Annotated in this window: 38 protein-coding genes (1 of these 38 running past the window's edge); 10 read left to right on the top strand and 28 right to left on the bottom strand. The window is 46.8% G+C overall.

Annotated elements, in window-relative coordinates; translation table 11 throughout:
• A protein-coding gene (locus Q1V85_RS03620; protein ID WP_300597533.1) for a SusC/RagA family TonB-linked outer membrane protein crosses the window boundary here: on the bottom strand, positions 1 to 2772 show its 5' portion. Its footprint begins 378 nt before the window's first position; 2772 of the gene's 3150 nt are visible here — the first part of the coding sequence; it begins with the start codon at positions 2770 to 2772; its stop codon lies off the left edge, out of view.
• A gap of 365 nt (positions 2773 to 3137) precedes the next feature.
• Here Q1V85_RS03620 and folD point away from each other — a divergent pair, with 365 nt between their 5' ends.
• The 3 genes from folD (at position 3138) to Q1V85_RS03605 (ending at position 6146) form a co-directional block, all read left to right on the top strand.
• Positions 3138 to 4016: a bifunctional methylenetetrahydrofolate dehydrogenase/methenyltetrahydrofolate cyclohydrolase FolD gene (gene folD, locus Q1V85_RS03615; RefSeq protein WP_300597531.1), complete on the top strand. Its 879-nt coding sequence runs from the start codon at positions 3138 to 3140 to the stop codon at positions 4014 to 4016.
• A 96-nt stretch (positions 4017 to 4112) separates the two neighbouring features.
• Positions 4113 to 4694, top strand: a complete 582-nt coding sequence (locus tag Q1V85_RS03610) for a 7-carboxy-7-deazaguanine synthase QueE (protein ID WP_300597529.1) — start codon at positions 4113 to 4115, stop codon at positions 4692 to 4694.
• 324 nt (positions 4695 to 5018) lie between these two features.
• Positions 5019 to 6146: a M42 family metallopeptidase gene (locus tag Q1V85_RS03605; protein WP_300597527.1), complete on the top strand. Its 1128-nt coding sequence runs from the start codon at positions 5019 to 5021 to the stop codon at positions 6144 to 6146.
• An 83-nt stretch (positions 6147 to 6229) separates the two neighbouring features.
• On the opposite strand, the gene Q1V85_RS03600 is transcribed toward Q1V85_RS03605, so the two are convergent.
• The 5 genes from Q1V85_RS03600 to nth all read right to left on the bottom strand — a co-directional run bounded on the left by Q1V85_RS03600 (position 6230) and on the right by nth (position 17157).
• Positions 6230 to 7777, bottom strand: a complete 1548-nt coding sequence (locus tag Q1V85_RS03600) for a RagB/SusD family nutrient uptake outer membrane protein (RefSeq protein WP_300597525.1) — start codon at positions 7775 to 7777, stop codon at positions 6230 to 6232.
• A 20-nt stretch (positions 7778 to 7797) separates the two neighbouring features.
• Positions 7798 to 11016 carry a TonB-dependent receptor gene (locus tag Q1V85_RS03595; RefSeq protein WP_300597523.1) on the bottom strand — a complete coding sequence of 1073 codons (3219 nt, stop codon included), beginning with the start codon at positions 11014 to 11016 and terminating at the stop codon, positions 7798 to 7800.
• A gap of 220 nt (positions 11017 to 11236) precedes the next feature.
• A complete protein-coding gene (locus Q1V85_RS03590; protein ID WP_300597521.1) occupies positions 11237 to 12928 on the bottom strand; it encodes a RagB/SusD family nutrient uptake outer membrane protein in 1692 nt (563 codons plus the stop codon).
• An 18-nt stretch (positions 12929 to 12946) separates the two neighbouring features.
• A complete protein-coding gene (locus Q1V85_RS03585) occupies positions 12947 to 15973 on the bottom strand; it encodes a SusC/RagA family TonB-linked outer membrane protein (RefSeq protein ID WP_300597519.1) in 3027 nt (1008 codons plus the stop codon).
• Positions 15974 to 16503: 530 nt separating this feature from the next.
• A complete protein-coding gene (gene nth, locus Q1V85_RS03580) occupies positions 16504 to 17157 on the bottom strand; it encodes an endonuclease III (RefSeq protein ID WP_300597517.1) in 654 nt (217 codons plus the stop codon).
• A gap of 177 nt (positions 17158 to 17334) precedes the next feature.
• On the opposite strand from nth, the gene Q1V85_RS03575 reads away from it, so the two are divergent.
• On the top strand, positions 17335 to 17985 hold the full coding sequence (locus Q1V85_RS03575; protein ID WP_300597515.1) for a peptidase M10: 651 nt from the start codon (positions 17335 to 17337) through the stop codon (positions 17983 to 17985).
• Here Q1V85_RS03575 and Q1V85_RS03570 read toward each other — a convergent pair.
• Positions 17982 to 18440 carry a copper resistance protein NlpE gene (locus tag Q1V85_RS03570; protein ID WP_300597513.1) on the bottom strand — a complete coding sequence of 153 codons (459 nt, stop codon included), beginning with the start codon at positions 18438 to 18440 and terminating at the stop codon, positions 17982 to 17984. The two genes, Q1V85_RS03575 and Q1V85_RS03570, sit on opposite strands and share 4 nt — an antisense overlap.
• A gap of 77 nt (positions 18441 to 18517) precedes the next feature.
• The gene (locus Q1V85_RS03565) at positions 18518 to 19858 is read right to left on the bottom strand and encodes a HAMP domain-containing sensor histidine kinase (RefSeq protein ID WP_300597511.1); all 1341 of its coding nucleotides are present in this window, start codon (positions 19856 to 19858) and stop codon (positions 18518 to 18520) included.
• Between the two features lie 134 nt (positions 19859 to 19992).
• On the opposite strand from Q1V85_RS03565, the gene Q1V85_RS03560 reads away from it, so the two are divergent.
• Together Q1V85_RS03560 and Q1V85_RS03555 are read left to right on the top strand one after the other, a co-directional pair.
• Entirely contained in the window at positions 19993 to 20541 is a 549-nt protein-coding gene (locus Q1V85_RS03560) for a YqgE/AlgH family protein (protein ID WP_300597509.1), read from the top strand.
• Between the two features lie 180 nt (positions 20542 to 20721).
• Entirely contained in the window at positions 20722 to 21441 is a 720-nt protein-coding gene (locus Q1V85_RS03555) for a DUF4197 domain-containing protein (protein WP_300597507.1), read from the top strand.
• 55 nt (positions 21442 to 21496) lie between these two features.
• Here Q1V85_RS03555 and Q1V85_RS03550 read toward each other — a convergent pair whose 3' ends face one another.
• The 9 genes from Q1V85_RS03550 to atpD form a co-directional block, all read right to left on the bottom strand.
• Complete coding sequence (locus Q1V85_RS03550; RefSeq protein WP_300597505.1) at positions 21497 to 21706, bottom strand: hypothetical protein; 210 nt, start codon at positions 21704 to 21706, stop codon at positions 21497 to 21499.
• Between the two features lie 85 nt (positions 21707 to 21791).
• Entirely contained in the window at positions 21792 to 23240 is a 1449-nt protein-coding gene (locus Q1V85_RS03545; RefSeq protein ID WP_300597503.1) for a TlpA disulfide reductase family protein, read from the bottom strand.
• A gap of 75 nt (positions 23241 to 23315) precedes the next feature.
• Positions 23316 to 23984 carry an outer membrane beta-barrel protein gene (locus Q1V85_RS03540; RefSeq protein WP_300597501.1) on the bottom strand — a complete coding sequence of 223 codons (669 nt, stop codon included), beginning with the start codon at positions 23982 to 23984 and terminating at the stop codon, positions 23316 to 23318.
• Positions 23985 to 23993: 9 nt separating this feature from the next.
• Positions 23994 to 25037, bottom strand: coding sequence for a gliding motility protein GldN (gene gldN, locus Q1V85_RS03535; RefSeq protein WP_300597499.1), 1044 nt, complete (start codon positions 25035 to 25037; stop codon positions 23994 to 23996).
• A 45-nt stretch (positions 25038 to 25082) separates the two neighbouring features.
• The gene (gene gldM, locus Q1V85_RS03530; RefSeq protein WP_300597497.1) at positions 25083 to 26597 is read right to left on the bottom strand and encodes a gliding motility protein GldM; all 1515 of its coding nucleotides are present in this window, start codon (positions 26595 to 26597) and stop codon (positions 25083 to 25085) included.
• A gap of 46 nt (positions 26598 to 26643) precedes the next feature.
• Positions 26644 to 27279 carry a hypothetical protein gene (locus Q1V85_RS03525; RefSeq protein WP_300597495.1) on the bottom strand — a complete coding sequence of 212 codons (636 nt, stop codon included), beginning with the start codon at positions 27277 to 27279 and terminating at the stop codon, positions 26644 to 26646.
• Positions 27280 to 27325: 46 nt separating this feature from the next.
• Positions 27326 to 28561, bottom strand: coding sequence for an SUMF1/EgtB/PvdO family nonheme iron enzyme (locus Q1V85_RS03520; RefSeq protein WP_300597493.1), 1236 nt, complete (start codon positions 28559 to 28561; stop codon positions 27326 to 27328).
• Between the two features lie 354 nt (positions 28562 to 28915).
• On the bottom strand, positions 28916 to 29170 hold the full coding sequence (atpC, locus tag Q1V85_RS03515; RefSeq protein WP_300597491.1) for an ATP synthase F1 subunit epsilon: 255 nt from the start codon (positions 29168 to 29170) through the stop codon (positions 28916 to 28918).
• Positions 29171 to 29271: 101 nt separating this feature from the next.
• Positions 29272 to 30765, bottom strand: coding sequence for a F0F1 ATP synthase subunit beta (atpD, locus tag Q1V85_RS03510; protein ID WP_300597489.1), 1494 nt, complete (start codon positions 30763 to 30765; stop codon positions 29272 to 29274).
• Positions 30766 to 31071: 306 nt separating this feature from the next.
• Here atpD and Q1V85_RS03505 point away from each other — a divergent pair, with 306 nt between their 5' ends.
• The gene (locus Q1V85_RS03505) at positions 31072 to 32838 is read left to right on the top strand and encodes a L,D-transpeptidase family protein (protein ID WP_300597487.1); all 1767 of its coding nucleotides are present in this window, start codon (positions 31072 to 31074) and stop codon (positions 32836 to 32838) included.
• A 435-nt stretch (positions 32839 to 33273) separates the two neighbouring features.
• Positions 33274 to 34470, top strand: coding sequence for a hypothetical protein (locus tag Q1V85_RS03500; RefSeq protein ID WP_300597485.1), 1197 nt, complete (start codon positions 33274 to 33276; stop codon positions 34468 to 34470).
• A gap of 305 nt (positions 34471 to 34775) precedes the next feature.
• On the opposite strand, the gene Q1V85_RS03495 is transcribed toward Q1V85_RS03500, so the two are convergent.
• Positions 34776 to 35150, bottom strand: a complete 375-nt coding sequence (locus tag Q1V85_RS03495; RefSeq protein WP_300597483.1) for a hypothetical protein — start codon at positions 35148 to 35150, stop codon at positions 34776 to 34778.
• A 215-nt stretch (positions 35151 to 35365) separates the two neighbouring features.
• Here Q1V85_RS03495 and Q1V85_RS03490 point away from each other — a divergent pair, with 215 nt between their 5' ends.
• On the top strand, positions 35366 to 36043 hold the full coding sequence (locus Q1V85_RS03490; protein ID WP_300597481.1) for a metal-dependent hydrolase: 678 nt from the start codon (positions 35366 to 35368) through the stop codon (positions 36041 to 36043).
• A 643-nt stretch (positions 36044 to 36686) separates the two neighbouring features.
• Entirely contained in the window at positions 36687 to 38195 is a 1509-nt protein-coding gene (locus Q1V85_RS03485; RefSeq protein WP_300597479.1) for a hypothetical protein, read from the top strand.
• A gap of 506 nt (positions 38196 to 38701) precedes the next feature.
• Here Q1V85_RS03485 and Q1V85_RS03480 read toward each other — a convergent pair.
• The 10 genes from Q1V85_RS03480 to Q1V85_RS03435 form a co-directional block, all read right to left on the bottom strand.
• On the bottom strand, positions 38702 to 39841 hold the full coding sequence (locus Q1V85_RS03480) for a glycoside hydrolase family 88 protein (RefSeq protein ID WP_300597477.1): 1140 nt from the start codon (positions 39839 to 39841) through the stop codon (positions 38702 to 38704).
• A gap of 18 nt (positions 39842 to 39859) precedes the next feature.
• Positions 39860 to 41392, bottom strand: a complete 1533-nt coding sequence (locus tag Q1V85_RS03475; RefSeq protein ID WP_300597475.1) for a sialate O-acetylesterase — start codon at positions 41390 to 41392, stop codon at positions 39860 to 39862.
• A 179-nt stretch (positions 41393 to 41571) separates the two neighbouring features.
• Positions 41572 to 43356 carry an alpha-L-fucosidase gene (locus Q1V85_RS03470; RefSeq protein ID WP_300597473.1) on the bottom strand — a complete coding sequence of 595 codons (1785 nt, stop codon included), beginning with the start codon at positions 43354 to 43356 and terminating at the stop codon, positions 41572 to 41574.
• 323 nt (positions 43357 to 43679) lie between these two features.
• Positions 43680 to 45638 carry an SGNH/GDSL hydrolase family protein gene (locus Q1V85_RS03465; RefSeq protein WP_300597471.1) on the bottom strand — a complete coding sequence of 653 codons (1959 nt, stop codon included), beginning with the start codon at positions 45636 to 45638 and terminating at the stop codon, positions 43680 to 43682.
• A 148-nt stretch (positions 45639 to 45786) separates the two neighbouring features.
• Positions 45787 to 48327, bottom strand: coding sequence for a glycoside hydrolase (locus tag Q1V85_RS03460; protein ID WP_300597469.1), 2541 nt, complete (start codon positions 48325 to 48327; stop codon positions 45787 to 45789).
• The gene (locus Q1V85_RS03455) at positions 48324 to 50396 is read right to left on the bottom strand and encodes a DUF5696 domain-containing protein (protein WP_300597467.1); all 2073 of its coding nucleotides are present in this window, start codon (positions 50394 to 50396) and stop codon (positions 48324 to 48326) included. Before Q1V85_RS03455 ends, Q1V85_RS03460 begins: the two co-directional genes overlap by 4 nt.
• Before the next feature lie 300 nt (positions 50397 to 50696).
• Positions 50697 to 52265 (bottom strand): RagB/SusD family nutrient uptake outer membrane protein, encoded by a 1569-nt coding sequence (locus Q1V85_RS03450; RefSeq protein WP_300597466.1) that lies wholly within the window; start codon positions 52263 to 52265, stop codon positions 50697 to 50699.
• 10 nt (positions 52266 to 52275) lie between these two features.
• A complete protein-coding gene (locus tag Q1V85_RS03445; RefSeq protein WP_300597464.1) occupies positions 52276 to 55578 on the bottom strand; it encodes a SusC/RagA family TonB-linked outer membrane protein in 3303 nt (1100 codons plus the stop codon).
• 205 nt (positions 55579 to 55783) lie between these two features.
• Positions 55784 to 56824 (bottom strand): FecR domain-containing protein, encoded by a 1041-nt coding sequence (locus Q1V85_RS03440; protein WP_300597462.1) that lies wholly within the window; start codon positions 56822 to 56824, stop codon positions 55784 to 55786.
• 151 nt (positions 56825 to 56975) lie between these two features.
• Positions 56976 to 57566: an RNA polymerase sigma factor gene (locus Q1V85_RS03435; protein ID WP_300597461.1), complete on the bottom strand. Its 591-nt coding sequence runs from the start codon at positions 57564 to 57566 to the stop codon at positions 56976 to 56978.
• Between the last annotated feature and the right edge of the window lie 105 nt (positions 57567 to 57671).

The following is a 57671-nucleotide window of genomic DNA, read 5'->3' as shown; positions in this document are numbered from 1 at the left end:
ATCTCTGTCAATCCCGGTTTCATACAACGATCCATTAGAGCGTAAGGTTGCTACGGTCCAGGACATAATGTCGCCTCCATATTTTAAATCAACAGTAGTTGAAAGTGTAAATCCTTTATAGCTCACCGTATTTACCCATCCGCCAATCCACTTCCGATTGGGGTCTGCAACCACCTGGTCCGTAAGGGCCACTGCAAAGTTACCGGTGGTTGAATCGATCAGGAACTGACCATCAGGACTTCTTGGAATCTTACTTCCAACAATCACACCATAGGGATATCCGATTCTTGCCGACGGGATAACGCCTCCGAATACGGATCCGGAGACTCTTGCAGTTTTGATATCACCAAATAACTCCTTAACCATATTCTTGTTCTTGGAGAATGTGAAATTCATACTCCACACCACATTACTATTTTTCACCGGAGTAATGCCAAGCGAAATTTCTGTGCCTGCATTGGTTATTTTACCAGCGTTTAAATACCGAGATGTATAACCGCTGGCAGAAGGTATGGAAATACTCATGATCTGGTTGATACTGCTGGACCAGTAAGCTGTAAAGTCTAATGTAACACGATCCTTCAGTAATCCCAGGTTGGCCCCTAACTCAAACGATTTTGTAATTTCAGGCTTTAAATCTGCATTGGGCAATGTGCCGGAAGCTCCAAAACCGGTAAGCGAACCAAACGGAAAGGAGAATGATCCGGTATTATTACCAAATGACTGAGACGAGAAGCTATTCGTCAAACTATATACAGGCGCATCATTACCTACCTGGGCGTAGTTTAAACGCAGCTTGGCAAAATTCAAAATGTCTGATTTCAGCTCTCTGAATGCCTCGGTTGCAACAAAACTTCCACCAGCCGAATAATAAATATAGGTATTATTGGCTTTAGGTAATGTGGAGGATTGATCTGCTCTCAAGGTAAATTCAGTATTCAAATATCCTTTGTATCCAAGGCTTAACTGACCAAAATGCCCCACCAGTCTTCTTTTTGACGAATATTCTCCGGTGCCGTTAAAGTTAGATCCGTTGCTTACATTATAGAAACCCGGAATCGCCAGGCTCGCTGATGATATGTATGGATTCTGATAAACACGTTGATTTATATTCTGCCCCAATAAGAAATTGGCATTGATTCCGGTTCCCCAAAGATCGTTTTTCTTTAAGTTAACCAAAAGATCTCCGTTCAGTTCAGATCTCCAGAATACATCTTCCAGTACCTGACCCAATCCAGAACCGGCGGTAGATCCTATCGCAGATACCTTTTTCCGGCGGTCTGTATAATAATCCGCACCTACTCGGTAGGCAACATTTAACCAAGGGAATACATCATAGGCTACTTTCACATTTCCTATAAAACGCATCAGGTTACTTCTCAGCGGATTATTGTATGCAGCCCAATAAGGGTTATCATTACCGGCAATAAACCAGTTATTACTTCCATCGGGATTCTGATAATTTTGTTTATAGTAATCCAGGTTGGTGCTTCTTGTTACCGAAAACAGCCGAAACATCGCACTATTGCCTCCGTTCCCCTGGGTAGTTCCCTCCTGTAAAGTATTCATCACTTTTGCACTTCCAGAAACATTGAGCTTGGTTGTCAGCTGGGACCCTGCATTGAATTCGATACTGTTTCTCTTGAAACTGGTACCGGGTAAAATCCCGTTGGTTGTACTGTTATTAAGAGCAATGCCAAAATAACTTTTGTCATCACCACCGTTAATGGAGAGGTTGTTTTCCAAAACATTCCCAGTCTCAAAAAAACCAATCAGGTTATCCGGATAAGGATTATACGGAATCACATCCCCTGCCTTATAAGCAACCCCGTTTACAACCTGATCTACCGATGCGATAAGCCCGTTGGTCAGTGTAGGTGTTGATCCAAACTTTGGTCCCCAGGAGTTTGTTGACGTACCGCTGAATATACCAGAAGCTCCCTGCCCGTACTCGTTCTGCAGCTTGGGAAATCCATATACTTTTTGTTGAGAGTAGGAAGTCGATGCAGTCACATTCACTTTATTCTTGATGCCAGAGCCTTTTTTTGTGGTAATGATTACTGCCCCGCTGGCGGCCCGTGAACCATACAGGACTGCGGCAGCAGGTCCTGCAAGAATGGAAACGGATTCTATATTATTAGGATTTAAATCATAGGCTCTGTTGGAGGGCTGAATTCCATACAGCGTACTACCTGTTTGGTCTACATCATTGCTGATCGGGACCCCGTCTACAACAAAGAGTGCTTGGTTATTATTAGAAATAGATGTCATACCTCTTAAAATAATATTTACAGAGGCCCCTGCTGCGCCGCTTGAACCGGCAATATCAGCGCCGGCAACCTTTCCCTGAAGTAAGGAAAGCAGATTTGTCCCTCCCCGGTCTTCCAGTTGGTCGGATTTAATCACCTGTGGGTTATAGGAAAGTGTTTTTCGCTCTCTCGAAATTCCAAGAGCGGTAACCACCACACTTTCCTGCATTCCTTCCAACAACTTTAAAGTAATGGTAAGCGGATTACCTCCCATTGCGGTCACTTCCTGCTTGTCGAAACCGTTAGCTGTGATTTCCAGTTTGCTGCCGTTTTTCAAACTGATCCTGAAATTGCCATTCTCATCAGCAGAGACTCCATTAGAAGTGCCCTTCTCTAAAACGGTCGCAAAGGGTACACCCTTTCCCGCTTCATCAATAACTCGCCCGGTAATTGTTTTTGTTTGAGCCGATGCTGTACAAAGCAACCCTGCCAGTACGGCAAACAGCAATACAATTTTTCTCATGTAATTTTTTTTGTTAAGTATGATATATTCCAAGCCAGATAGTATTGATCAATCAGTCAGGTACTGTGATTGTCAAATATTTCTCGCCATGAAAATACAGGTTTTTTAACATTAATTTTATCATTTTTTAACTTTTAATTACATGAATATTATGTAAAGAACCAACCGTTAGTTGCTTAAACAACCTTAAAAATTGATTCTCATCAACTTACATAAAACAGTTTTTTTTAGATAGTTTTTAACAAATTGATTTAAATCAACCCGTTTTTTAGAAAAAAACTAAGCTCAAATAAGATTTTCAGGCTTTTGCAGTTCTATCCAAAATTTTTCGCACCCCTCCTAAACTTTCAGTAGGTTTGCAGCCTATGCAACTACTGAACGGAAAAGAAACAGCAAAAGTGATCCTGGACTCCCTCGAGATCGATGTAGCGCAGCGCGCAGCCACCGGCAAAAAAGTGCCACACCTGGCGGCGATCCTGGTGGGAAACAACGGGGCCAGCGAAACCTATGTAGCTTCTAAAGTAAAGGCCTGCAATGAGATCGGCTTTGTATCCACCCTTATTCATTATGAGGAAGATGTAACGGAGCTGAAACTCCTGGAAAAAATTGAGGAACTAAATGAAGATATGGATGTGGATGGCATCCTGGTACAGCTGCCGCTTCCGGCGCATATTTCTGAAAAAAAGGTGATTGAAACCATCGATCCGGCCAAAGATGTAGATGGATTTCATCCTGTGAACATTGGCAAAATGACCCTGGGAGAAAAAGATGCCTTTATCTCTGCTACACCTTATGGTATTATGCTGCTTCTGGAGCACCATAAGATCGAGACCAAAGGGAAACATGCAGTAGTGATCGGCCGGAGCCATATTGTAGGCCGCCCAATGAGCATTTTGCTGAGCAATAATGCCAATCCCGGAAACTGCACGGTAACACTTTGTCATTCGAAGACCACCAACCTGAAGGAGATCTGTCTGCAGGCGGATATTATTGTGGCGGCCATCGGCATCCCCGAATTTGTAACCGCCGACATGGTAAAGGAAGGTGCCGTAGTGATTGATGTAGGCATTACCCGGATCAAAGATGCCACTAAGAAATCGGGGCACCGTTTGGTAGGTGACGTAGCATTTGCAGACGTAGCACCCAAAACAAGCTTTATCACCCCGGTTCCCGGAGGCGTAGGCCCCATGACCATTGCCGCATTGATGAAGAATACATTTAAGGCCTGCGACAACCGGAACTAAGGTGGGTAAATCCTAAATATCAAATTCTAAATTCCAAATATCAAATCCCAGCTATCAAATATCGCTCCGGTCACATTTAACGGCAGTTACCCCGTTATGGAGCATTTTTATACCATCCAGGGTGAAGGATATCACCAGGGAAAAGCGGCTTATTTTGTCCGCCTTGGGGGATGTGATGTGGGTTGCACCTGGTGTGATGTAAAGGAAAGCTGGCCTTTTGACACACATCCTCACTGGACGGTAGATGCCATTGTAGAAGCTGTAAAAAAAACGCCTGCGCCCATTGCAGTCATCACCGGGGGCGAACCACTGCTGCACCCGCTGAGCGCACTTACAACTGCACTCCGGGAAAACGGTATCGCTACCAATATTGAAACATCCGGCTCTGCACCCCTGTCCGGCAGCTGGGACTGGATCTGCCTCTCGCCCAAAAAATTCAAACAGCCGTTGCCGGAGATCCTGCCACTGGCAAACGAACTGAAGATCATTGTTTATAATAAAAGCGATTTTGCCTGGGGCGAACAATTTGCCGCGCAGGTTGCGCCACACTGCAAGCTATACCTGCAGCCGGAGTGGAGTAAGGCCGCCGCTATGACCCCACTTATTGTAGACTACATCAAACAGCATCCCAAATGGGAACTGAGTCTGCAGATCCATAAGTATATTCATGTACCGTAACTTTTTTTTAAAAAGTTTAAAGATTGCCGTTATAGCCCGTTTGATACTTGCTGAGCTATCGGCTATTCATTATTGCTCTTGCTTTTGAGGGGATATGTAGACTGGGTGGACTATGGAATTACTTCAGGTTTAACGTTAGATCCGCTTCTTGCTTGGTGTAGGTGTATAGGTGTCAGCTCCCTGATCCCTTACGTAAACAACTGAAAACTGATGGCTGACCACTAATAACTAAATGCTGAACGCATGTTCCTAAAAACGGCTAACGCCCCCCCTTGCTGTTTCTTAATAAAATTTATGTACGTTTGATGATCTTAAATGATCACTATGGCAAAATCAACTACAAAGGAAAAAGGGAAAAAGGGTAAAGCACCCAAATCGATATTAACAGACAATGCACTGCAATTCTTAAAGGGCTATATTAACAACGCTTCCCCCGTTGGCTTTGAATCCTGGGGGCAGAAATTATGGCTCGATTATCTGAAGCCGTATATTGATACGCATTTTGTAGATCCCTATGGAACGGCGGTTGGGATCATTAACCCGGATCAGCCTTTTAAAGTGGTGATTGAGGCGCACGCCGATGAGATCGGCTGGTTTGTAAACTATATTACAGATAAAGGCCTGATCTATGTAAAACGGAACGGTGGCGCCGACCATCAGATCGCACCGGCTCAGCGGGTATTTATCCATGGAAAAAAAGGACCGGTTAAAGCCGTGTTTGGGTGGCCGGCCATTCATACCCGTATCGGCAAGGAAAGTGAAACACAACCCAAAACGGAAAACATCTGGCTGGATTGTGGTGCCCGCAGTAAGAAGGAAATTGAAGCCCTGGGTATCCATGTAGGTGCCGTGATCACCTACCAGGATGGATTTGATGAACTGGCAGGGGATCATTTTGTGGGACGTGCTTTTGATAACCGCATCGGCGGTTTTATGATTGCAGAAGTGGCCCGCCTGCTCAAAGAAAATAAAAAAACATTGCCGTATAGTTTATATGTGGTGAATGCCGTACAGGAAGAAATCGGGCTGCGGGGGGCAGAAATGATCGCACGCCGGATTAAGCCCGATGTTGCGATTGTAACCGATGTTACACATGACACCAATACCCCGATGATCAATAAAAATATTGAAGGCGATGTATTGTGTGGAAATGGTCCGTCACTGGCTTATGCGCCGGCCGTACATAACAAACTGCTGGGCTTTGTTGAAAATGTTGCTGAAGAAAACAACATACCGGTACAATGGCGGGCATTGAGCCGCAGCACCGGCACCGATACGGATTCTTTTGCCTATGCCAATGACGGCTGCCCTTCCGTGCTGATCTCTATGCCCCTGCGATACATGCATACTACCGTAGAGATGATTCACAAAAAGGATATCGAAAATACGATCCGGTTGATGTATGAAACCTTGCTGGCATTAACGCCCAAGACCAACCTGCGTTATTTGTAATTTTATATTCGCCAATAAAAAAGGGACATTTGCCCGATTAGGCAAATGTCCCTTTTTATTAACTGTTTTTTTATCAATCTTCGTTAATACCCCGGATTGTTAGGTTTTAAATTAGGATTGTTCTGCATTTCGGAGGTCGGCAACGGGAACAACAGATTTTTCTCTGCCAGTACGGCGCCGCCTTCGGTAAGTTTATGTCCAACAAAATTATCAAAGCTATTGGTTGCTTCTACATACACTTTACGCCGGCGGATCATATCAAACCAGCTTACGCCCTCATAACACAATTCATGCCAGCGCTCTCTTAATATTGCATCATCAAAAGACTGCTTAGTAAATGTTAGCAGAGCCGGAGTGGTTAATTGCGCCCTTACGCGAATTTTATTCAGTCCGTCCCAGGCCTGCTGATTCGGTACACCATCCGCCAAGTTCTGTGCTTCGGCATACGTTAATAGTACTTGCGCATACCGGATATTCGGCCAGTTTAACCCGCTGGATGCAGTTCCCTGAACGCCACTGGTACCATTGGCGATTATATCAAAAAATTTATAGATATACGGGGCTCCCAGGTCTTTTAAATCTTTATACCCCTGATCGTAATAGGACGTATAAAAGAATCCCTGCCGGTCAACCTTACGAAGATCGCCTGATTCAAAAGAGTTATAAAAGGCTTGTGTGGGAACGGTAGAACCGATCTGTGTACCATAGGCGGAAATGCCCTTAAAATTAGGCAACAAAATTCCCTGGTTCGGATTATTGACCACACCTGCCAGGTACTGAATTTCGAAAATATGCTCTCCCTTGTTGTTGGAGGCGGTGCTATGTAAATCGGAGTAATTGGTAAACAGATCAAACTTTTTGCTATCGATTACTTCCTTGGCTTTTGCTGCGGCTTTTTGATAGTATTCTGTTCCTTTATTTAAAGGAGTTCCGGCCATCGTAATATAAACCTCGGCCAGCAATGCTTTAACGGCACCCAGCGATACCCTGCCTGCCTGATCCGTCCAATCCAAACCGGCGGCTTCTGCAGTGGTAAGATCGTTTATTATTGCGTCATATACGGCCGTAGCTGCGGTACGGGCCGCATAAAGATTCGGTGAGGTACCATCTACAGGCTCCAGAATCAACGGTACATCTCCATATAACCGAACCAGGTAAAAATATGCCCAGGCCCGCAGGAAAGCCGCTTCTCCTATATACTTCTTTTTTGTTGCATCGTCCATTCCCGGCACGCCCGGAACTTTAGTAATCACCAGGTTGGCCTGCGCAATGAGGCTATAAGGCCCGTTCCACCAGTTGTTTACAAAGACATTATCGCCGTTATAAGAAAGGCCGAGAATATTGTTAAGATCTGCATTCTGTCCTGTTTCGGTCCGCGCCGTACCGGTTACCATTTCCAGCATGGAAAAATTATTGGCAAATATACCTGCACCACCGTTAATGAACCTTGTTTGCGCATATACGGCAGCAAGTGCCGACAGGGCCTGATCTGCGGACTGATAAAACGTATCCGGTGAAAAATTGGAGGGATCCTTATCCTTATCTATAAGCCATTTTGTGCAGCCCGTTCCTCCCAAAAGCGTCAAAAACGCCAATACGCAAAATGTAGTATTTTTTATATTAAGTCTCATTGTGTAATTTTTAGAGGTCATTAAAAGCTTGCATTCAAACCAATCGTATAGGTCGTTGGTTTGGGGTAATCAAAAAATGTTTGCCCCTGGGCGAAAGCATTACCGTAGGTGGATACTTCAGGATCATTACCAGTATACTTTGTCCGTAAAAAGAAGTTCTGAGCGGAAAAGTAAACCCTTAATCTTGAAAGCCACAGCTTTTCAATAGCGGCCGGTTTAAAATTATAACTTAACAAAAGATTCCGTCCTCTTATGAAAGAACCATCTTCTACCCAACGGCTATCTACATTGGTTACATATCCTGCGCGCGTATCTCTTATAGCTGCGATCATGGTATTGTCATTGCCTTTATCCGGTGCCCAGGCATCGAGCACACTGGCAAAACTATTAGCGATACCTACCCTGTCCTCCCCGGAGTGATGGGTTTGATTTAACACATCATTACCATACATGAATGCGATATCAAGGGTTAATCCAAATTGTTTGTAACGAAACTCGTTGATGAAACTACCCCAACCTTTTGGACTACCATGCCCGATAATCATACGATCGGCATCATTAATGGCGTAGTCCCCGTTAAGATCCTGGTATTTTAAATCGCCAGGCAAAATGGGTTTACCACCACGGTAACTTGTGTACTTCGCAGCTTCGGCCCTTTCTGCTTCGGTCCAAACGCCCAGCCTTTTCAATCCCCAGAAGGAGCCAACCGGATCACCTACTCTTATGATACCGGTATTGTTTACGAAATTAGGATTCCCGGAAAAAATCGGGGCGGGTGTGGCCAACGACAACACCTTATTCCTGTTAAACGAAATGTTGAACCTGGTGTTCCAGGAAAAGTGCTCTTTCTGCACATTTACGGTATTTAAACCCAACTCCAATCCCCGGTTCTCCATGCTGCCTACATTCTTCATAATGCTGGAGTATCCGCTGGAACGGGGAATTGGAAACGGAAGCAACATATCGGTGGTTTTACGGTAATAAATATCCCCTTCAAACGCAATCCGGTTTTCCAGTAAGCCGAGTTCCACCCCTACATCGAATTGTGCCGTTTTTTCCCATTTCAGATCAGGATTCGCTAACCGGTTTGTACCCACCCCGGTAACTCTTGATCCGTTGAAAATAGCCACATAACCGGAACCCAGCAGGGCATCAGCCGAATAAGGACCGATTTCGGAGTTTCCGGTATATCCATAACTCGTTCTGAATTTCAGATTTGAAATGGTCCTGTTATTTTTCAGGAAATTTTCATCCGAGGCCCGCCAGGCAAATGCCGCAGACGGGAAAAACGCATACTTGAAATTATCGCCAAATTTGGAGTTTCCATCTGCTCTCCCGGTAAAGGTGAACAGATATTTTTCAGCCAGTGTATAATTTACTCTTCCAAAATAAGAGTTAAATGCAAACCCGGACGCATTTGAATTTCCCGGATTTTGCTGGCTTCCGGCTCCTATATTGTTAAACATCAAATAATCGGATGAAAAGTTTTGAGAAGATGCGCCTATATTAAAGTAGTTGGTACTCTGCCATGACAGACCCAGCATTGCATTAAGATCGTGTATAGCTCCAAACTTTTTATTATAGGTGAAATAGTTTTCCGAAGACCAGTATATCTCCCGGCTGTTGTTCACATTTGCCCATCCTTTCTGATCGCGCCCTATCTGGTCAAGTGTTCTTCCGTTGTATTCATTGACGCCTCGGTTTACCACACTTACACCTTCCTGGTTTCTAAACTCCAATCCGGGTGCCAGTTGTACATTAAAATGAAAATCGCCTAAAATTGTCTGCGTATTCATAATGTATTTCCGGTCCGTCATAATATGTACGGGATTAGAACCACCTTCTGCGCCCGGATACTGCCAGTTCTCCGCCCAGGTTCCATCCGGATACCGGACAGGGAGAAACGGAAATGCCTCTGTAATCATACGCACCGAGTTCAGTCCACCGGTACCCTGGTCAATAATGTTTTCTTCCTGGTTATTATAACTTAAACTTCCGCCCACTTTAAGGGCATTCGAAATCCGGCTATCCATTGTAAAACGCGCAGAATAACGCTTTAAATAGGAATTCAGCATCAGCCCGTTTTCATTTCGAAATCCGAGAAACATTCCATAAGTAGTACTTTCATTTCCTCCTGATACACCAAGCTGATGATTCTGGGACAGCTTTTTTTGCTGTGATTCTTTAAACCAGTCCGTATTATAAAGGGGATTTCCATTGCTATCAAATAACAGGGGTAATGATTTTCTTTTGATCCTGGGATCCACTACTTTACTGTAAGAACCGCCTGCCCATCCCACAGGATCATATACTTTAATATTATCATAGGCCAGGTCTTCGATAGCGAGATATTCTTTTGCATTGAGCATTTTTACCCTGTGCGGACCTTCGGCATTCAAAAACAGGCTTCCATCGTAGGTTACCCTTGTTTTTCCGGCACTGCCTTTTTTTGTAGTAATCAGTACTACGCCGTTTGCACCTCTTGCACCATATATGGCGGTTGAAGAGGCATCTTTAAGTATCTCTACAGAAGCGATATCACTCGGATTGATATAGTCGATGGCATTGCTATTCTGCGACTGAGTTCCCTGTGGCAGAAATACGCCATCCACTACATACAGCGGGTTACTTGACGCGTTAATGGAACTAAATCCCCGGATACGGATATTGGTTTGTCCACCCGGTCTTCCGGAGTTTGTATTCACCTGTACACCTGTAACACGTCCGGCCAGTTGTTCATTTACAGATGCAGCCTGCCGCTCCTGTAGCTGTGCGCCCCTTACAGAACCTACAGCGCCGGTCAGATCCGTTTTTTTAACCGTACCATAACCGATCACCACCACTTCATCCAGCTTGGAAGTACTTGCTTCCTGCAATACAATGGTTCCTAAGTCTGTTCTTCCATTTACGATTTGCTCGTAGTTGGAATACCCAACAAAACTAAAAACCAGTGTTGCATTGGCTTTGCTGAGGTTGATGCTGAAAACACCTGCGTTATCGGTTACTACAGCTGTTTGGGTACCTCTGATCTGCACCGTTACTCCCGGAAGCGGTTCTCCTTTTTCATTGGTCACCCTTCCGGTTACCGTTGTCTTTGTTTGTTGAAACATCATAGCGGGCATGGCATTTCCACTTACCACCGGGAATACTCCCATGCCTAAAATGGCAGCGACAAAATACCCCCTCGCTCTTGTGCGTGTGCCTGCGATAATCACAGGCAAGAGTTTGCGATTTCTCATATATTAATAATTGATTTAAAAGGGTTGGCAGTTATAATCCTGCAAACAAGCAATATTCAAAAGCAATCCCACCCGGCAAAAACGTTATTGCAACTGTAAAATAGTATCTATTCTTTATATAAAAAAATATTTTAATCCTAATCAGGCTTCGCCGATTATCATAAAAAAAAGAGCCGCCTGGTAACAGACAGCTCTTCTTTATTCCTGTATCTAATCCTGGTTAATAACCATTGGGTTTTATAAAATCGGGGTTGGCATCAATAGCCTTTTGAGGAATGGGAAATACGGTTTTATCCTTTGCATCCGCAGGCTTATCCCACCACGCACTGCCAAAGCGGTTCCATCTTATTAAATCCGGTCTTCTGTGGCGCTCGCCGATAAATTCGCGCCCCAGTTCGTCTACAAATTCATCGTCCGTCAGTTTCCCGGGATTTGCCACATAACTTTGTGCCGGCCAGTCAGCGGCTGAAAAATTACGTTTTTTAACCGCATCAATTAAAACGGCGGCGCCTGTTTTATCACCGGCCCGGTACTTACATTCAGCAAGAGAATAATATATTTCTGCCAGCCGGATCTCCGGGGCCGAATTAGACATAAAAAGCCCTTTGGATTTTTGCAGCCAGGGGAATTTTAAGAACCGCACCCCGGAATTTTCTTCGCCGGTGGCTACATGGGAGCCTTCGCCCCAGCGCCCGCCGGGTTTTTCGGAGAAACGTCCAACCTGGTCTACAAACTTTAACGGTTTCCCATTATATTCTTCTGAACCGTTGATCATTTTTGTACTGTCATATCCATAGCCTTTTGCCGTATTGTATTCATAAAGCTGACCGATCATAAAGAAGCCTTCATAATCACCGCTGCCGGAGGTTGTCCGGAATGTTTGTTTCCGTTTATCAGTTGCCGCATATTTTTCATAAGGCTTCCCCAGCTTAAAGTCATACAATGTCCCGTTCAGGTCTCTGGAAGGGGTAAGATGCACTCCGTTCCAGCCCCCCCAGTCGTTATCCAACGCATACCGCATGGCATAGTGCTGCATGGCATTATACATCCAGCCAAAATTGTAAATATCAAGTTTATGAGGAAATTCAAAGATATTTTCGGGTGATCGATAGCCCCCAACGCCTGACCTGAAAGGCCCGCGATAATCAGTGTCCAGTGAATAGTTGCCGTACTTCCCATTTATAATATCCTGCGCTACCTGGGCACATTCAACATACTTTGGCTTACCGATCCATTTTTCGGCATTCAGATAAATCCTTACCAATAAAGCTGCCGCGCCGCCCTGATCCCAACGCCCGGGAACCGCACTGTTTTTCGGGAGATCCGGGATGGTTTCTTTCAGCTCTTTTTCAATATAGGCAAATACTTCTTCCGGCGTCGACTGCGCTTTTAACTCACCGGGCGTTTCAACGATGGGAACATTTCTAAAGAAATCTAAAAGAAAAATATAGAACCAGGCCCTGAGTGTTCTTAATTCTGTTAAATGCCTTTTTTTATCCGCTTCCGTCATTCCAAACTTCGAATAATCCAGGTCTTTTATGTCGTTGCTGATCCGGATACATTGCATAATTCCCTGGTAGGGCCCGATCCATCCGCCATAGATTTGCCCCTGCCGCACATCCCAGTTATGCCCGTGCATCCGGATCCACTGGCCATCATCATACCCGTGTTTTCCTTTCTGCGTCCATACAAACTGGTCGGCCGACAACTCCTGCAATATCCAGCGGTCTCCATCCCATCCGCACCATTGACCGTGCTCATAAGGACGTGCTACAGCTGCCTGTATTGAAAGCTTACTGTCGTAATACCCTTCTGCCGGTATTTCTGAAAACAATTCCTCATCCAGCTTTACGCATCCCTGTAATGATGCAGCAAGTATGGCGATACCTATTAAAACTTTACCCTTTTTCATGTTCATTTTCATTAGTTCTTAAAAATTCAGTTGTAAACCCAATGTGAAGGAGCGCGTTGTAGGATACACATCCAGATCGCCGATGCCCGGATCCAACCCGGTAACATTTACAGCAGCAGGATCTAACCCTGTGTATTTGGTTATCGTAAATAGATTCCGTACGGTACCATAAACCCGGAGGCTGCTGAACCCTACAGCGTTTTCCCGCAATTGCTTTTTCCATCCCAATGTAAGATTGTCTAACCGGGTGTAGCTTCCGTTTTCAAGAAAATAATCGGTAATTACCTTACCTGATTTTATTTGTCCATTCCGGGTATAGGCATCCTTTAAGAGGTTTACAGCAGGTTCTGCCTGCAGTCCATAATACATCTGGTAAAGATTCAGGATCTGATAACCATAGCGGCCTCTTAAGAAGAGGGACAGATCTATATTTTTATACGTAAATGTATGCCCCCAGGCTGCTTCGAATTTGGGCATCCCGTTTCCAATAATGGTTTTATCTTCTTCACCGGCACTGTTGGTGGCATCGATCTTTTCGCTGCCCGGTACACCACCTTTCCAAACAAGGATATTTCCCTTATCGTCTACCCCCGCATATTTATAGCCCCAAAAATTACCGATGGCAAAACCCTGGCGAAGCATAAACGCCGGTCCCGGGTTTCCCGGGGAGGGCAGATCATGAAGTGTCCGCTGGTCTGTTTTAAATATACCTTCAGAAAATTTATCCATCCTCGAGCGGTTGTAAGAAAAGGTCAGGTTGGTATTGTATGAAAAATCTTCGGTCTGAACTGCATTCCAGTTCAACGCCAACTCTACCCCTTTACTGCTTTGAGTGCCCACGTTCACAAACATCTGATCATGCAAATATGGAGGAACCGGCACCGTATAATCGTTGATCAGGTCGCTGCCTTTTTTATAATAAAAATCCAGGCTCCCTGATAGTTTATTTTTAAAAATACCAAAATCCAGCCCCAGGTTATAGGATACCTGCCGCTCCCATTTAAGATTAGGATTTTCATTATTCCCCGGACCAAATACCCGGATCCATTGATTATTGTCGTCTAAATACTGACCATAAGGACTGTACTTGGCAAGTGCCACATAACGGTCGAACCCGTTACGACCGGTAACCCCGTAAGAAAAGCGGAGCTTTAAATCGTCAAATACATCATTGTCTTTTAAGAATTCTTCGTTGGTCAGTTTCCATCCCACAGAAACTCCCGGGAAAAATCCCCATTTATTTGAAGGCCCAAATTTTGAATTGCCCTCATAACGACCGGAGAGCGTTACAAAATAAGTTTGCCGGTAATTATACATTACCCTTCCCAGGAAGGAAATATCCTGTTCTTTACTTCTCCAGGAGCTCATCACATCGTTCATATTAATGGGCTGCCCATCACCCCAGTTGCCCTGGCCTATATTATTGTACCCGAAATAATCACTGGGAAAGCGTTTGTTTTTTAACCAGGAGCCATAATTATTAAATTCCTGGTAATTGTACCCGGCTACCGCCTGTATATCATGTTCATTGAACCGCTTTGTATAATTGGCCAGCCACTCAAAATTATAATCGGCCCACTTTTCATTTTGAATACGGGCTTCACCAATATAATTATTTAATACAGAACCTGCCGACTTGGCGCCCCAATATTCCTGCTTCAACATATTATGCCCCTGCCTCGTAAAATTAACTACAGTGTTCAGGTCTTTTGTAAGATGCAGTTTTGCATTTAAGTCGATTACGGTATATTCCTGTTCCGCGCCGGATGTACGTGCTAAAAGATCCTGAACGGGATTGTACGTATCATATCCCTGAAGCGTATTGTACATTAGCGGATCATTCGGGTCCATTATGGGAATTGTTGGATTTAGCCGGATCGCCTGTTTAAACGCACCATAATTCGTATACGCTTCATTTGCGGTGCGGTAAGAGAAATTACCGCCCAGCTCTAATTTCCCGTTTAGCGCTTTTTGCAAGAAGTTAGCCCGCAATCCATATTCTTTCCTGTTGGTCGCCACATCAATCCCCTCCTTTGTACGATAGTTCCCGGAGATCCGGAACTGTGTATTTTCGTTGCCGCCACTCGCAGACAGGTAATGGTTTTGCCCGATATTGTTTTTGCGGATCAATGCATCGTACCAGTTTGTAACCGAGCCAAAATCTTTGTCCCGCTTGTGTTCTAAAAATTCCCCGGCAGAAAGGATATCTGGTTTTTTAGCCACTACATCATGATCTATATAACCATCGTAGTTGAAGGTTACTTTACCGGCTCTTCCCCTTTTTGTTTGCACCAGGATAACACCTCCAGCTCCACGGGCTCCATAAATAGCCGCGGCACCGGCGTCTTTCAGCACCGTTATGGAAGCAATATCCTGTTGCGCCAGGTTCCGGAGATCTCCGCCCGGCATTCCATCTATTACCACCAGTGGGCCGTTGCCTGCTTTGAAAGAACTTGCACCGCGCACCTGTAAGCTCACTCCGGCATTGGGATCCCCCACAGCAGTTTGTGATACCGTTACCCCTGCCACTTTTCCGTCAACCAGCTGCATGGGGTTATTGACTGCACCCTGGATAAAATCTTTGTTATTAACCGTGGCTACGGCCGTTGTCAAATCCTGTTTCCGCGCCGTACCATATCCGATCACGACCACTTCATCCAAAGCAGTTGCCTTTGAAGGCTGCAGCGCAATGGTTCCCAGGTCCGTTCTTCCTTTAACCGGTTCTTCGCGGCTGGTATAGCCAACGGCACTGAATACCAATGTAGCATTAGCGTTATCCAGGTTGAGGGAAAACATACCTGCGTCATCGCTAACCACGGCTGTTTGCGTACCTTTCACCTGAACAGTAACTCCGGGTAATACACCTCCTTTGTCATCGGTCACTTTTCCGGTTACGGTAACTTTTGTTTGCTGAAATGCGACGGCCGGCATGGCTGCTGCCGTTACCGCGGGAATGGTTCCCCATAGGACGGTTGCAACAAAATACCCTCCCGCTCTTGTACAGGCACCTGAGATAAACCCAGGCAAGAGTTTACGATTTCTCATATATATTAAAAACTGATTTAAAGGCCTAACGTGTTTTACAATAGCGCTATACATTTATTTTGGAGGGCATTCCCGGGCGATAAAACATGCCTGCAAAATCAGCCAGGACAAACTTATGCCCCGATCTGTTTTGCTTTTGGAAAACAGAAACAACTTTCTGCAAGGGCCGGTTTAACCCCTGCCAACGGATGCTGATCCGTTCAAAAAAACGCTGTCCAATTTACCTGATTCATGGCCGCAACAAGGTTATGCATTCGCACTTCAAATAAGGTTCGCTAAAACGTTATTGCAAAATCATCTTGTTATTACAGCAATCTGTATGCCAATACATTTTATATCGCCGGCTTTATTCCAACAAAAACCTGCTTTTATCCACAACCTGTTCCGTTTAAAACAGAAACCCGTTTACATTTTTTTTGTAGAGACGCCGGATAAAATGATCACATACTATTTTTCAAATGCCATCTACCTTCCGTACCTGCTTATTATCTAAACGCAGAAAAGATGCCATTCGTATCTGTGCGAAAAAATCAACCCTGTTGTTTTAGCAGGTGATGAAAATAAGGGCAGATCTGCTGCAATCCGCATTCCCTGCATTTGGGATTTCTTGCCAGGCAGGTATAGCGGCCATGAAGGATGAGCCAGTGATGTGCTTTGTGAATCAATTCCGGGGCAATATTGCGGACCAGCTCTTTTTCAACAGCCAGTGGGGTGGTTAGCTTTTGAGACACCAGCCCCAGGCGTTTGCTTACCCGGAATACATGGGTATCTACCGCCATATTGGGTTGTTGCTCCACCACGGAGGTGATGACATTCGCCGTTTTACGTCCCACCCCCGGAAGCGTGATCAGCTCATTTACGGTCATGGGTATTTCGCCACCATAATCCTCCATCACCTTCTGAGCCATGCCGATCAGGTGTTTGGTTTTATTATTCGGATAAGAAATGCTGCGGATCAACGGAAACAGGTCATCAAAACTTGCATGGCTTAAACTGGATAGATCCGGATATTTTTCAAAAATAAACGGAGTGGTCATATTCACCCGCTTATCGGTACACTGGGCAGAAAGGATCACCGCAACCAGCAACTGGTAAGGATTATCATATACCAGTTCCGTTTCCGGGTTGGGCATATGTTCCTCAAAATAATTCACCACAAACTGATAGCGTTCTTTCTTTGTCATGAAACAAACCTATGGGAAAAATTTGAATCCCGATGACTATCGGGAGTGCTAATTTGAAAATGGGAGGCTCGCTTATTGACGGTATATCCGTATATTAAGGTTTAAAGTTCCAGGTTTGACGTTGGACCATTAACGGATGCTTCGTACCTTAGTAAGTTTGTCAGAAATCAGAAATTTATGGGTACTATCGAAATTGAAAATAATATCGCCCTGATCCTGTCGCATATTGTTACCTATGGTAATGCAGCTACCAGCGCACTTACCGAACAAATAAGGGAAGAAATTGAGACGATGTGGAATGAGCCGGAAGGAACTGTTTGGCTGGAAGGAATGGAACGAGCCGTCCGGTTTCGCATTACTGCCGCATATGAACCCGATATTGCCCAGGAAGAAATCCTGGGCAACGATAACCCCCGTAATAATTATTTCAGGATCGAAGAATTCGCCCAGGGTAATATTTCTTTTGTAGACGGTTTGGGTTGCAATACAGGGTACTTTAAACTGGAGAATTTATATAAGGGTTCCACAACTGCGGCGCATGAATATGGACATACGCTGGGACTGGAACATCCCCGGGACCTGGATATCCGGGGCAAAGGCATTCCCGGCATTATGTATCCCCGCGGCACGCTGGTGGATGCCATATACCAGTATGAACCCGATCAGCCTGCAGGTGCCAAGGGCGGCACCCTGTACCCGATTTACCGGAGGGTAAAAAAGGAAGATATTGCGCTCTTAAAAATTGAACGCCTTTCTTTTAAAAACAACCAGGCAATTATTGGGGATTTCAGCAGTATCTGGCATCCGGATCATCAAACCCTGCTTTAATTTTTGATCAGCCGGTAATGGCCGGCAAAGGCACCCTGTATTTCTTTTCCATTCATATCCAGCTGGGTGAGGGCATTGGGCGTTATGGTATACATAACCGGACGTTCCACCCCTGCCCCATCCATTTTTAAATACAGGACCTGGTCTTTTATTTCGTATTTGCCTTTATTAATAAAAGAATCCGGTTGTTCGCCTTTGTAAATCTCCTTCATCAGAAAGGAACGGTCTGAGTACAGGGTAATGGACGTTTCGATTCCCTCGCAGCTGGCACAGGGCAGCAGACCGGAATAGGTACCTTCCTCCAATGTAGTATCCGGAGGATGTTTTTTTGCTGAATCCGCAATTGCAGACGGCGCATAGCTATACACCGCCGAATCGCCCCCCGTTCCGCTTTTGCCTCCGTCTGCAGCACAGCCGGTAATGCAGATGGCTAATATGATATATCCGATTTTCATCCCTGTTCCTGTTATTGAATGATGCGTAATTTATTTCCGGCTTCTTCAAAATCAAGATCAGCGTCCAGGGCGCCGTATTAATGCACATCGGTTTCTAAAGGAAATTCCAATGTAAAAATACTCCCACGGCCAAGTATGCTTTCTACCTTTATAGACCCATTATGTGATTGCGTTACTGATTTAACGTAATTCAATCCAAGGCCAAAGCCTTTTACATTATGAAGGTTACCGGTGTGGGCCCGGTAAAACTTTTCAAAAACCCTTTTTTGCGTTTCCCGCGTCATCCCGATACCATTATCTTCAAATCGCAGTACCAGTTTATCACCCGCATTATAGGAAGTAATCTTTAAATGGATGGGCACATTTTCCTTTGAATATTTCACCGCGTTATCAATAAGGTTATTGACCAGGTTGGTAAAATGCACTTCATCTCCTTTTATCAGGTCATTAGAAGCGCCCAGGGCTAATTCGGCGCGACCATTTTTTTCCTGTAACTGCAGGAGGAATTTATCTGCTACCAGCTTTATGATCTCATGTACATGTACCGGCCCCTTATCCAGCTCCACTTCCTGCTTCTCAAACTGGGAAGCTTTCAGGATGGCCTCCACCTGTTTATTCATCCGCTGGTTCTCTTCTTTAATGATACCGCTAAAATAAGACATGCGTTCGCGGCTCGACATTACCTTTTCATTCTTCAGCGCATCCACCGCCAGGGAGATCGTAGCAATCGGCGTTTTGAATTCGTGGGTCATGTTGTTGATAAAATCATTCTTTATTTCCCCCAGTTTCTTCTGCCGCAGCATAGTATAAACCGTAACAAAAAAGGCTGCTATAATTACCAGTGTGAACAATATCGCCAGGAGAATACTTCCGGTTAAGGAGCGCATCACAAGCCGCTTGTAATTAAGCGCCACTACCCATAATGCTTCATCCGGGTTTTCAAAGGCAGAGCCGCTCGACACCACAATGCCAAAGCCTCTTGGCAAATAATTATGTACCGTATCTGCATTTGCCTGGGCATAATTCGGACTTTGCCGCTCAACCGGGTCAAAAGGCTGATTACTGCTTAGCGTAAGCGCAAACTCAAAATCCAGGTCCTCCAATCCGCTATTGTTAAAGGCCTTGCGGATACGATTGTACAACTGCTGATAACTCATCTTGGCGGAAATCGTATTCCGTCTGAAAAAATCATGTGCAGAACGGGGTAAAATAAGAATATCGTTGTTGTAGGGTGTGCTGTATTGCGTTTTAAATTGGATGAGTTCCTTTCCTACTTCGTTTACCGCATTATCAATTTGCTGGCGTATGCGGTCCTCTTTCAAAATCACCATATTCTTTAACCAGGAAACCTGGAAAAGTATAATTCCCAAAAGCGACAGGGAGATCAGGACAGTTATGAGTACAAATAATTTTTTCACGAACGTTAAAACTGGGTAAAAGCAAATATAATCATCGATCCGCACCTGTAAAAACCATAAATCTGTTTACCTTTATACTTTAACTTGCTTTTAAAGAAGCATTCAATGTTATTGTTATATAATCGAAGCAACTAATGGAACCGGAAAGTGGTAGTTTTTTAATAGCCAATCCTCATCTGAACGATCCCAACTTTGTGCGCACCGTTGTATTCCTTTGCGAACATGACGCTACCGGAAGTGTGGGCTTTGTGATGAACCGGAAAACCGGGCATACCATCGGCGACCTGGTGCCTGATTTTGAAGGTTTTGATTTTCCCGTATATGAAGGCGGGCCGGTTGGACTGGACAACCTGCATTTTTTGCATCAGTACCCGGAGGAGATTCCCGGAGGTAAGGAAGTGCTGGAAGGCGTTTATTGGGGCGGGGATTTTGAAATACTGGCGGCCCTCCTGTCCGAAGGCCGTATTCAGCCCCAAAAAGTGCGTTTTTTCCTGGGCTATAGCGGCTGGGGAGAAGGTCAGCTCAATTTTGAAATGGAGGAAAAGACCTGGATTGTAACAAAGGCCACCCCCGAATTCCTGTTCAGCGATGATGAAACAGCACTCTGGAAAAACATTCTTACCCATCTTGGGGGTGACTACAAACTCATTATCAATGCCCCTATTGACCCCCGGCTGAATTAGGGCATTGGTGAATAGGCAATAGTTAATGGGACCAGAAAGTTTTTAACATTTTGAAGGTTTAATATCACCGTGATTACAGTACCTTAACGGGTTCATCAGTAATCAGTAATCAGTAATCAGTAATCAGTAATCAGCAATCAGAAATCAGAAATCAGAAATCAGAAATCTATATCCATATCCATGAAACGTTTATTATTTTCTATTGTATTAGGAGCATCCGTATTTTTTTCAGGTTGTGACACCCTGCAATCCGTAGCCGGAGGGCTTTCGCAGCTGGACATGGCCAACGGTCTTCGTGCAGCGCTTACCCAGGGACTTTTCAGCGGCTTTGATGCATTTGCCAATCCCAACCAGGGCAACCCGCTGGTTCGTTTTGCGTTTCCCGGCGATGCCGCAAAGATTGAAAAAACCCTGCGGGACCTGGGGCTGAGCTCACTGGTAAACCAGATGACCTCCAAATTTACCAACGCCATGGGCCAGGCCGTTACGGAGGCAAAACCCGTATTTGTAAATGCGGTTAAAAACATGAGCATTACCGATGCCGCCTCCATCCTGCTGACCAACAACCGGCATGCAGCCACAGATTTTTTTAAAGCCCAGATGTCGCCCGACCTGATGACCAAATTCCGGCCGATTGTAGATAATACCGTACGCACCAGCGGTGCCGACAGGGATTATCAATCTGTTGCCAAAGCATATAATGCCATCCCCTTCCTTGGAAAGAAACTGGAACCCAGTCTGAATGATTTTATAGCGGCCCGCGCCATTGATGGCATGTTCGTTTATGTAGGAAACGAAGAAGAAAAGATCCGCACCAACCTGGCATTCCGGAAAACCGATTTGTTACAGCGCGTCTTCGGATATGCCGATCAGCAAATGCGGCTGAGAGGGGGACAATAGGTGAAATCAGTTATCAGTTTTCAGTTATCAGCCATCAGTTTTCAGCTATCAGTTATCAGCTCTGATTAGCAGGGTATTGATACCTGGCTGTCAGGCGTGCTATGCGTTTGATTCCGGGCTTTGAAATGTCTTCTTTTAGATTGAGATCCGGCATCAAATCCCATCCAACCTGGCGCCGCAGATGCGCAGATTCGGTATCGGCTTTAACTACAACAATATTGTAGAAAAGCGCCGCAGGCGCAATCTGCGTATCTGCGGCAACCATAAAAATTGCTTAAGGAAACGGTATTGATATACCAATTACCCTGCTGTCCATTCTTTGCAGGTAACCTGCTGCGCATGACACGCTTTTAAAGCCCGAGTGCCTGATCGAGTATATTTTTGCTCTCGCCAATCAGTTCTCCCATAGTGGGCGCATTATTTTCAACAATTGTTCCGTCCTTTCCTATAACATAATAATGCGGGATACCTGTAACATTATAGGCTTTAACAGCCGGATGCTGTTCCCAACCTTCTGCAATCAGGTTGACCTGATCTTCGATTTTATATTTTTTCAGGGTCTCTTTCCATTCTTTTTCGTTCGCGTCTACGCAAACAGCAACAAATACCAGATCTTTTCCTTTGTATTTTAAGTGCAGCTTTTGACTGTACTTTTCGATATCATAAATACAGGGGCCACAACCCACGCCCCAAAAATCCAGGTACACTACTTTCCCCTTCAGATCGGCCAGGGAAATATTGCTTCCGGATGCGCTTTTCAACGTAAATGCCGGTGCCATTTTTCCGGGTTTAAGTGTTGCAGCAGCAGCATAGCCCTGCTGCAGGATATTTTTCAGTACGGTATCCTTTAATTCGGCCTGAAACCGGTTATACACTTGCTCTACTTTATTAAACGAATACGAATTGAATCCATCCAGAATACATTTTGCAATAAACCAATTCCGGATCTCTGGTATTTTTAAAACACTCCATGCCATGTGGTAGCTATCAGCAACCGGGTCGAACTCAATTTCCCGTCCTGAGAAGGAATTAAAAATCAGTTGATCCGCAAACCTCGAAAAATCGTATAGAAAATTCCGGTAGGTATCACTGACCTGGAACAGCGACAGGTCCAGGCTGGAATACCGGTGATACCCGATCCACTGAGCCATGTTTCCATCACTTACAGGTATTTCGGGATGTAATGTACGTTTCAGCAGTAATTTATGGTCCTGAAGTACAGCAGCATATTTATAAAACAGGTCGGGGTATACTGATTTGAACAAAAAACCACTGCTGTCTGCTCCAAGAAGGGCCCTTAGCTCTTTATTATAAAGACCGTTGATCAATGCGAACTTTTCATCGTCATCCAGCCGCTTCTCTCTGTTATAAAGAGCTTTCTGCATATCAAAAAAGGGTTTTCGGAAGTTCAGGTACTGGTACCACTGGAACGACCACAACAACTGTTGATTACTGTGGGGGCCCGAAATCCGGAAACTGTTCCTGAAATCTTTTTCATCCCAGTTCATATACAAGCTATCCCCATCCTTCACCGTAAAAATAACAACATCATCGTTTAAGGAAAGATGGAGATCCTGCTGATGGCCCTCAATTTCCAGTTTGTGTTTAAAGCTTCCATTTTTATTGAGTATGACGGATGATGGGCGATTACTAAAAAAACCGGTACTTGTAAATTCAAAAAAAGCGGCACCCGCATTTTTTACATCTCCAATAAGCCAAACGGTTCCCTTATCATTTATTCCCCGGGCATTTATGATTGTTGTAAGCAGTGTAAACAAAGCAGTTATTGCGTATTTCATATTGCAGTTTTCATAAAATTATAAAAAAAGCCGGAACTTTGAAAGCCCCGGCAATAACGCATCAGACCATATCCGCTACCACAGCTGGTTATGCTTCTGCAGCGCATAGGAGAACCCCAGCGCCAATGAATAATATTTATTGGGATTATTACGCCCCTCGGGGTTATGATTATCCAGGTTCCTGGTGAGGAACCGCACATTGCCTTCCAGGAAAACACGGGCCCGGCTGCTTACCTGGTATTTTACGCCGCCACCCACAGGCAGAATAAATGCCATTTTATCTGAACGGTCTTTACCCCCGTTGGAAGAAGAATAATTAAACAATCCATAGGCGCCGGCACCTGCAAGCACATAAGGAGACCACCGGGTTACCGCATCATTCAAAAAATCATACTGGGCTTTCACCGTAGCCTCCAGCACATTTGTCTTAAACATTCCGTAAGGATTCCTGGCATTTTTGGCATCAATGTTATTGCCCTTTAATTCACCAAACAACAACTCGCCCCTCACAAATAACTGGGAAGGCAATATCATATTATGATCATAAAACGCCGAAACTCCATAAGACGTATGTGTACCCAATGGTGCTTTTACGGCATACCGGCCCGAATAACCCAGCGCACCAGCCGTAATACCTATATTGCTTTTACGGGCTATATAATCTTTTTGTCCGTTGCTTTGGGCGGTTGCACACAAACCACTGGCAACAAACCCTGCTAAAAGAATCCAAACTTTTACTTTCATAGTGTATTATTATTTGCTCCACATACGCCGGCTCAGGCTATTCAGCTGTTGCTGAATTTCCACCGCATGCGCCTCCGTAAGCGGGTTTTCATTAAATCCGTTCTCTGCGTCCAGTGAAGATTTGGTCACCTTGCTATCGAACAACCGGTTTTCAAACACTTCTTCCCAGGTAATACGGCCGCCCATATCCAGGGGGTTTACAATACTGCTTCTTACCAGTGTTTTTCTTAAATCGGGGTAATACAGCCAAAAGAGCGCATGCTCGCTGTTGGCCATCGTATACCCATCGGAAGTGGTATATGCTGATAACGGAGCAATACCCAGTACACGGATATAGGTTTTACCATCCCTTTTATTAAACACCCATTCTTCCTTGATCCTGAACTTATAAATAGAATCACCGGATACCATCCGGCTTCTTACCTGGTAGCCTACAATATTTCCATCCATATCATATTTTGCAGCCGTATCTTTTCCGCCACCAAAGGAAGCCATGACCTCATCATAGCTGATGGGGGTGGTAAACCGGTCATCGATATTGCTGAATGCCTGCACGCCATTATCCTTCACCGCCTTTAGCATGATGTTGATCAGCCGCGCATTTTCATCGCCATCGATTGCTTTATTAAAGAAATACCGCGCGTTCTTCTGGGTTCTTGCATCAATGGTACGCCATACCCGTACCCGGTAAAGGGCATCCGATGCATACAGGGCCGTATACGGTAACGGTGTAGCGGTACTGTCCGACATATCATCTTCCAGCACATTATCCTTACGAAGCGATTTGGAGGACCCGCCAAATAACCCGCCGCCCTGTGCGTCTTCTACTACTTCTATGGGAAGATTGGGCTGCATGCTATCCGTTACCGGAGATTTATCCGGATCCGGCTGTCCGGGTTTTACGGCGCCCTTGGGCGTGTTGGCTTTGGGAGCCGCCGGCTTTTTATCGGAGGAAATGGGCGTATCATACGCACTCCGTTGAGCAAAGCTGTATTCTGAAACAGAAAGCAACCCTGTTGTCAGACAAGCGGCGATAAATAAATTCAATTTCATCAGTATATTTTTTATTCCCGGGTTGATGGCCCGGAAAACAATCCATTAATATAAGTTAAACGCAATAGGCGCTAATGTTCTTGTGCCACCGGGACCTGTTGCCTTTATTTCATCAATTGTGATGGTGCTTCCGGGTTGTGCCCGTTCGATAAGCGACCGGGCCGCATTAAACGAGTTACCGGATACCGCCTTATGCATGAACTCTGAATACCCTGCTCCGGCAAAGGTCATGGTATAACTGGACACGGTAAACTTTACGCCTTCAAATACAAAATTCTCCAGTTCGGCCCTTACACCCGCCTGCGCTTTAAAATCATTCACCCGCATGCGGCCGCCCTTGCTGGCGCCTACCATTGCCGTAGGTGAGGGTACCGATTTTACCCGGAATTCAAAATTGCTGGTGTGTTTACCATCATTTACAGAAACGGTGGCCGTACCGGGGGTGGTTACCCGCGCTGTGTATTTTCCGCGCGAACCGGAAATGCTGCCCTGGCTGATGGATACCCGCAGCTGATCGGCACTGGTACCGCTTCCGCCACCTACAGAAACGGGGTTATCCAGGCCCACGTATAGCACTTTCACCGCATCCGCACTCACTGTTAAGCCGGTTGGGGAGGCCACGGTATAAGTGATATCGCGGGTGATGACAGAAGTGGTTCCATCTGGTTTTACAAAAGAGATGTTTACTTTTTTGGTATAGGTTCCCGGACCTCCGGCAACGGTTTTATATTCCGCCAAACCGTTTGCGTTCAGGGGTACCGCCGCACCATCGATGGTTACGGTTGGACGGGCATTTTTACTAAATGCACCTACCCCTGCGGTGATGTTAAACTCCTGGCCCGGCAGCAGGTATTGCGCATTGGCCATGGCCAGCGCCTGAAACTCATCATACACCACTTTTACAGCGCCGATCTTATTGTGGCAATATTCAATCACCTGCGATTCGGCATTCTTAATGTCGTTCTGGAATTTAGAAAGAATGGTAATGGCAGCCACCGAAGGCGTGCTTCTGAAATAGGCGGCCGACCAGGTTTTATTGTTACTGTTCTTTACTTCGGGCATGCTCAGATCCAGGGGTAGCGCATGCTGAAATTCGTTGTTGATTTCGGGGTCGATCGACAGCATGGCCGTTTTATAACCGGTGAGTTTTTTCAACAGGTCGTCTCCCTGTTTTTTGTACACCATGATCCGGGTGGGCACATCCAGGTTGCTTTCCTTATAGGCCCCGGTTTTTGCGTTCAGCCCGGATGCCGTTTTAATTTGCGTCTTCAATGATTCAATATAGGTTACCAGGTCATCTGAAAGCTGACGGGCTTTTTCGGCCTTTGGCATCCATATATGCGCCAGCTCCTGGGTTTTAGGATCATTTGCTTTTTCTTCCAGCGAAACAAAAATGGTCTTATTCTTCTTATCGATGGTTTCATTGGCATTGGTCAAACTCTTATCGATCGTCTTAAATGCGTTCAATACTTCCGATGATACATTCAGTGCCAGCAATGCTGTCAGCACCAAATACATCAGGTTGATCATCTTCTGCCTCGGCTCTCGTGGTAAGGCCATAATAGAATTCGTTTACGTGATTTTGATAAATTACGGGATGAACGAATTATCCGTTCTTCATTTGCATAGCGGCAATCATGCCACTGTACATCTGGTTCAGCCGGGCAAGATTTTTTGAAAGATCCGCGATCTCCTTCTGGGTACTCTTTGCATCCTCTGCGCTGTTTACCAATGCGTCGGAAGTTTCCGCCAGCTTTTTATAATACATATTCATCTGGCTGATGGAAGCGCTGGCCTGCTTGATCTGCCGGGCGTATTCTTCTGTATCCACGATGCTTTCGGATGCATGACTGATCCGGTTGATATTGGCCTCCAGGCTTTTGAAACCGGTACTTAACCGTCCCAGGTTCTCCGGCGTAATATCGGCAGCCTTCAGCATTTCATCAACAGAAACCAGGGCACTGTCCTTCGCCATTATCTTTTTCACAGCAACGGTGTCTTCCGCACCGGTGGGATTCCCCATCTCATCTACTTTTTGCGGGGGATTAAACAGGTACATCAAACCAAAGCTCAGGAATACCAGCACCTCGGTATATAACCCGATCTGCAGCCAGACATTGGGATCTCCGAACGGGGAAGTTCCGGTAAGCTTAAACAACACTCCCAGCAATACGGGAACAGCACCCAATGAATAAAAGATCTCCAGGTATCTGTCTATCGGTCGAACTTTTTCAACAGCCATACACGCTAAATTTTATTGATAAATTGTTTGATGAAATACAAATTGATTATTCCGGGAGGTTCACCACTATGCGGAATCCCAGGTAGGAATGCGATGCATCCAGGTCTTCAAAGGAACGGTTCTCCGTAGTCATGAACGTGGGCGTATCTTTCCAGCTGCCGCCCCGGATCACTTTCCGCCGTTGCGCCCGCGACTCCGATTCGGGTGTACCCCATTGAATATCGGGGTTAAAACGGTTCTGAAAGTTCTCCCCGCCTTCATAATAGGAGGTGGTGGTCCATTCGGAAACATTATCCGCCAGGTTAAACAACCCGAAATCACCCTTTTTAGCGCCCCTTACATATACCGGAAAGATCTTTCCCTCCCCGGGTATGGCGGTCTTCGTGTTATTGCCGATTTCGTCGTTCGATGCATCCTTTGTGCTACTTTCCTTTTTTCCGGCGCCTTTATTATTTAAACTGGCCGCATATTCCCATTCAGCCTCTGTTGGAAGCCTTGCCTTTCCTCCCGCATTGCCCCTGTTTTTCGATTGCTGTGCCAGGATCTTATGCTTGGTCATCCAGTCGCAATAGGCACTGGCCTGTTTCCAGCTTACCCCCACAACCGGGTAATTCTGGTATTTGGCACTGCTGAAATAATTCACGGCCATCTGCTCGTTGTTGGAATATCCGAAATCCCGCATCCAGGCGAGGGTATCCGGGTATACCTGAACGGTATAGCGGTATACGAAATCCTTTGCATCCCGGCCTTTATTCTCCCTTTTTGCCGCCTCCTGGTAGTTAAACCCTTCTAGTGCATAAATCAGCTTATCCGGGTCCAGCATGCGTTTCTGACTAATGGTTTTGGAGGGGTCCAGCACCAGGTCGCCCAGTTGCGAAAGGATGGCCGGATCGGCATAATTGATGCGGGAAGCCATTTTCCAGTTAACAGCGCTGTCGTTGCCAACGATAGAAACATACTGTCCGCCCAGGCGTTTTGCCGCAATGGAGTCGCGCACCCATTCCACAAATTCACGGTACTGCGCATTGGTTACCTCCGTGGCCGACATATAAAAGCCACTGATCAACACAGGACGTTGCTGGTCCTGGCTGGTGGGCGAAGTAGAATCGCCATGATTTCCCATGATAAAGGTTCCGGTTGGGATTTCTACTACCGACATAGGCAGCGTGGAGCCAATTTCGGACTTTTTCCCTACAACTTTTCTTAAACTAACACTTTTCTGAGCATATGAGTGAAAACACAGGAAGGAGGCAACAATGAAAAAAAGAAGATGATTCCTCATGGGAAGATTTAGGTTTAAAAACTTTTGATTCGCAAAATGTCTGCCAGAATACGGGCAAATTAACCCTCTTTTACAAAAAACAGGAAAGTTTTTTCACCGGAACGCGATGGCAATCAAAATCATACCCTGTTTGGGGTACATAAACAGGTGAAAAAAAAGTAGCTGTTTTTCGTGTATTTATCAGATCCGGGCAGCGGCAGTCCGGGAAAAAATGATGGATACGGAGCATTCCGGACCTGGAAGCGCATAAAAAGAGCACCGGCCACATTCATACGTTATTCGCTCCGGATAATCACAATATTGCACAAAAAAGCCCGCTCCAAAGAACGGGCTGTATAAAAGACTTCTGTTTTTTTACAAAGACCGGGCTCCTTCTATAAGCACCGTTACCTTATTGTTCAGCACCTCTACAAATCCGCTCTGGATCTGAAAATAGCTGGAGCTGTTATTGCGGTCCTTTAAGATCTTCAGTTTGCCTTCCTGTAAGGCGGCAATCATTGGCGCATGTTTGTCCAGGATTTCAAATGAGCCGGAGATTCCGGGCATTTGCACACCGTAAACATCACCGCTGTAGACCTTTTTTTCGGGAGTTAATATTTCTAATTGCATGTTACAAATGTGATAATGTGTGAATGTGAGGAATGTGATAATGTCTATGTGATCATGCGGCTTATTTCCACATTTTCATATTTACAAATTCCCACATTTTATTAAGCCTGTGCCAGTAATTTCTTTCCTTTCTCGATGGCGTCATCAATATTACCAACAAGGTTGAAAGCCGCCTCAGGATACTCATCTACTTCACCGTCCATGATCATGTTAAATCCGCGGATGGTTTCGTCGATGGGTACCAGTACTCCTTTCAAACCGGTAAAGGCTTCTGCCACGTGGAAGGGCTGCGAAAGGAAACGCTGTACTTTACGTGCACGGGACACGGTCATTTTATCTTCATCACTCAGCTCATCCATACCCAGGATGGCGATGATGTCCTGTAATTCTTTATAACGCTGTAAGATCCGTTTTACGCGGTTGGCGCACTCGTAGTGTGCATCACCTACCACCTGCGGCATCAGGATACGGGAAGTAGAATCCAGGGGATCCACTGCCGGGTAAATACCCAAATCGGCAATTTTACGGCTTAATACGGTGGTAGCATCCAGGTGGGCAAAGGTTGTTGCCGGCGCCGGATCCGTAAGGTCATCCGCAGGTACATAAACCGCCTGTACGGAGGTAATAGAACCGCTTTTTGTAGAAGTGATCCGCTCCTGCATCAATCCCATTTCTGTAGCCAGTGTTGGCTGGTATCCCACCGCCGAGGGCATACGGCCCAGCAACGCCGATACCTCAGATCCGGCCTGTGTGAAACGGAAGATATTATCCACGAAGAACAGGATATCCTTTCCTTTTCCTTCGCCATCTCCATCCCGGAAATATTCGGCAATGGTTAAACCGCTCAGCGCCACACGTGCCCGTGCACCCGGAGGTTCGTTCATCTGACCAAATACGAATGTAGCTTTGGATTCGGCCAGCTCTTCCTGGTTTACCTTGCTCAGGTCCCAGCCACCTTCTTCCATGCTGTGTTTAAACGCCTCACCATATTTCATAATGCCGGCTTCGATCATTTCACGCATCAGGTCATTTCCTTCACGGGTACGCTCTCCCACCCCTGCAAACACGGATAAACCACCGTGTCCTTTTGCGATGTTGTTGATCAATTCCTGGATCAATACGGTTTTACCTACTCCTGCACCTCCAAATAAACCAATTTTACCTCCTTTTGCGTATGGCTCGATCAGGTCGATTACCTTAATACCGGTAAACAACACTTCCGTTGCCGTGCTCAGGTTCTCGAAGGCCGGCGGCATAGCGTGGATGGGGCGGCCATTTGCTTTTGAAACAGCAGGCAGACCATCAATTGCGTCACCGGTTACATTAAACAGACGTCCTTTGATCGCTTCACCTGTAGGCATGGTAATTGCTCTACCGGTATCGCGCACTTCGGTACCCCGAACAAGTCCTTCTGTACCGTCCATAGCAATGGTACGCACGCTGTCTTCTCCCAGGTGCTGTTGCACCTCTAACACCAGGGTATCACCATTTTCTTTCGTGAGTTCCAATGCGTTATAAATTTCGGGAAGCGTACCATCAAACTGAACGTCGATTACCGCGCCGATCACCTGTTTTACTTTACCTGCGTTTGCCATATTCAATATTGAAATATAAGGTTTTATTTGAGGCTGCAAAAGTAAGGTTTATCCCTAAAATAAATAACGCGGACGCAAAGAATTATTAATAACCTGTGGAAAAAACGTTTTTATCGATACTCAGCGCGTATTTTTGCGGAACATAAACACATTAAACTTATTGAGAATGATGAAAAACATTGCCCGCGGAAGGAGCCTTTTGACGGTTTCGAGGCACTTCTTTTACCCTTCAATTCCGTTACCCGCAACAAACATTCGATAAGTTTTGTAAATTACTACCGCTTTTAACAATAATTGATTAATCCGATGACTATCAGAAAATTGGTGCTTCCCCTGACATTTTTAATGTTGCTGGGCATTATTTCGTGTAAAGATGTTGAAAAAAAAGAACGGGAAAAGGTCATCCGCGTGGAAAAGCCGGTAACCAAGGTAGATATTACCATTGATACCAGCAACGCCTTTAACCAGTTGTTTATCGACAGCAGCCTTGTAAACCAGTTCTTTGCGGCCGACACCCTGAGTGATACCCTGGTGAACCGGATTAAAAGTTTTTACAACAGCCGTAATTATCAGTATGCCTGGTTTTCTCCGGAAGGGATCCCCGAACATACCATTTCCTTCTGGAACCTGCTGAAAAACTATCTCAATTACTCGAAGGATTCATCTGTTTATAATAAAGCCTTTAGCTCGAAGATGGAGGCACTGATCACCTCCCGTGAATCGGTAACCGTCAAAAACGACTCTGCTTTCCAGCACCTGGAGCTATCGCTTACCAAATATTTTTACCTCTACGCGGATCATGCAAACGCCTATGATCCAAATTTCGACATGAAGACCCTGGAATGGTATATTCCAAAGAAAAAACTGACCCTGGAGGCCATGCTCGACTCGGTGATTTCGGCAAAAGGCCAGTTTTCGGAAGCCTTTGCTCCCCGCAACCCCCAGTACACCGCCCTGCGGAAAAAACTGCAGCAGTACAAAGCCATAAAGGATGCCGGCGGCTGGCCGCGTGTAAACAGTAAGGTAGAGGAAATGAAAACAGGTTATAAGGATGGTGCCGTGCTCACATTAAAAAAGCGGTTGAAAACCGAAGGATTCCTTGAAGGGGAAGACAGCACTTTTACCAATGTATATGACACGACCCTGTCCGAAGCTGTAAATGCCATAAAAGAAGTATATGGTTACAAACCGGATGGAAAAGCAGGAAAAACCTTTTTGAAAGACCTGAACGTATCGGTGGATGAGCGCATTCAGCAGATCCTGATCAATATGGAGCGGATGCGCTGGATCCCCATTGAAACCCGCGACTCCGGCCGGGCCATTATGGTAAATATTCCGGAGTATAAAATGCATGTGTATGAAAACGGGCACCCGGCCTGGGATATGGATGTGGTGGTAGGAAAAGAAAGTAATAATACCACCGTGTTTACGGGCTTGTTGAAAACCGTGGTATTCAGCCCCTACTGGAATGTACCTACCAGTATTGTGAAAAAAGAAATGGGCGGCCGCCCCAGTGAAGCCTACCTGGAGCGCAATCATATGGAGATCGTAAACGGCCAGGTGCGCCAGAAGCCCGGCCCCTGGAATTCACTGGGCCTGGTAAAATTCCTGTTTCCCAACAGCTACGATATTTATTTTCACGACTCCCCCGCAAAAAGTTTATTCAACAGGGACAAACGCAGCTTCAGTCATGGATGTATCCGCCTGAAAGAGCCTGCAAAATTTGCGGAGTATGTACTTAGTGATACCGCCAAATGGAGCACACAAAAGATCGATTCGGCCATGAACAGCGGCAAGGAGAAATTTGTGCGCGTAAAACGGCCAATACCGGTGCTCATCACTTATTTTACGGCCTGGGTAGACGATAACGACCGGCTCAATTTCCGCGAGGATATTTACGGTCATGATGCCATTATTGCCAAAAAGATGTTCCTGAACAGCGTAGGTACCACCTGGAGCCGTCAGAAGGCGGTAAGGGATAGTATACAGCACATCAAAGATTCGGTACGGCAAAAAGAGCTGGAACGGAAGGCGCAATTAAAACAAGACAGTTTAAAGCGGGTGAAGATCTAGTTCCAGGTTTAAAGTTCAACGTTTCACGTCGGGTTTCAGGGAAAAGGAAGACCTGGAAGACGGGGATTTCGTTTGATGCAGGAACCGCATCCCCGGCCATATCAACTGAAAGCTGATCACTGATCACTGAAGACTGATCGCTGAAGACTGAAAACTGAAACCCGTTCCAGGTCAGATCCGTTTCTTACCCGGTGCAGATGTCAAATCATCAAACTGAACGCCATCAACTGATAACTGATTGCTGAAAACTGACCCCTGATCGCTAAAGACTGAAACCCGTCCCAGGTTTAAGGTTGGCTCCCGGTTTCATACTTACAGATCGAGTGTCTATTAACTATCAACCATTTTCACATTTTCATATTTCCACATTCCCACATTCCCACATTTCCACATTTTCAAATTTTCAAATTGTTCATGAAACGATAATTTTGCCGGATGATACTGGAAGAAGTAACAACAGCCGCACAGGCAAAAGCATTCCTGGTGGTGAATGTACAGATCAATAAAAACGACCCCAATTATGTACGGCCGCTGGATAAGGATGTGGAAGAGGTATTTAACCCAGCACAAAACAAAGCCTTCCGTTTTGGCGAAGCCATCCGCTGGATCTTAAAAGATGACCAGGGGAACCTTATTGGCCGCATCGCTGCATTTGTAAATAAAAAGTATAAGACCAAGGGCGATGATGGGCCGGTGGGTGGTGTGGGCTTTTTTGATTGTATCCATAACCAGGAGGCAGCCAACCGGTTGCTGGATACGGCAAAGAAATGGCTGGAGGAACGCGGTATGACGGCCATGGACGGGCCCATCAATTTTGGAGAACGCGACAAATGGTGGGGTTTGCTGTCGGAAGGTTTTGAGCCGCCGCTGTATTGTATGAATTATAACCAGCCCTATTATAAGGAGCTGTTTGAAACCTATGGATTCAAACCCTTTTTCTACCAGGCCTGTTTTACCCTGCGTGTAAAAGACCGGGTGCAGGAAAAATTTTATCAGCGGCATGCAATGCTGGCTGCAGATCCGGATTACTCTTCAGACAATATCAAAAAGAACAACCTTGATAAATATGCCCGGGACTTTACTACTGTTTATAACAAAGCCTGGGCCGGTCATGGGGGGCTTAAACAAATGGAAGAGAAAGTAGCCCGCAAAATGTTCCAGAGCATGAAGGCCGTACTGGATGAGCGCATCTGCTGGCTGATCTATTATAAAAAAGAGCCCATCGGCATCTGGCTTAATCTCCCCGACCTGAACCAGTGGTTTAAATTGCTGAACGGCAAATTCGGACTACTGGATAAACTAAAGTTTCTCTGGTATAAAAAAACAAAACCCTGCAACAAATTTGTAGGCCTGGTATTTGGTGTTATTCCCGAATTCCAGGGAAAAGGTGCCGATGCCTATATGATCGTTGAAGGCTGTAAACTGATACAAGGGCTGACCATTAAAAACGGAGTATACGAGATCGGCACGCCTATTTATGACCTGTGTGAAATGCAGTGGATCGGCGAATTCAATCCAAAAATGATCAATGTAGCGGAAGCCCTTGGCACTTACAAAAGCCGGAGGCTGATCACCTATCGTTATAATTTCGACCGGGAGAAGGAATTTAAGATGCACCCGGTATTGGGGTGATGTGTGAGCAGCTATCAGTGGTCAGTCATCAGTTTTCAGTGGTCAGCAATCAGTTTTCAGCAATCAGTTGATGACGTGCGGTTTGAAGATTTGACATCTCCTTCGGGTATGAAACGGATCTAACCTGGAACAGCTATCAGTCATCAGTTTTCAGTAGATCATCAAGCATGAAACGTGAAATTTTAAACTGAAACAATTTTAGCCATTTCAAAGTATAACCGGGAATTTGCAGTTTTTTTTAACTACAACCCCCCGGTTATATATAATGATGGACGTGCAAAAACCCATTTAAAGGTGCTGTCCGCCTACCGGTTACAATCTGCTCCCCAAAATTCGCTACCCTTTGTTAAGGAGATATGGAGCTTATTGGCATTAATCGTCAATGCTCCTGAATACCCGTTTACGGTGCCTATATAACCCTGATCGCCTTTATCCATCTGAACATTAGAAATGGTAGGGATACCATCCGAAAAATGAAAATCATACCGGTCACCAACTTTAACCACTTCAACGGATCCGGAATTATTCGATACGGTTTTAGAACCGGTGTAACTTACACTTCCGGAATACTTACCTACGAACAGGTTATTATCAGCCGGATTATCACTTTTGCTGCACGACGCAAAAACAACGGTCATGGCAATAAGCCCAAGGCTTAAAAACTGAAACATTGATTTCATAGAATTTGGTTTTTGTTTAGATTAAAAAAATAATACCTGTATATAGACAAGCACAATGCCAAACTATGGGTCTGTGATTTTGTTTTAACATTTTTTACATTAAAAAAGGAGCGTATAAATAACCGGGGAGGTTGCTGCATCGATCCCATTTTATTGAGTTCCACCAGATTTTGCTTCCCGTGCAGATATGGTTAGTTTTGCTAAAAATTATCATCATGAAATTTACCTTCTATGGCCAATCCTGTTTCCTGATTGAGATCAATGGAAAAAAATTCCTCTTCGACCCCTTTATTACGGGTAATGAACTGGCAAAAAATATCCATATCGAAACCATTGAAGCCGATTATATCCTGGTTAGTCACGGACATGGAGATCATACGGCAGACCTGATCCCCATTGCCAAACGAACCGGAGCATTGGTGATCAGCAATTTTGAGATCATCAGCTGGCTGCAGCAACAAGGGCTATCCAATGTACACCCCATGAATTTCGGAAGCTATGATTTTGATTTCGGCACCCTCACCTATATGCAGGCACAGCACTCCAGCAGCTTTCCCGATGGCAGTTATGCAGGCGCGGCCGGTGGATTTATTTTTGCATCTCCCCAATATAATTTTTATTATAGCGGCGACACCAGCCTGATGCTGGATATGCAACTGGTACCGCATTATGCAAAAATTGAAACGGCCATTTTACCCATTGGCGGCAACTTTACCATGAACGCCCGCGATGCCATAAAAGCCAGTGATTTTATTCAGTGCAACAATATCATCGGGGTGCATTTTGATACCTTTGGTTATATAAAGATCGATCATCAAAAAACACAGGAGCTTTTTGCAGCAGCCGGCAAAAAAATATTATTGCCGGAAATAGGCCGTTCTTATAGCCTGTAGGTTATCATTTAAAAACCGTTTCAGGCTTAAGGTTCGAAGGTTCCTTCACTATTGCCTGGTGCCATTTTTGGGGGACATATAGACAAGGGAGACCCTGGAATTTTTCAAACATACAAAATGATTCATGTTTACGGGTTCTGAGAGCTGAACGCTGAAAGCTGTTCCAGGTTAGATTTTGTTTCATACCTGGTGCAGATGTCAAATCTCCAAACCGTACGTCATCAACTGATAGCTGACTACTGATAGCTGAAAACCGTTTCAGTTTTACGTTTGATCCGTTCTGCGCTTGATGATCTGTTTACCACTGAAACATGCCCTTGCCTTTTTGGGGACATATAGACAAGGGAGACCCTGGAATTTTTCAAACATACAAAATGATTCATGTTTACGGCTTCTGAGAGCTGAACGCCGAAAGCTGTTCCAGGTTAGATTTTGTTTCATACCTGGTGCAGATGTCAAATCACCAATCCCGTACGTCATCAACTGATAGCTGACCACTGATAGCTGAAAACTGATTGCTGAAGGCTGATTGCTAATCACTGAGCACTCCCACCTTTTACCCAAGTACTCAGTTATTTTAACCTGCGTTCTTCTGGTGTCTTTTTTTTTATCAATTTTATTCCTTAATAAAATACGTTTTTATATGCAGGTAAGAGCCGCTTCTTTTTGTTTACTGGCCATTTGTTTTATAACGCTTTCTTTTAAAGCAGTTAAGAACTGGCAATCCTCCTTTGTGGTACAGAACAGCAACGGCACGCTCACGTATAAGCCGGATGAAAAAGGAACCATTTTCCCGGATTTCAGCAAAGTGGGCTACCGCACCGGGAACGTTCCCATTCCGGAGGTGCCGGTTGTACAAACCATCAGTCCGGGCCCGGATGCCGAAAATACCATTCAGAATGCGCTCGATGCCCTGGCAAAAAAGACGCCGGGTAAGGACGGTTTCCGCGGAGCCATCCTGTTAAAAAAAGGCAATTATCCCATAAAAAACGATATCCGGATCAATGCCAGTGGCATTGTGTTACGTGGTGAAGGCAGCCAAACCCTCCTGATTGCGGAAGGCACAGAAAAGCGTGCATTGATCAATGTATCCGGCTCCGGAGAACCCAAAGAAATAAAGGGCACCCGTACTTCCGTTGCGGCCGATTATATACCGGTGGGCAGTATGGCCATTCCTGTAAAATCTGCCAGTGCCTTTAAACCGGGAGACCCGGTGATCCTTCATTGGATGGCCAAAGACCAATGGATCGAAGATCTGAAAATGAACCAGATCGAAGGGCGTTCGGGCACTAAGCAATGGCAGGCGAAAGAGTATGATTTCAAATTTCAGCGCACCATCACCCGCATTGAAGGCAACACGCTCTTTATCGACAATCCCGTGGTGATGGCAATTGAAGCCCGGTATAATACAACAGAAGTTTATACCTATAGTTTCCCCGGCAGGGTCTCCAATGTGGGCGTGGAAAATCTCTCCTGTGCATCAGCATATACTTCCGATACAGCAGAGAACCATTCCTGGGATGCCGTGGCAATGAACCGGATTGAAAACGGATGGGTTCGCAATGTGAGCGCCAAATACTTTGCCTATTCCTGCGTAAACCTTGGCTCCCTGGCCCGGAATATTTCTGTGCTTAATTGTATATGCACCGATCATAAGTCGGTTATCACCGGGGGACGCCGTTACTCCTTTAATAACAGCGGACAGATGAACCTCTTTATGAACTGTACGGCCAAGGATGGCCGTCATGATTACGTAACCGGTGCCCGGGTATGTGGTCCTAATGTTTTTTACAACTGTACCGCATCCCGTACGCATGCAGATATTGGACCGCACCACCGGTGGGCGATGGGCACATTATACGACAATATCACTACCGACGGTGAAATCAATATCCAGGACCGCGGTAACTGGGGCAGCGGCCATGGCTGGGCCGGTGTAAACCAGATCCTGTGGAACTGTACCGCCAAAAAAGCAACGGTACAAAGTCCCTGGGTATCCGGCAAAAATTATTGTATCGGGCTGCAGGGACAAAAAGCAACCGGCCGGCTCTCCCAACGTCCGGATGGCGAATGGGAGGGTCAGAACAAAACGGGTCTTGAACCGGCTTCTCTTTATATGGCGCAGCTTAAGGCCCGGGCGCTTCATCGCTGACCGGTTCTTTCCGCGTCTTTAAAACCTAACAGATTTATACTTCAGCGGTATTTATGCTGACCTGACCGTGGCATTTTGTACCTGTAATCAATATATCTGTGATCAAAAAAAATATCACAAAAATATTATCACAGAATTTGTGATAATGCAATCTGTAATATTAAAAAATATTACAAAAGAATTGATTACAACAAGAAACGGGGTACGTGGGCTATTGCGGTAAAACAGAAAGCGCGCTAATACTGCCGCCTGCCGGGGATCCTCAATCACCTATTTTCCTGTTCAGCAATAACCGGATGGATGCCAGGTGTGAAAACAGCACCAACGGAACCATGCAGCAGGGAAGCCATAGAAAAGGGAAACAAAAACAACAACTGAATCACGACAGATCCCGTAAGCCGGGATGCTGCCAGGCACTGCTGGTTACAAATATTAACAGCACATCAGGCCATAAAAAAGAAGCCGCTTCTTAAGAAACGGCTTCTTTATCTTATCAGACCACAGGGTTAGCGAAGCAATGCTGTAGCACACCAAAGCAAGGGCGCCTGACCGTGCAGGTCACCGGTATTTCTTTTCCGGTCCAGGTAATACTGATGATCATTTTTCTTATTGGTACCTTCACATACATCGGTAATATCGCCATCAGCATTGATATACTGAATCAGCGAAAGCCAGGCCTTGCGCGCAGCGGGCCCGTATGTTTTAGCATCCAGCCAGCCTTCTTTTACACCCGTAATGAAGGCACAGGTAAACATGCCGGTACAGGAAGTTTCTTTCCAGGATGACGGATCATCAATCAATTGCCGCCACATTCCGTCTTCTGCCTGGTATTTCAGCAGGGTGGCCATCATCTTTTTGTATCCTTCCATGATCCGGGGCCGGTTGGGATTGTCTTTCGGAAGGGAATGCAGCAGCTCACTCATACCAACCGCCATCCACCCGTCTCCTCTTCCCCAGAAATAGGGTACATCCGGTGCGTGATAAAACAGCCCGTTGGGTTGTTGCAGCGAATCGAGATAAAACACCATTTCATTTGCCGCCTTGTCAATATACTTCCGATCACCGGTAGCCCGGTATGCCTGCGACTGCACGGCGGTGATCATAAACATATCGTCGATCCATAACCGTGTTTGCCAGGTAAGCCCTTTATTATAAAAACGGTGCGATTCGGCTGTTACCCTTTTACCTTCGGGAGGTCCCCATTGTTTATCAGCAAAATGTTTACCCAGTTTCAGGTAGCGCGGATCTTTGGTTTGCATATACAATTCAAAGGGCACCGATCCAAATACGGTATAATCGACATGATCCGGTATGGGAACCAGTGTATCGCGGCTTCCCAGCAAAGGTTCAAAACGTGCAGCCAGTTGTTGTGTGAGCGCTTTATTGCCCGTTGCTTTTGCAAACGTAAGTGCCCCGTACCAGGTACAGGTTTCGGGATAGGTGATCACCTTGGGCGGCCCCGGCCGGTTGAAGTTCGTATGCGGTGTGGCAATAAACCGGTTGGCAATGGTATTGCCAATATCTTTTGGTCCCTTGCCTGCAGGCCAGTTTTTAAAATCAGCAATCGCATTTTTAGATTGTGCTGCACCACCAGTGCTCATCAAAAGCACAGCAGCCGTTGCAGACAAAAAGGAAATAGATTTCATTGAACAGTTTTATTTTTTTTAATGATTATTGATGGTTTCTCCGGGCCAGTCATCGGTACGAAACGGAGAGGCCGGTAGTCCGGCTTTATTAAATAACACAGCGTGGGGAACGTTGCTCCAGCCAAAACGCACAGCAACCGGCTGCGCCACCGCGTCGCTTGTTACCACTACCGAATTTCCCTCGATTACAGCCGTTGCCGGTACAAATTGCTGATCGGCTCCTGCAATAGCAAAACCGGTCAGCGCTCCTTCTTTTGCCACCAGCCCGTCATCCGCAAACGCAAAGCGGATCCGCATTTTGTTTCCTTCCTGTTTGGCCGACTGGTAAAGCGGACCAGAACAGACACTATTCTTTTTACCATAATTCTTTGCCAGGGCCCACAACGCTAACCGGTGGCCTACCACCGCTTTATTTCTCGGATGGATATCTAATGAATCGCCGGCATCTGTGATCACCGCCATACCCGTACCCGGTACTGTTTTATAGGTTAGCAATTGTGCCTCCCGGATCTCGGGGCTTTGCTGATAATGCGGTGCGATCTGTACAAAATAAAAGGGAAAATCGGCCTTCCACTCGGCCCTCCAGCTGCGGATCATGGCAGGGAACAGCTGGCGATACTGGTAGGCCCGGCCTGAATTCGACTCTCCCTGGTACCAGATCACCCCTTTTAATGTAAATGGGATAAGGGGATGAATCATGGCATTATAGAGTTTCGTAGGAGATTTGGAATTTTGCTCCGGCTCCAGCGGACGCGCCGGTTTTTTACGAAGTCCCTGAGTATGGGCTGCTGAATCTTTCCGCCATTGATCCAGGTCCTGCTGGTACTTCGCCAGGTCTTCCGGGTATGTTTTTACAGCCGTTTCATAACGATCCAGTATGTGGTGCAATTCCCGGCTGGTATCCAGCACTTCCTTCCGTGTCCAGGATTCTGCGGGTGTTCCGCCCCAAGATGAATGGATCAACCCTACCGGTATGCCGGTGGCCTCCCGGATCTCTTTGCCAAAATAATAAGCTACGGCGGAAAAGGTAGCAGCGGTTTCGGGTATGGTGGCCGCCCAGTTGCCCTGTACATCCGGCTGTGGTGTTCCGGCCACTTCCTGCTGTACGGTAAAGAGCCGCAGGCGGGGATCTGAAGCTTTTGCCACTTCTTGTTCATAGCCGGTTACCCCGGTACGCCATGCTTTCTGTTTGGCCAGTGGAAATTCCATATTCGATTGTCCCGAGCACAGCCATACTTCTCCCAGCAACACATCCTGAATTTCAATGGTGTTTGTCCCCTTAAAACGGATGGTATAGGGGCCACCGGCCGCGACGGTCTTTACATGCGTTATCCAGCTTCCGTTCGTACCGGCGGTAACCGTTACCGGCTGCCGGTTCCAGCTGCATTGGATCGTGATGCGTTCTCCCGCATTTGCCCAGCCCCATAAGGCCACGGTTGTTTTTTGCTGCAATACCATATGATCGGCAATAACCGCAGGTAGTTTTACTGCAGCGTGTATGCTGCTGCTGATCAATAAGACTAACAGACAAAAAATATATTTCCATTTCATTGATGATATCATTTAATGTTTCGCCCCTACGGGGCTCCGTTCTTTCTAATACCGGGTGCTACAAAACATTTCGCTCCTACGGAGCTTATGATTTGGATGCTTCGCTATCATTCCTTCCTTCATTTATACTTCATCTACCAAACGCACAACATGAGGTACTCCTACGGGCTTAAAATGCTTTACTTCAGCGGCTCCGCGATAATACCTTTTAATTTAAACAATTCTTTTCCCTGCTGGTATGGACTAACCGTAATCGTATACACACCGGCTTTCTTTGCCGTGAAAATCGTAACCGGATGTTTGATAAACAACAGTGGGGCCGACTTATCAAACTCAGAAGTTCTTAAGGTACGGAACATATAGGTTTCGCCATCCACCTCCAGGCGTCCTTCCTGTTTGGCGCTTTCCTGCGGACAGGCATACTCAAGGATCAGTTTGTAATCACCGGGATCTGCAATCCTGACCGTAAAGCTGGCTGCGTCTTCCGGCGCCTGCATATCCGTAACACAGGTCGTGTGCTTCCAGTCGCCAAAGTAATGGCTATAAGTAAGCGACTGTATTTTTGAAGCACCGCTTGTTTTTGCAAATATGGCCTCAATATTATTGGCCGCATACTGCGCAGAAACGGTCACGGGTGCCGCAGCATTATAAGCCGGTGGCGTTCCTTTGTATTCCACCACCAGAACCTTGTCCGGTGTATGTTCATCGGACAAAGCACGCATATTTACAATCAGATCTCCGCCCTGCTGCTGAAAGGGAAGCGCTTTCTTATCCGTTAACGCATATACTTTGGCTACGGCATTGGTAAAGCCCGGCACCAATAACCGCCCATTTTCCGGACGCCCCCATACATGCAGGAACAGTTTGCCCGGTTTGGAAGTGGTTACCCCCCAGGGTTGTGCCGGTATCCAACCGGCCGTGGAGGCATAAATACTTTCCCCATTTTTTTGAAGCCATGTACCGGTTTCCTTCAGGTATTTTATAGAATAGTAAGGGATGTTTCCTTTCCCATCCGGTCCTACATTGAGCATCAGGTTGCCGCCTTTAGATGCCACATTGGAAAGCAGCCGGATGATCTCATGCGCAGATTTAAAGTTCATATCATGCGCGATATAGCCCCAGGAATCATTATGCGTATAGATCGATTCCCAGGCGCCCCTGATGGGCACCGGTGGTACCTCCGAATCGCCAAAATCCTTGTAGTCGCCCAGCCCTTGTCCCACCCGGCTGCTGAATAAACTTTTCGGTTGCAATACCCTCAGTTCATCAATAAAGGCCTGTGTTTGCTCTTTGGTCATACCACCCGGCGTATCGAACCAAACGATCCCCAGCGGACCATAGTTGGTCAACAGTTCTTTAAGCTGTGGTATAGCTTTCTGACGATAGTATTGCTGGTAGTCTTTTTTCGACTCATCAAAATCCCAGGTATTCCTTCCGCCGTTGGGTTCATACCAGTCCTGGAACTGCGAATAATAAAATCCGAACTGAATTCCTCTCTTTCTTGTTGCTGCGGCCAGGGCCTTCATGGGGTCTTTTTTGTAAGGCGTTGCATCCATAATATCAAAGTCCGTTACTTTGGAATCAAACATAGAAAAACCCTCATGATGCTTGGCCGTGATCACCATATATTTGATGCCCGCATCCTTTGCCAGCTGTGCCCATTCATCGGCATTAAAATTTACCGGGTTGAAGCTTTCGGCTACCTTGCGGTAGCGGCTCACCGGAATCTTTGCCTGGTGCATGATCCATTCCCCGCTACCATAGTAATTTTTTCCGTCCCAGGTACCCGCCAGCTGGGAATACAGTCCCCAGTGGATGAACAACCCGAACTTGGCTTCTTTAAACCATTGGATATTGGGATGTTCTTTGGCTACGGATGACTTATCCCACATTTCCTCCATCCCCTGCTGTGCAACACAACTGCAGGAGATGCCTAAAGCAAGCGCCACTAAACGTAATTTCATTTCTATTTTATATTAAATGCGATTTATTAATTAGGCATTAAGATCTTAGCTGAAGCATCCCTGCAGCAACGAATGATCTAACAATTGAGCGGCGCTTCGGCTCCATCCCGAATGCTTTCGGGATTCCGCTCAGAGTGACGATAGCGACATTTATCATTGCTACATCGATGTTTGCCCGCAAATGACAAACTCCAGGTGACGCTCTTTCTTTCGTCATGCTGAGGGTAGCCGGAGCATCCCTTCAAGCTGTACTGCGGGAAGCAGCGCACATCGCCAACACTTATCTATCTTAAAGAGCTACAAAACAATCCCCAGCCACACACCTACTTTCCATTCACTAAGAAATACACGATCCGCACCGCATGCCCCTTTGATTGCGGATGCTGCTGATCTGCGATAGTGAGTTTCAGACGATGCGTTCCTTTTTTTAATCCGTCGCCCAACAGCAGGTACCAGGGCAGGTGCAGACCCTTGCTCCATTGGGTATAAAGATCCACTGTTTGCTCCGGGCCGCCGTCGATCGAATAACGGATCATGCCGGCATCCGGGCCCGAGGTTACCGCTATGCCCACCGAACTGCCCCTGAATAAAAGACTGGTTGAGGCGCCCGCGGTTGTCCCTTCCAGTACCGGCACTTTTACAAAGCCCGGCCGGGTACCAACACCGTCTGCCGGCTGCCAGGAGGGGATCCATGTAAAATCATTTTTAACCGATGCCTCTTTTACAGGTATATACCGCCCGCCGCCGTAATGAAGCGGATCCATGGCCACGGGTATTTTTTTTACAACTATGGCCTTGGGTGTGTCACCTCCCAGCTGCGTTTGCAGCAAGGTCTTTATCGAATTAAAATACAATTCCTGTCCAAAAGGCGCGGGATGCAGATTTTTAAAGTCGTATTCCCAGGTAAATTCTTTATGAGCGATTCGTGCGTTGACCTCTGCTGCCAGGTTGATAAACGGCAATCCATAATGTTTGGCCACCGCTTCATGTACCGTAATTTCTGCAGGAATATTCCCGGCCTGGTAATCGGCCAGTTTAAACTCATCGGCAAACCCCATCAGCACAATATCCATGGCGGGGTTTGCACTGAGCGCATGCCGTACAATGCCCTCCAGCGCCCGGCGCTGCTGCGTTTCGGGCGTACCATTTACCCGGTCGTTCACTGCAGCTTCAATAAAAAGCAAATCAACCCGGCCCTGGTCCAGCACATCTTTCTGCAACCGGAAGGCATGTGGTAAACTCCCCAGCGAGGGAATACCTGCATTTAAAAAACGGAAGCGCGTTTCCGGGTACCGCTCCGTGAGGTACTGTTCTACCTTGTTACGCCAGCCCGTCATATGGGTGATCGATCCGCCCAGGAAGGCCACCGTTACCTCCTCTTTATGCCGGATCCGGAACAACAGGTTGTCCAGCTTCCCGTAAGAACGGATATAGTCAGCTGCGGGCAGGGGCTGTGGTTGTTTCCGTACATTTTCATAAACAAACCCCGCCAGGGAGGCTATATTTTCTATGGGGAAATGATGTCCTTCCAGGTCCTGCTTTCCGCGGGTCATGGGAATAACGGTTGCCGGCCCGCCCTGGCGTATATAGTTCTGAACCAGCACCAGGGTATTCTCTTCTGCCGGAACGATCTGGTCCTGCAGTCCGATCACGTGCACAACAGGGACCTTGTATGCAGCGAGCGCTTCCAGATTGTCCTTCGGCTGATCAGAATACTGCAGGGCCTCGCTTTCCGTCAGTCCGTATACCTTCAGCAATTTTTGCCACTCTGCCGGAGCACCTTTACCCTTTCCTTTTCCGGCGGGCCAGCTGGTAAAATCGCAAACCGGGGCTTCAGCATAGATACAGCTCACTTTTGACGGATTCCGTTTTGCCCAGCCATACACATATAATCCACCACGGCTTACCGCCTCCAGGGCCGGCCGCGGTGCAAAATGTAATTGTGTTGTGAGGTAGGTATACAAATCATCCCAATGGTTCATGGCGCTGGCATGTCCGAAGCGATCGCTGGCATTGATATAAGCAATGTACACGCCTTTCCGTAACAGCAAACTGTCCATATCCGTATGCCATTCCGGGAAATAGGCACGCCATACCCATGGTTTACCTTCCAGCGGCGCAGGAGGCACCGTATACCAGGCCTCATTACCATCCAGCTTAAAGGTTACCCGTTTAAATCCTTTCCAGGTAACTTCTTTCAGATCCGTAATGGTTTGGGCGCTGCCTTTACAAAAACCGATCCCGGCGGCAAACAACAGCAACAACCATTTTTTATATTTCATGCACATGCATTTATTCCGGCAAGATCAAGTCAAGCACATTACAAAATAAACGAAGTTTTACGCATTCCCCGTGATGATTACGGGATTTCATAGATCGTTTTTTGGCATTCCTGTAAACTATTTGTTCATCAACCCGGCCTGCACTTCTTTACAAGACATTCCGGTACAGTTTTGCGGGATCTGTACCTGCGGGCACCAGCAAAATACGATCCTTCGCCTTTGTCTGAACCACCAGCATACTGCCTTTTAGCGTTTGAAACCGTTGTCCGTTTTTATATACCGTAACCGTTGCACCCGGCCAGGGATTTTGAACCCGGCAGGTTTCCCCGGCGTTTGATAACAACTCTACAAATTCGATTGCGCCCTTCTTTATTGAAGCGGAGGTCATAAAATCTCCGCGGCACAGCAAACTGAACTGTGCATCCCAGTCTTTGGGCCAGGCCGGAAATACCCGGATCACCGGATCGCCGCCCGGAGCAGTGGGGGCACTTTGACAAAGGGCCAGGTGCATGGCGTCAGATGCGCGCCCGATACGCTGGATATTGGTCGTATAAAACCCCTCACTCAGATCCATCCGGTTTTCGAGGACCGGGTTCCGCGCCGCGCCCTTTAGCTGATTGGGGATCAGCGCCCGCACGGCATCTGCCCGCCCCAGAACCGCTGCGGCTGCGGGTATCTTTGACAAAACATGCGGAAAGGTTTCTGCCGGAGCTGTATTTCGGAAATATCCGTCGAAGGTATTATTGGCAATGGTCAGCATAGACGGATCACCGCCCAGGTTGCAAAGATCAAAGAACCATACCGGCATGGTATTACCATCCGGCAGGCGTTTGCCGTTTCCACGGATAAGACTGGTCGGCGGCAATGATCCCACCCAGGCTTCGGGCTGACTGGCCATATCCGGGTAATTTTTTGTTGTGGTCAGTGGTGAAAGATGGGTAATAAATTCCTTCCATACCGGCCGCATGGCTGCATCCGTATTCAATAACTCCGAGGCCCTGATCACCACCGGGAAAAGGCCCATCATGGAAGCGATTTCTTCTACCGTATTGTGTCCGCCCCAGATGGATTCGTTATCATTCACATGCCGGATATGGTACTTTCCGTCCTGCTCCTTTTTTACATTCGGAAAATTGCGGTAGAATTCCGCCATACCCTTTAACATAGGATAGGCCTTATCCCGCAGCCAGTTCAGATCCTTTGTATATTCATATTTCTGCCAGTACTGGTAGGCGATTTTTGCACCTCTTGAAAAGATATGATTCACCGGGCCATAAGCGCCATCTCCACGTTCCGTATATTCCCATAACCCGTTTTTCCATTCGCCGGTATGTTTCCAGTTCCACCGGCTGAGAAAAGGCTGTTTGGCAAACGCATAGTCCATAAATTTTTTTGAGCGCTGCTCCCAGGGCTTCCGGATCAGGTAGAGATCCCGCATCTCTGCGGCAATATCTTCCGGTAGTGCCGGTACTCCATCAAACCCGACTGTTTCCGGTATATAGATCCCTTTTGATCCCCATTGCTGGATGGCGGCGCGTTCAAAGGTTGGGTATGCATTGCTATACATTTGAAACATCGGATCCATTAATTCCAGGTGATTGGTTGGATACAGGGCTTCATAATAACAGCTTTGATTTGCGCCCCAGAAGGCACCACCCCATTGACGTGCATCGCCCCCGGTGGTCCATAGCATACCGTTAAATTTTGTAGGAAAATCCCCCCTGGAGCTGGAGGCCATCACATAAAGAAAATAGGTATAATTTTTTTCGATATAATCTGCCGTACCATCTGCACTGCTCAGGTGTACAAAGGACTGTTTCCAGAACTGACTCCACCACTGCCGGTTGGATGCTTCGATTCCTTCATAACCCTTTTGCTGTGCCGCATCCAGTTTACGGATCGCCGCCGCTCCTACATCCGCCGTTGAATCGAAGGAAGCAGCGCTTGCAATAAACACGCTGGAATGCGCGGTACCCGGGGCAATATTCAACCGCACGCAGGACGCATTTGTTTTTTCTGCACTGGCTTTTCCTCCTGTAAGTCCGATCACTACAGCCGAACTACAGTAATAACCATCTTCTTTAAATACCTGTTTCAGCAGGATGCGGTCCCCCAGGGTTTCAATGGTGGAAACAGCCGAATGGTTTCCCCTCAGCGAAACCGGCATCCGCAACATCCGCAGGTTTACCAGCAATGGCCGGGCAATAGCACGGTTATCTTTAATATCTACCGCCATTACATCCGCCTCGTTCCAGGCCAGCACCTTTGCCTGCACTGCGTTACCTGTTACTGTTGACACGGCGTTGTAGCAAGACAGCTGCTGCCGGAAATCGTTCCCTTCAAATACCGGTTCACCAAAATCCAGGTCCACATAACCGGCGCCGCCGCAATAGTCGGTATTCCGTTCAAAAAAATTATTGGAGGCAGAGTTGCTGGCAAATACATCTACCCGGTTGATCTGCATACGTACCTGGGACGGGGTGGTCCAAACCAGGCTACCCATACGCCCGTTGCCCACCGGCTGCCCCGCTTCACTCCGGGATGCCGGCCGGTCGTATACCAGGTCGGCCCTTGATACCAGTTTCGAATAATCCACCTTTAACAGCGAAGCTGCCGGCGCTTTGGATCCCTGGCCCTGGGCCGTCAGGAAGAAAACCAGGCCCGTAATGATTGAACTTATTTTTCTCATAGCGATTCATTTATTTCAGGAGTAATGGTTGCCGTCTTTTTATCCCAGTCTACGGTGATGGTGGTCCCGTCTGAGAATGTTGTACGCTCTTTTGTAAACTCCTTATTTAAAAATTCATGATTGGTCATGGCTGCAAAGGCCAGCCGTTTATTGAGGGCGCTCATCCGTTTCACCTGAGCCAGCGCTTCCGGCCCGGCATCAAAATCCCTGCCCAGCTGCGGCAATCCTGCATTCAGCAAACCGTACAGGTCGCCGGGATTGTATGTGGTAAGAATGGCATCGTGGTACACCAGGTCCCATAGCGGAACCGTGATCCCGCTGCGGGCTTTCAGCGGCGATGAAAAATCAACAAAGGGTACCGTCCAGTCGCAGGCGGTTTCCGTACCCACGATACCCAGGTGCGCTTTGGCCCAGCGATAGAGTTTGATGCGCTCGTTCATGGCATCCGTTCTCGATAGCCTGTTTTGCGGATTAAAATCTTCGTCGGGGGGAACGTATCCAAAAACGTCGAGATAAGAAGCCTGTGGTTTTATATCATGATCAAACAGCCACTGGTAATTTTTCTTCATGTGACCCAGCATAAACCGGCCGTTGAGGTACGACATTTTGCCGCCATCCCAGTAATCCATATATGGGATTTTTCCTTCTTTAAAGTCGCCAAACCGGGTACCCGGAAAGATTGCAGGCAGGGATGTGCTGTCTTCTTCATGGATGGCGAACTGCGTGTTAAAGGAAGGTGCATCTACATAATAATCCCGGTACTGGTCGTGTAATCCGAAAAGGTAACCCATTGCTTTTAGCTCCCGGCCCAGCCGCTGCATGCCTTCCCAGCCGCCTGCTGCGGGAGCAGGTGGTAAAACATCCGGGTGTTGCCGGTCGTACCCCAGTTTGGGCCAGCCAGTAAGCACCACCATCAGGCCTGGCAATCCTTTCGTTTTCCATTCCCGGAACTGCTGTGCACGCTGATCAAAGGTTACTATGGAATGCCGGGTGGCAGAATCCCGCTTCCAGCGGGCACTTACGGGAAGATAGTCGGTAAGGATACCGGAACGGACAATGGGTGTACTGATCAGCGCTCCCACTTCCGGCTTTGCAGCCACCTTGTCTTTCAGGGATACAAACCACCCATTTTCTATCGCATATTGCCGGTATCGCTTTGCCATATCCACATAATTCCCTTTCTCAAAAAAGCATATGCGCACGGTGCGGGGATAACCGAGTTTTCCAAGGCTCGGGCGCCAGCGCGGCCCGACAACCGTAGGTCCTCCGGCCGGATGCCGGAACTGATATGCCGCATCATTGGGTGTTTCCACGATCAGCATCATGGCCGTAAGGCCTTTCTGAAACCCCCACCAGGACATGGACCAGTCTTCGATCACGTTGCTTTGCAGTTCACTGCGATCCGTGCGGGTGATGGTACCGTCTGGTGCTGAAGTACGTATGGGATGATAGGGCCTGGGCCAGTTGCGGGGCAATAATACGCCCCGTACATTGCTCAGCAGGGTATAATCCACCGCAGATGCATCCAGGGCCGCCGGCCAGTCCAGCTTGCGCACCACCGCATTTTTTTCATCCGCAGCAATATCAAAAACCAGTTCTTCTGCAGGACCTTCCAGTGCCAGGGTGAGGAATAATTTCAGGTCGGTTCCGGCCCATCCTTCCAGGCTTATGCGGATGCCCGATTTATAGCCAGTGTTATAATAACTGATTTCCTTCCCGGAGGCCGCGGCAAGCCGCAGTGTTTTTTCTTTACCCTGGATCTTTACCACAAGGTCTCCATCCTGCGATGGAAAAAAACTCCAGTTTCCGGTGGCTGTTTTTACCTGCATGGACAGATCGCTGCTCTTTAGAACAACGGTGTTTTTTTTACCCGCGATCGTCCATTCATTATTGTGCTTACGCACTGTTACTTCCGGTGCCCCGAAGATCTTGTTTTCAAATACCCGGTCATTTCCGGGGATGCCGGGCTGTTGCGCAACGGCTCCAATGCAGCACAGCAGGGCACCTGTTATATAGCCCCAGCATCGCAGCAGGAACGGGATCCGGCTGTTTCGTATATTATTTTGCATAATGATTTTGTTTGTGAATGAATGTTGTGAATAGCCGCTGAAACACTGAATCACTGAAAGGGTTTAAGAATTTTTCTTGCCAAGTCTGTCTGTCTCCGGTCCTTCCGTCTTTGCGGCTACCAATTCAACCGCAAGGTTCAATAGCCGCAGAAATACTCAATCAAAGGCTCAAGAACTTTTACGATCAACTACTCCTCCTTCGCGTTACTTCGTGCCTTTGCGGCTTCGCGGTTTCAACGCCACAGATATACTGAGACACTGATACTTATCACTATCAACTTCTCACTTTCTCTACGCCCCCTAGCGGTAATCCGGGTTCTGGAAATCAACGCCCATCATATCCACTTCTGTTTGGGGAACCGGCCAGTAATAAAAGCGGTCTTCAAATACCCGGGTTACATTACCCGGATCTTTATAGCCATTCAGCACCTCCTTCGCAATTTTCCAGCGTTTGATATCATAATACCGCAATCCTTCAAACGCCAGCTCTACCCGGCGTTCATTCCGTATGGTGGCCCGGGTTAAGGGGGCTGCTTTTGCCGGCATCCCAATACCCGGGCGTGCTCTTACATCGTTGATGGCCTTTAATGCCCCCGGATCACTGGTACTGCCACCGCCCAGCTCTACCATCGCCTCCGCATACATCAGCAGCACATCTGCATAGCGCAGTTTTACAATGGCCTGGGAGCTTCCGGCGGGACCTCCGGAACCATCGTTAACGGTAAGGTTAATATATTTCCGCATACCCAGGTTATTTACAGAAGGTGACTCTGCTTTAAACTTGGCTTCATTATTAAAACCGATAGCAGGGTTATATGCCCATGGATCGCCGGGGGTAAAGAGCGTCAGCTTTAGCCTGGGATCGCGGTTCTGATAAAAATCATTGCGCATCCGGTTCTTCGGATCGTAAGCCGATGGGATCACCGGTGCTACCGGGGCTGTGCCATCTTTCATCTCATAACAATCTACCAGGGTATGCAGGGGTACCATCGAGAAGCGGGAGCCATAAAGCAGATCCAGGTTATGTACCGCTGTTGGGCTGCTGGCCTTTACCGAAAAAAGAATCTCGGGGTTGCCATCCTGCTCCCCCCAAAAAATGCCCTGGTAGTTTTTTGCAAGGGACGCCTTCCCTTCATCCATTACCTTCTTTGCTGCATCAGCCGCATCCTGCCATAAACCGTTGTACAAACACATCCGGGCCTTTAACGCCAGCGCCGAGGCCCGTACCGGATGACCGTCTGCATAGGCGATGTTGGAAAGTCCGGTGGCCGCACTATCCAGATCCTGCATCATTTTTTTTACGATATCCATCCGGGATGCCTTCTTCGTCTTGAATACATCCGGGCCAAATCCCAGCAGCTCCGTAATCAATGGCACATCTCCATACAGCATGGTCAGTTCATTATACATGAACGCCCGGAGAAAATACGCTTCGCCCTTCATACGGGCCTTGTCCACATCTGTAAGGTCCGGTACCCGGTGCAGGTTTCCAAGAAACCAGTTACAACGGGCGATGCCTTTATAAGCATCTGTCCAAACACGTGTAATAATTCCTCCGGTAGTAGGTGTAATCACACCCCGTGAAATATCCGTATAATTATCGAGGGTCGAATTGCAGTAGGCATTGTCTGTTAACCCTTCAAACTGCAGGGAAGAAAAAGAGCTCTGGTCAATGGCAAAGGCCGGCGTCCGCAGTGAGCTGTAACAACCTGTGAGCGCCAGTTCGGCATCCTTTTTTGATGTCCAGAACACTTCATTGGTTATTTTATCAAACGGTTGTTTATCCAGGAAATTATCTTTCTGGCATCCGCTCATCAACAGGATGAGCATTCCCCAGAAAAAGAACTTTTTTATCGTATAGATCATCATAATCGTAAATTTAAAAAGTAACTTTAACACCAAACGTATACACACTGGCCTGCGGATAAATGGCAAAACGGCCACTGGTATTATCCGTAATCACCCGCTCAGGGTCGCCTTTAAAATCGGAGAACGTCAGCAGGTTATCCCCGGAGAAATACACCCGCAGCTGCTGTGCCCGTATCCGCTGCAATAGCCGGCTGTTGAAATTATATCCCAGTACCAGGTTCTTTAAGCGCAGATAGGATGCATCCTGTAACCAGAAAGAGGAAGCCGCGGTAATGGGCATGTACTGATCTACATACATACCGGGCAGCTTATTGGTTGGATTCTCCGGTGTCCAGCGGTCTCTCCAGAATGTGGGCGGCGGCGACCATTGCCGGAATGCACCGTAGCCCCATTGATCCGTATACACTTTGATACCGGCCACCCCCTGGAAGAATACCGTAAGATCAAATCCTTTATAAGCAGCTCCCAGGTTAAACCCATAGTTAAACTTCGGATATTGTCCGGGGATCACCACCCGGTCGTACGCATCCACCTTGCCATCCGGAACCCCGTTGGGCCCGCTCAGATCTGCAAAAATGAGGTCACCGGGTTTGGGAGTATATTGCTGCTTCGGTGCGGCATTGATCTGCTCCTGGTTTTGAAACACACCGATCCATTTCCACATATACCAGGAGTTCCAGGGCAATCCTTCTCTTCTTAATTTGTTGCTCTGAATTTCTTCCGCGCCCAGTTTGGTTACACGATTTTTATAGGTGTAGTAACTGGCGCCTGCAAAAACATCAACATCCCCGAAGCGGTCCTTGTAATCAAGGCTGAATTCAAATCCCTTGTTCTCCATGGCCCCGGAATTAATGGTGGGTGCGCCCATTCCTACAAAAGCGGGTACCTGCGCCATTCTCAGGATATTCTTTGTTTGTTTGGAAAAGTAATCGAAAGTACCGGAGAGCTTATTATTGAACAGGGAAAAGTCTACCCCAACCCCGGCGGCTGTTGTTGTTTCCCAGGTAATATTCGAATCGGCAAGATTGGCGTTCAACACACCGGTGGCCACTTTATCATAAATGTATATGCCATTATCCAGCAGGTTCTGATAGGGATAATTGCCGATGTTCTGATTCCCCAGCCGCCCCCAGGAGCCCCGGATCTTTAAATTGGAAAGCCAGGAGGTCCCTTTCATAAAGCTTTCCTGTGATACCCGCCAGCCGGCAGACATGGATGGGAAAGCGCCCCATCTTCTTCCTTCGCGGAACCGGGAAGATCCATCTTCGCGGAGACTTACCTCAAGCAGGTAACGGTTGTCAAATGCATAGTTCAATCTTCCGAAAAACGATTTCAATGCCCATTCATATCCATAACCATTGGTTGTTTGAGCATCCGTTCCACCGGCATTCAGCGCCGGCAGATTCTCTGAAGGAAAATCTCTCCGGAAACCCGCCAGCTGCTCATAACTGAAATTTTCCTGGTTGTAACCGGCCAGCACTGTAAAATGATGCACATCATTAAACACCCGGTCATAGTTCAGGGTGGAGTAAAAGGTATAATGAATGTCTTCCTCCTGGGTCTTTGTAAGCGTGATATACGTTCCCAGGTAGTTTTGCTGCGGTGCATATACACCATTGGCATCCGGCTGGAACAGGAAGGTTGGCAAAGGTATATTCAGCCGGGTTTGTTTGTCGGTATTATAGGTTACACCGCCCTTTACCTGCGCCTTTAATCCCTTTGCAATATTTACATCCACATAACTATTGGCCATTACACTATATGCCTTATTATAATCCTTACTTGTTTGCATCACCGCATACGCGTTCTGATTGGTCGTTTCAAAATCATAGGCCTTGCTGACCACCCGTCCGCTCCCATCCGGCAGGTAGGGCGACCATAGCGGATGTTGGGCATAGATGCTTAACACCAGGTTCTCCGTATTGCTAAACGGATCCATGCGGTCCCCCTGCATAAAGCTGATATTACTGCCAAAGCTGATCACCTTGCTCATCTGGGTACGGAAATTGAACTGGGTATTATAGCGTTTGTAACCGGTTTTTATAAGGATCCCATCCTGGTCGAGGTAACCCAGCCCGAAGTTGTAGGTGGTCTTTCCCTCCCCTCCGTTCACACTAAGATAGTGCTGCTGTATGGGCGCATTTTTAAACATCAGTTTTGTCCAGTCGGTGTTGGGATACTGTGCCGAGCCATTTCCGTTGCGATAAGCGTCGATCTGTGCCTGCGCATACAGCTTACCCGTGTTTTGCCCGGTACGGTTAATACCTTCATTGCTGAGCTCCATAAATTCTACTGAGTTCCAGATCAGCTGCGGTACACCAGAAGGCTTCTGCAATCCCCAGTTATAGGAATATTCTACATTGAGCCGGCCCCTGGTACCGGCCTTTGTCGTTACCAGGATAACCCCGTTGGCAGCCTGCACGCCGTAAATGGCAGCAGAAGCGGCGTCTTTTAACACCGAAATATTTTCGATGGCATTCGGATTTACATTGGTTAAGGAACCCGGTATACCATCAATAAGCACCAGCGGATTGTTACCTGCCGAACTAAAGGTACCCACCCCGTGGATCTGGATGGAAGGGTTTTCCAGCCCCGGCTGCGCCGAATTCTGAACCACCTGTAACCCTGGTACCTTACCCTGTAATAACAAGGATGTATTGGCGGCCGGCCGTTTTACCAGCTCCTGCCCGGAAATGGTGGAGACGGCTCCCGTAAGATTTACTTTCTTTTGGGTGCCGTAACCTACAACGATCACCTCTTCCAGTTTGCGTTCGGCGCGCTCCAGGACGATGGTTGCCGTTAACTGGCTTACGGGCATTTCTTTTGTCATAAAACCGACCACCGAAATGACCAGTACCGATTGATCATCTTTTACATTGATCAGAAAGCTTCCGTCTTCTTTTGTAAATGTGCCATTGGTTGTACCCTTTTCAACAATGTTTGCGCCGGGTACCGGGGCTCCGGTATCATCCACAACGGTGGCCTTTACTGGTACTGCAGCCTGTTCCGGTTCATTGCCAATGATTACGATCAGCCCCTTATTCATCCGCTTGTAGGAAAAGCCGGTCGTTTTTAACAGTTGCTGCATAACGTCGTCGATCGTGGCATTTTTGGCCAACACATCGATCCGCTGTTTACTCAGCGCCACACTGTCGCTATACACAAAGCGGTAATCATAGCGTTCCTCAATGCCTTTCAAAACCGAAGTAACGGCAATGTTTGACTGTTTTAAACTGATCCGCTCCTGGGAAAAAGTATCGGTGGCGATCGCCTGGCTGAAAGTGAGCAGGACGATAAAGACGACAAGCTTCATTATCAATAGATATTTGATAATTAATTGCACCCCATCGCGCATGGCAGGGCAATCTTTAATTTTCATATTTTTGTAATGATTAAAGTGATGGAATATTGCTGTCCAGGCAATGATTTCTGTCCTTATCCGGCGGGAAATGTTAGGAGCATTTTCCGCCTTCTTTTTTATGGTTATGTTTCTTTTTTCATATGGAATCGTTTTGAAGTTATTTAAAAAGCAACACGTTATTTTTATCCATCGTATACCGGATACCAGCTGCCAACCGGAAGGATTCCAGCACATCGGCCAGGCTTTCATCCTGAAAAGTGCCGCTGAGTTTACGGTTGAACAACAGGGTATCTTTTACGCGGATCGTACACCCATAATGCCGTTCCAGCGTTTTTATAATGGTTTCCAGGCGTTCCTGGCTGAACACGAGTTGATTCTTAAGCCAGCGGGTTTCCGGAGTAACCGACGCCGCCGTATCATAGTTTACCTTAACCACGGCAATTTCCGGGAGTTCTTTTTGAACAGGTGCCATTGCTCCGTTCCGAACAATTACTTTCTCCATCGGTTTTAAGGTGATTTTTCCGGTTTCTTTCCGTTTAAACGCCACTTCCACCACTCCTTCCACCAGGGTTGCCTGGGCATCGGCTTCGTCCTTATAAGAACGTACATTAAATGCGGTTCCTACAGCCCGCACATCCATTAACGGGGTATGCACAATAAAAGGGCGGGCTTTGTCTTTTGCCACCTCAAAATAGGCTTCACCTGATAAATAGACCGATCTGGTTTTGGCCCCAAATGTATGATCGTACGTAAGCCGGGTGTCTGCATTTACCCACACCTTACTGCCATCCGGCAATATCAGGCTGGTACGTGAGCCCTTGTCGGTAGCAACCACATTGGATGCTTCCTTTTGCGGCTGCGTGCTGCCCATAAAAAAATAAGCCAACCCACCGGTAAGCAATGCAAAAATCACAGCCGCCGCTGCCATCCACCTTACCGGCAACCTTGCAACCCGGCCCCTGCCTGGTTTTTCGACCTGCCGGATCCGGTCACGCAGGCGTTTTAATTCTGCCTCACCACTGCCGGCCATGCCACGGTTAAACAGCGGCTCCGATCCTGAAAGCAGTTTCAGTGATCGCTGTATTTCCGCGTAGGTTTCGTTTGCCGCCAGGGCTTCATACAGCTCCTTTTGTTCCAGCAGCGTAATTTCCCCGCTTTCTTTTTTTCGTAGTAATTCTATAAACCGGTTTCGTTCCATAAAGACTGCGCTTACAGGTAAAGAGTATCCGGCGGGCAATAACCCTTAGTCGTTTTAATTTTTTTTCTACAAAAGGTTTAGCAGTACGAATGATATGCGGTATGGTGCTTTGAAGGCCGCGGGCGTTTCTTATTTCATTTTTTGGGGTAGCTTACATACCCGGGCGTTTCCCCGCCCTGTAAATGGCGGCATGTTGTGGCAGTATGGTTTCCAGGCATTCCACGATGCGGCTGTAGGCCAGCCGCATATGGGCTTCCACGGTTTTTACTGAAATATCCAGTAAGTGGGCTACTTCTTTATACCGGAGCCCATCCTCCTTGATGAGCCGGAAAACCAGCCGGCATTTGTAAGGCAGCCCGTTGATGGTGGCTTCCAGCAGCTGTTTGATCTCTTTAGTGATTACGGCAGCCTCTGGTCCTTCATCCATAAGCGTGATCCGTTCGTTTTCTTCAGCTACTAACGGAGCCATTTGTTTGCGGGATTTCAGATAATGGACAGCATTATTTTTTAATGCCCGGTAGAGATAGCTGGCCGGGTGTCCGATAGCCGCCAGATTTTTCCGGTTTGTCCAAAGGTTTACAAAAAGATCCTGCACCAGGTCCAGCGCCACTTCCGTATCCCCTACGATGGATAGGGCAAAGGCTTGCATGCCCGGCGCAAAATGCAGGTATAATTTTTCAAAGGACTCATGACAGTCATTTGCTGCTGTTTGCTCTAACCATTCCTTTATCGTTTCGTTCATATGCGCCACCTGTTGACCATCGCCCGGGTATTTCCGCAATGCATCCCTGCTATCCAGCCCTTATAAATAACCACAAAGAACGTCAAAAATTGTACGCTGTATTTG

It is taken from the genome of Niabella sp., assembly GCF_030150205.1.
Classification (GTDB): Bacteria; Bacteroidota; Bacteroidia; order Chitinophagales; family Chitinophagaceae; genus Niabella.
The sequence above is the reverse complement of the archived record's forward strand: the minus strand, read 5'-3'. Positions and strand labels throughout refer to the sequence as shown.

Excerpts from the sequence above, each read along its gene's own strand:
- folD (WP_300597531.1), top strand. The coding sequence starts at position 3,138 with ATGCAACTACTGAACGGAAAAGAAACAGCAAAAGTGATCCTGGACTCC.
- Q1V85_RS03610 (WP_300597529.1), top strand. The coding sequence starts at position 4,113 with ATGGAGCATTTTTATACCATCCAGGGTGAAGGATATCACCAGGGAAAA.
- Q1V85_RS03605 (WP_300597527.1), top strand. The coding sequence starts at position 5,019 with ATGGCAAAATCAACTACAAAGGAAAAAGGGAAAAAGGGTAAAGCACCC.
- Q1V85_RS03600 (WP_300597525.1), bottom strand. The coding sequence starts at position 7,777 with ATGAGACTTAATATAAAAAATACTACATTTTGCGTATTGGCGTTTTTG.
- Q1V85_RS03595 (WP_300597523.1), bottom strand. The coding sequence starts at position 11,016 with ATGAGAAATCGCAAACTCTTGCCTGTGATTATCGCAGGCACACGCACA.
- Q1V85_RS03590 (WP_300597521.1), bottom strand. The coding sequence starts at position 12,928 with ATGAAAAAGGGTAAAGTTTTAATAGGTATCGCCATACTTGCTGCATCA.
- Q1V85_RS03585 (WP_300597519.1), bottom strand. The coding sequence starts at position 15,973 with ATGAGAAATCGTAAACTCTTGCCTGGGTTTATCTCAGGTGCCTGTACA.
- nth (WP_300597517.1), bottom strand. The coding sequence starts at position 17,157 with ATGACAAAGAAAGAACGCTATCAGTTTGTGGTGAATTATTTTGAGGAA.
- Q1V85_RS03575 (WP_300597515.1), top strand. The coding sequence starts at position 17,335 with ATGGGTACTATCGAAATTGAAAATAATATCGCCCTGATCCTGTCGCAT.
- Q1V85_RS03570 (WP_300597513.1), bottom strand. The coding sequence starts at position 18,440 with ATGAAAATCGGATATATCATATTAGCCATCTGCATTACCGGCTGTGCT.
- Q1V85_RS03560 (WP_300597509.1), top strand. The coding sequence starts at position 19,993 with ATGGAACCGGAAAGTGGTAGTTTTTTAATAGCCAATCCTCATCTGAAC.
- Q1V85_RS03555 (WP_300597507.1), top strand. The coding sequence starts at position 20,722 with ATGAAACGTTTATTATTTTCTATTGTATTAGGAGCATCCGTATTTTTT.
- Q1V85_RS03550 (WP_300597505.1), bottom strand. The coding sequence starts at position 21,706 with ATGGTTGCCGCAGATACGCAGATTGCGCCTGCGGCGCTTTTCTACAAT.
- Q1V85_RS03545 (WP_300597503.1), bottom strand. The coding sequence starts at position 23,240 with ATGAAATACGCAATAACTGCTTTGTTTACACTGCTTACAACAATCATA.
- Q1V85_RS03540 (WP_300597501.1), bottom strand. The coding sequence starts at position 23,984 with ATGAAAGTAAAAGTTTGGATTCTTTTAGCAGGGTTTGTTGCCAGTGGT.
- gldN (WP_300597499.1), bottom strand. The coding sequence starts at position 25,037 with ATGAAATTGAATTTATTTATCGCCGCTTGTCTGACAACAGGGTTGCTT.
- gldM (WP_300597497.1), bottom strand. The coding sequence starts at position 26,597 with ATGGCCTTACCACGAGAGCCGAGGCAGAAGATGATCAACCTGATGTAT.
- Q1V85_RS03525 (WP_300597495.1), bottom strand. The coding sequence starts at position 27,279 with ATGGCTGTTGAAAAAGTTCGACCGATAGACAGATACCTGGAGATCTTT.
- Q1V85_RS03520 (WP_300597493.1), bottom strand. The coding sequence starts at position 28,561 with ATGAGGAATCATCTTCTTTTTTTCATTGTTGCCTCCTTCCTGTGTTTT.
- atpC (WP_300597491.1), bottom strand. The coding sequence starts at position 29,170 with ATGCAATTAGAAATATTAACTCCCGAAAAAAAGGTCTACAGCGGTGAT.
- atpD (WP_300597489.1), bottom strand. The coding sequence starts at position 30,765 with ATGGCAAACGCAGGTAAAGTAAAACAGGTGATCGGCGCGGTAATCGAC.
- Q1V85_RS03505 (WP_300597487.1), top strand. The coding sequence starts at position 31,072 with ATGACTATCAGAAAATTGGTGCTTCCCCTGACATTTTTAATGTTGCTG.
- Q1V85_RS03500 (WP_300597485.1), top strand. The coding sequence starts at position 33,274 with ATGATACTGGAAGAAGTAACAACAGCCGCACAGGCAAAAGCATTCCTG.
- Q1V85_RS03495 (WP_300597483.1), bottom strand. The coding sequence starts at position 35,150 with ATGAAATCAATGTTTCAGTTTTTAAGCCTTGGGCTTATTGCCATGACC.
- Q1V85_RS03490 (WP_300597481.1), top strand. The coding sequence starts at position 35,366 with ATGAAATTTACCTTCTATGGCCAATCCTGTTTCCTGATTGAGATCAAT.
- Q1V85_RS03485 (WP_300597479.1), top strand. The coding sequence starts at position 36,687 with ATGCAGGTAAGAGCCGCTTCTTTTTGTTTACTGGCCATTTGTTTTATA.
- Q1V85_RS03480 (WP_300597477.1), bottom strand. The coding sequence starts at position 39,841 with ATGAAATCTATTTCCTTTTTGTCTGCAACGGCTGCTGTGCTTTTGATG.
- Q1V85_RS03475 (WP_300597475.1), bottom strand. The coding sequence starts at position 41,392 with ATGAAATGGAAATATATTTTTTGTCTGTTAGTCTTATTGATCAGCAGC.
- Q1V85_RS03470 (WP_300597473.1), bottom strand. The coding sequence starts at position 43,356 with ATGAAATTACGTTTAGTGGCGCTTGCTTTAGGCATCTCCTGCAGTTGT.
- Q1V85_RS03465 (WP_300597471.1), bottom strand. The coding sequence starts at position 45,638 with ATGAAATATAAAAAATGGTTGTTGCTGTTGTTTGCCGCCGGGATCGGT.
- Q1V85_RS03460 (WP_300597469.1), bottom strand. The coding sequence starts at position 48,327 with ATGAGAAAAATAAGTTCAATCATTACGGGCCTGGTTTTCTTCCTGACG.
- Q1V85_RS03455 (WP_300597467.1), bottom strand. The coding sequence starts at position 50,396 with ATGCAAAATAATATACGAAACAGCCGGATCCCGTTCCTGCTGCGATGC.
- Q1V85_RS03450 (WP_300597466.1), bottom strand. The coding sequence starts at position 52,265 with ATGATGATCTATACGATAAAAAAGTTCTTTTTCTGGGGAATGCTCATC.
- Q1V85_RS03445 (WP_300597464.1), bottom strand. The coding sequence starts at position 55,578 with ATGAAGCTTGTCGTCTTTATCGTCCTGCTCACTTTCAGCCAGGCGATC.
- Q1V85_RS03440 (WP_300597462.1), bottom strand. The coding sequence starts at position 56,824 with ATGGAACGAAACCGGTTTATAGAATTACTACGAAAAAAAGAAAGCGGG.
- Q1V85_RS03435 (WP_300597461.1), bottom strand. The coding sequence starts at position 57,566 with ATGAACGAAACGATAAAGGAATGGTTAGAGCAAACAGCAGCAAATGAC.